This window comes from Amycolatopsis solani (assembly GCF_033441515.1).
In the GTDB taxonomy this organism is placed as follows: Bacteria; Actinomycetota; Actinomycetes; order Mycobacteriales; family Pseudonocardiaceae; genus Amycolatopsis; species Amycolatopsis solani.
Genome location: NZ_JAWQJT010000002.1, coordinates 1,537,794 through 1,593,869 on the forward strand (window position 1 = coordinate 1,537,794; position 56,076 = coordinate 1,593,869).

The 56,076-nt window shown below is 72.6% G+C and carries 55 protein-coding genes (2 of these 55 running past the window's edge); 22 read left to right on the top strand and 33 right to left on the bottom strand.

The window, feature by feature from the left end; all coding sequences use genetic code 11:
- The 14 genes from SD460_RS27485 to SD460_RS27550 all read right to left on the bottom strand — a co-directional run.
- Positions 1-624, bottom strand: partial view of a CaiB/BaiF CoA transferase family protein gene (locus SD460_RS27485; protein ID WP_290062557.1) — the 5' portion only. Its footprint begins 585 nt before the window's first position; the window shows 624 of its 1,209 coding nt (coding positions 1-624); the start codon lies at positions 622-624; its stop codon lies off the left edge, out of view.
- A complete protein-coding gene (locus tag SD460_RS27490; RefSeq protein ID WP_318306926.1) occupies positions 621-2,474 on the bottom strand; it encodes an SUMF1/EgtB/PvdO family nonheme iron enzyme in 1,854 nt (617 codons plus the stop codon). Before SD460_RS27490 ends, SD460_RS27485 begins: the two co-directional genes overlap by 4 nt.
- Positions 2,471-3,352, bottom strand: coding sequence for a ribokinase (locus SD460_RS27495; RefSeq protein ID WP_290062560.1), 882 nt, complete (start codon positions 3,350-3,352; stop codon positions 2,471-2,473). The genes SD460_RS27490 and SD460_RS27495 overlap by 4 nt, the downstream gene beginning before the upstream one ends.
- Positions 3,349-4,632: an ADP-ribosylglycohydrolase family protein gene (locus tag SD460_RS27500; protein WP_318306927.1), complete on the bottom strand. Its 1,284-nt coding sequence runs from the start codon at positions 4,630-4,632 to the stop codon at positions 3,349-3,351. The genes SD460_RS27495 and SD460_RS27500 overlap by 4 nt, the downstream gene beginning before the upstream one ends.
- A complete protein-coding gene (locus SD460_RS27505; protein ID WP_290060511.1) occupies positions 4,629-5,783 on the bottom strand; it encodes an ADP-ribosylglycohydrolase family protein in 1,155 nt (384 codons plus the stop codon). The genes SD460_RS27500 and SD460_RS27505 overlap by 4 nt, the downstream gene beginning before the upstream one ends.
- 13 nt (positions 5,784-5,796) lie before the next feature.
- Complete coding sequence (locus tag SD460_RS27510; protein ID WP_290060513.1) at positions 5,797-7,077, bottom strand: ABC transporter substrate-binding protein; 1,281 nt, start codon at positions 7,075-7,077, stop codon at positions 5,797-5,799.
- A gap of 56 nt (positions 7,078-7,133) precedes the next feature.
- Positions 7,134-7,961, bottom strand: coding sequence for a carbohydrate ABC transporter permease (locus SD460_RS27515; protein WP_290060516.1), 828 nt, complete (start codon positions 7,959-7,961; stop codon positions 7,134-7,136).
- 2 nt (positions 7,962-7,963) lie between these two features.
- Positions 7,964-8,905 (bottom strand): carbohydrate ABC transporter permease, encoded by a 942-nt coding sequence (locus tag SD460_RS27520; RefSeq protein ID WP_290060518.1) that lies wholly within the window; start codon positions 8,903-8,905, stop codon positions 7,964-7,966.
- Entirely contained in the window at positions 8,902-9,906 is a 1,005-nt protein-coding gene (locus SD460_RS27525; RefSeq protein ID WP_290060519.1) for a LacI family DNA-binding transcriptional regulator, read from the bottom strand. Before SD460_RS27525 ends, SD460_RS27520 begins: the two co-directional genes overlap by 4 nt.
- Positions 9,907-10,123: 217 nt before the next feature.
- On the bottom strand, positions 10,124-10,948 hold the full coding sequence (locus tag SD460_RS27530; RefSeq protein WP_290060520.1) for a hypothetical protein: 825 nt from the start codon (positions 10,946-10,948) through the stop codon (positions 10,124-10,126).
- Between the two features lie 155 nt (positions 10,949-11,103).
- Positions 11,104-13,302 carry an FtsX-like permease family protein gene (locus SD460_RS27535; protein ID WP_318306928.1) on the bottom strand — a complete coding sequence of 733 codons (2,199 nt, stop codon included), beginning with the start codon at positions 13,300-13,302 and terminating at the stop codon, positions 11,104-11,106.
- A gap of 286 nt (positions 13,303-13,588) precedes the next feature.
- The gene (locus SD460_RS27540) at positions 13,589-14,269 is read right to left on the bottom strand and encodes an ABC transporter ATP-binding protein (RefSeq protein WP_290060524.1); all 681 of its coding nucleotides are present in this window, start codon (positions 14,267-14,269) and stop codon (positions 13,589-13,591) included.
- Complete coding sequence (locus tag SD460_RS27545) at positions 14,266-14,787, bottom strand: PadR family transcriptional regulator (RefSeq protein ID WP_290060525.1); 522 nt, start codon at positions 14,785-14,787, stop codon at positions 14,266-14,268. The genes SD460_RS27540 and SD460_RS27545 overlap by 4 nt, the downstream gene beginning before the upstream one ends.
- A gap of 56 nt (positions 14,788-14,843) precedes the next feature.
- Positions 14,844-15,707 (bottom strand): NmrA family NAD(P)-binding protein, encoded by an 864-nt coding sequence (locus SD460_RS27550; protein ID WP_318306929.1) that lies wholly within the window; start codon positions 15,705-15,707, stop codon positions 14,844-14,846.
- 75 nt (positions 15,708-15,782) lie between these two features.
- On the opposite strand from SD460_RS27550, the gene SD460_RS27555 reads away from it, so the two are divergent.
- Positions 15,783-16,412, top strand: coding sequence for a TetR/AcrR family transcriptional regulator (locus SD460_RS27555; protein WP_290060529.1), 630 nt, complete (start codon positions 15,783-15,785; stop codon positions 16,410-16,412).
- Between the two features lie 130 nt (positions 16,413-16,542).
- Entirely contained in the window at positions 16,543-18,822 is a 2,280-nt protein-coding gene (locus SD460_RS27560) for a PQQ-dependent sugar dehydrogenase (protein WP_318306930.1), read from the top strand.
- Positions 18,823-18,855: 33 nt separating this feature from the next.
- Here SD460_RS27560 and SD460_RS27565 read toward each other — a convergent pair whose 3' ends face one another.
- Positions 18,856-20,121 carry a sigma-70 family RNA polymerase sigma factor gene (locus tag SD460_RS27565; RefSeq protein WP_318306931.1) on the bottom strand — a complete coding sequence of 422 codons (1,266 nt, stop codon included), beginning with the start codon at positions 20,119-20,121 and terminating at the stop codon, positions 18,856-18,858.
- A gap of 244 nt (positions 20,122-20,365) precedes the next feature.
- Positions 20,366-21,229, bottom strand: a complete 864-nt coding sequence (locus SD460_RS27570) for a DUF4394 domain-containing protein (RefSeq protein ID WP_318306932.1) — start codon at positions 21,227-21,229, stop codon at positions 20,366-20,368.
- 156 nt (positions 21,230-21,385) lie between these two features.
- Here SD460_RS27570 and SD460_RS27575 point away from each other — a divergent pair, with 156 nt between their 5' ends.
- A complete protein-coding gene (locus SD460_RS27575; protein ID WP_290063016.1) occupies positions 21,386-21,784 on the top strand; it encodes a hypothetical protein in 399 nt (132 codons plus the stop codon).
- A gap of 367 nt (positions 21,785-22,151) precedes the next feature.
- Here the strand turns inward: SD460_RS27575 and SD460_RS27580 are convergent, their stop codons facing one another.
- Entirely contained in the window at positions 22,152-25,256 is a 3,105-nt protein-coding gene (locus SD460_RS27580; RefSeq protein WP_318306933.1) for an AfsR/SARP family transcriptional regulator, read from the bottom strand.
- Between the two features lie 153 nt (positions 25,257-25,409).
- On the opposite strand from SD460_RS27580, the gene fadD8 reads away from it, so the two are divergent.
- The 3 genes from fadD8 (at position 25,410) to SD460_RS27595 (ending at position 28,103) form a co-directional block, all read left to right on the top strand.
- A complete protein-coding gene (fadD8, locus tag SD460_RS27585; RefSeq protein WP_290058466.1) occupies positions 25,410-26,999 on the top strand; it encodes a fatty-acid--CoA ligase FadD8 in 1,590 nt (529 codons plus the stop codon).
- A gap of 90 nt (positions 27,000-27,089) precedes the next feature.
- Positions 27,090-27,479 (top strand): nuclear transport factor 2 family protein, encoded by a 390-nt coding sequence (locus SD460_RS27590; RefSeq protein ID WP_290058468.1) that lies wholly within the window; start codon positions 27,090-27,092, stop codon positions 27,477-27,479.
- A 6-nt stretch (positions 27,480-27,485) separates the two neighbouring features.
- Positions 27,486-28,103, top strand: a complete 618-nt coding sequence (locus SD460_RS27595; RefSeq protein ID WP_318306934.1) for a PadR family transcriptional regulator — start codon at positions 27,486-27,488, stop codon at positions 28,101-28,103.
- Between the two features lie 243 nt (positions 28,104-28,346).
- On the opposite strand, the gene SD460_RS27600 is transcribed toward SD460_RS27595, so the two are convergent.
- The 5 genes from SD460_RS27600 to SD460_RS27620 form a co-directional block, all read right to left on the bottom strand.
- Positions 28,347-28,991 (bottom strand): response regulator, encoded by a 645-nt coding sequence (locus SD460_RS27600; RefSeq protein WP_290058470.1) that lies wholly within the window; start codon positions 28,989-28,991, stop codon positions 28,347-28,349.
- The gene (locus tag SD460_RS27605; protein ID WP_290058471.1) at positions 28,988-30,109 is read right to left on the bottom strand and encodes a sensor histidine kinase; all 1,122 of its coding nucleotides are present in this window, start codon (positions 30,107-30,109) and stop codon (positions 28,988-28,990) included. Before SD460_RS27605 ends, SD460_RS27600 begins: the two co-directional genes overlap by 4 nt.
- A 25-nt stretch (positions 30,110-30,134) precedes the next feature.
- Positions 30,135-30,818, bottom strand: coding sequence for a hypothetical protein (locus tag SD460_RS27610; RefSeq protein ID WP_290058473.1), 684 nt, complete (start codon positions 30,816-30,818; stop codon positions 30,135-30,137).
- Positions 30,819-31,062: 244 nt separating this feature from the next.
- Positions 31,063-31,968 carry an ABC transporter ATP-binding protein gene (locus SD460_RS27615; RefSeq protein WP_290058474.1) on the bottom strand — a complete coding sequence of 302 codons (906 nt, stop codon included), beginning with the start codon at positions 31,966-31,968 and terminating at the stop codon, positions 31,063-31,065.
- Entirely contained in the window at positions 31,965-32,213 is a 249-nt protein-coding gene (locus SD460_RS27620; RefSeq protein ID WP_290058475.1) for a PLD nuclease N-terminal domain-containing protein, read from the bottom strand. The genes SD460_RS27615 and SD460_RS27620 overlap by 4 nt, the downstream gene beginning before the upstream one ends.
- Before the next feature lie 181 nt (positions 32,214-32,394).
- On the opposite strand from SD460_RS27620, the gene SD460_RS27625 reads away from it, so the two are divergent.
- The 5 genes from SD460_RS27625 (at position 32,395) to SD460_RS27645 (ending at position 36,088) form a co-directional block, all read left to right on the top strand.
- On the top strand, positions 32,395-33,345 hold the full coding sequence (locus SD460_RS27625; protein ID WP_290058476.1) for a hypothetical protein: 951 nt from the start codon (positions 32,395-32,397) through the stop codon (positions 33,343-33,345).
- A 97-nt stretch (positions 33,346-33,442) separates the two neighbouring features.
- Positions 33,443-34,633, top strand: a complete 1,191-nt coding sequence (locus tag SD460_RS27630; protein ID WP_290058478.1) for a hypothetical protein — start codon at positions 33,443-33,445, stop codon at positions 34,631-34,633.
- 65 nt (positions 34,634-34,698) lie between these two features.
- The gene (locus SD460_RS27635; protein ID WP_290058480.1) at positions 34,699-34,992 is read left to right on the top strand and encodes a hypothetical protein; all 294 of its coding nucleotides are present in this window, start codon (positions 34,699-34,701) and stop codon (positions 34,990-34,992) included.
- A gap of 56 nt (positions 34,993-35,048) precedes the next feature.
- The gene (locus tag SD460_RS27640; RefSeq protein WP_290058481.1) at positions 35,049-35,219 is read left to right on the top strand and encodes a hypothetical protein; all 171 of its coding nucleotides are present in this window, start codon (positions 35,049-35,051) and stop codon (positions 35,217-35,219) included.
- 77 nt (positions 35,220-35,296) lie between these two features.
- Positions 35,297-36,088 (top strand): IclR family transcriptional regulator, encoded by a 792-nt coding sequence (locus tag SD460_RS27645; RefSeq protein ID WP_290058482.1) that lies wholly within the window; start codon positions 35,297-35,299, stop codon positions 36,086-36,088.
- Here SD460_RS27645 and SD460_RS27650 read toward each other — a convergent pair.
- Together SD460_RS27650 and SD460_RS27655 are read right to left on the bottom strand one after the other, a co-directional pair.
- A complete protein-coding gene (locus SD460_RS27650) occupies positions 36,055-37,071 on the bottom strand; it encodes a dihydroorotate dehydrogenase (protein ID WP_318306935.1) in 1,017 nt (338 codons plus the stop codon). The two genes, SD460_RS27645 and SD460_RS27650, sit on opposite strands and share 34 nt — an antisense overlap.
- On the bottom strand, positions 37,072-38,433 hold the full coding sequence (locus SD460_RS27655) for an MFS transporter (protein WP_290058484.1): 1,362 nt from the start codon (positions 38,431-38,433) through the stop codon (positions 37,072-37,074).
- 148 nt (positions 38,434-38,581) lie between these two features.
- Between SD460_RS27655 and SD460_RS27660 the strand changes: the two genes are divergently transcribed.
- Genes SD460_RS27660 through SD460_RS27685 form a run of 6 tightly spaced genes read left to right on the top strand, consistent with a single transcriptional unit; the run spans position 38,582 to position 43,608 of the window.
- Entirely contained in the window at positions 38,582-39,466 is an 885-nt protein-coding gene (locus SD460_RS27660; protein WP_290058486.1) for a DUF6282 family protein, read from the top strand.
- A gap of 12 nt (positions 39,467-39,478) precedes the next feature.
- Complete coding sequence (locus SD460_RS27665) at positions 39,479-40,342, top strand: cupin domain-containing protein (protein WP_290058488.1); 864 nt, start codon at positions 39,479-39,481, stop codon at positions 40,340-40,342.
- Positions 40,343-40,386: 44 nt separating this feature from the next.
- Positions 40,387-41,109 (top strand): HpcH/HpaI aldolase family protein, encoded by a 723-nt coding sequence (locus tag SD460_RS27670; protein WP_290058490.1) that lies wholly within the window; start codon positions 40,387-40,389, stop codon positions 41,107-41,109.
- On the top strand, positions 41,106-41,945 hold the full coding sequence (locus SD460_RS27675) for an LLM class flavin-dependent oxidoreductase (RefSeq protein WP_290058491.1): 840 nt from the start codon (positions 41,106-41,108) through the stop codon (positions 41,943-41,945). Before SD460_RS27670 ends, SD460_RS27675 begins: the two co-directional genes overlap by 4 nt.
- Positions 41,945-42,865: a 3,5-dioxohexanoate:acetyl-CoA acetone transferase gene (gene kce / locus SD460_RS27680; protein ID WP_290058492.1), complete on the top strand. Its 921-nt coding sequence runs from the start codon at positions 41,945-41,947 to the stop codon at positions 42,863-42,865. Before SD460_RS27675 ends, kce begins: the two co-directional genes overlap by 1 nt.
- Positions 42,862-43,608, top strand: a complete 747-nt coding sequence (locus SD460_RS27685) for an SDR family NAD(P)-dependent oxidoreductase (RefSeq protein WP_290058493.1) — start codon at positions 42,862-42,864, stop codon at positions 43,606-43,608. Before kce ends, SD460_RS27685 begins: the two co-directional genes overlap by 4 nt.
- A gap of 3 nt (positions 43,609-43,611) precedes the next feature.
- On the opposite strand, the gene SD460_RS27690 is transcribed toward SD460_RS27685, so the two are convergent.
- Together SD460_RS27690 and SD460_RS27695 are read right to left on the bottom strand one after the other, a co-directional pair.
- Entirely contained in the window at positions 43,612-44,781 is a 1,170-nt protein-coding gene (locus tag SD460_RS27690) for an LLM class flavin-dependent oxidoreductase (RefSeq protein ID WP_290058495.1), read from the bottom strand.
- Positions 44,782-44,867: 86 nt separating this feature from the next.
- On the bottom strand, positions 44,868-45,293 hold the full coding sequence (locus SD460_RS27695; RefSeq protein WP_290058497.1) for a pyridoxamine 5'-phosphate oxidase family protein: 426 nt from the start codon (positions 45,291-45,293) through the stop codon (positions 44,868-44,870).
- A 74-nt stretch (positions 45,294-45,367) separates the two neighbouring features.
- Here SD460_RS27695 and SD460_RS27700 point away from each other — a divergent pair, with 74 nt between their 5' ends.
- The 4 genes from SD460_RS27700 (at position 45,368) to SD460_RS27715 (ending at position 48,089) form a co-directional block, all read left to right on the top strand.
- Complete coding sequence (locus tag SD460_RS27700; RefSeq protein ID WP_318307216.1) at positions 45,368-46,936, top strand: HD domain-containing phosphohydrolase; 1,569 nt, start codon at positions 45,368-45,370, stop codon at positions 46,934-46,936.
- A 65-nt stretch (positions 46,937-47,001) separates the two neighbouring features.
- Positions 47,002-47,367 carry a DsrE family protein gene (locus SD460_RS27705; RefSeq protein WP_290059561.1) on the top strand — a complete coding sequence of 122 codons (366 nt, stop codon included), beginning with the start codon at positions 47,002-47,004 and terminating at the stop codon, positions 47,365-47,367.
- Positions 47,339-47,737 (top strand): hypothetical protein, encoded by a 399-nt coding sequence (locus tag SD460_RS27710; RefSeq protein ID WP_290059563.1) that lies wholly within the window; start codon positions 47,339-47,341, stop codon positions 47,735-47,737. The genes SD460_RS27705 and SD460_RS27710 overlap by 29 nt, the downstream gene beginning before the upstream one ends.
- 91 nt (positions 47,738-47,828) lie before the next feature.
- On the top strand, positions 47,829-48,089 hold the full coding sequence (locus tag SD460_RS27715) for a GlsB/YeaQ/YmgE family stress response membrane protein (protein ID WP_290059565.1): 261 nt from the start codon (positions 47,829-47,831) through the stop codon (positions 48,087-48,089).
- A gap of 6 nt (positions 48,090-48,095) precedes the next feature.
- Here the strand turns inward: SD460_RS27715 and SD460_RS27720 are convergent, their stop codons facing one another.
- The 6 genes from SD460_RS27720 to SD460_RS27745 all read right to left on the bottom strand — a co-directional run bounded on the left by SD460_RS27720 (position 48,096) and on the right by SD460_RS27745 (position 53,053).
- Entirely contained in the window at positions 48,096-49,172 is a 1,077-nt protein-coding gene (locus SD460_RS27720; protein WP_290059567.1) for a S1 family peptidase, read from the bottom strand.
- A gap of 411 nt (positions 49,173-49,583) precedes the next feature.
- Positions 49,584-50,294 carry a hypothetical protein gene (locus SD460_RS27725; protein ID WP_318306936.1) on the bottom strand — a complete coding sequence of 237 codons (711 nt, stop codon included), beginning with the start codon at positions 50,292-50,294 and terminating at the stop codon, positions 49,584-49,586.
- Complete coding sequence (locus SD460_RS27730) at positions 50,225-51,352, bottom strand: hypothetical protein (RefSeq protein WP_318306937.1); 1,128 nt, start codon at positions 51,350-51,352, stop codon at positions 50,225-50,227. Before SD460_RS27730 ends, SD460_RS27725 begins: the two co-directional genes overlap by 70 nt.
- Positions 51,349-51,687: a hypothetical protein gene (locus SD460_RS27735; RefSeq protein ID WP_290059571.1), complete on the bottom strand. Its 339-nt coding sequence runs from the start codon at positions 51,685-51,687 to the stop codon at positions 51,349-51,351. The genes SD460_RS27730 and SD460_RS27735 overlap by 4 nt, the downstream gene beginning before the upstream one ends.
- A 10-nt stretch (positions 51,688-51,697) precedes the next feature.
- Complete coding sequence (locus SD460_RS27740; protein ID WP_290059573.1) at positions 51,698-52,192, bottom strand: YbaB/EbfC family nucleoid-associated protein; 495 nt, start codon at positions 52,190-52,192, stop codon at positions 51,698-51,700.
- Between the two features lie 297 nt (positions 52,193-52,489).
- On the bottom strand, positions 52,490-53,053 hold the full coding sequence (locus tag SD460_RS27745; protein ID WP_438860671.1) for a hypothetical protein: 564 nt from the start codon (positions 53,051-53,053) through the stop codon (positions 52,490-52,492).
- Between the two features lie 173 nt (positions 53,054-53,226).
- On the opposite strand from SD460_RS27745, the gene SD460_RS27750 reads away from it, so the two are divergent.
- Positions 53,227-54,879 carry a glutamate--tRNA ligase gene (locus SD460_RS27750; protein ID WP_290059578.1) on the top strand — a complete coding sequence of 551 codons (1,653 nt, stop codon included), beginning with the start codon at positions 53,227-53,229 and terminating at the stop codon, positions 54,877-54,879.
- A 21-nt stretch (positions 54,880-54,900) separates the two neighbouring features.
- Here SD460_RS27750 and SD460_RS27755 read toward each other — a convergent pair whose 3' ends face one another.
- A protein-coding gene (locus SD460_RS27755; RefSeq protein WP_290059580.1) for a CheR family methyltransferase crosses the window boundary here: on the bottom strand, positions 54,901-56,076 show its 3' portion. It continues 684 nt past the right edge of the window; 1,176 of the gene's 1,860 nt are visible here — the last part of the coding sequence; its start codon lies off the right edge, out of view; it ends in the stop codon at positions 54,901-54,903.

The following is a 56,076-nucleotide window of genomic DNA, read 5'->3' on the forward strand; positions in this document are numbered from 1 at the left end:
CTCGATGATCGCGGTGTCCACGACCTGCCCGCGCCCGGTGTTCGCGCGCGCGGCGAGCGCGACCATGATCGCGTACGCCGTGGCCAGGGACGCGACGCCGTCCGCGAGCCCGAACGGCGGCAGCGTCGGCGGGCCGTCCGGCTCCCCGGTGGTCGCCGCGAACCCGCTCATCGCCTCGGCGAGGGTGCCGAAGCCGGGCCGGCTGCGGTACGGGCCGGTCTGCCCGAAGCCGGTGACGCGGGCGAGGACGAGCTCCGGGTTCCAGCTCGCCAGCTCGTCGTACCCGAGCTGCCAGCGTTCCAGGGTGCCCGGGCGGAAGTTCTCGATCACGACGTCGGCGGTGGTGACCAGCGCGAGGAAGACCTCGCGGCCGCCTTCGCTGCCGAGGTCGGCGGTGATCGTGCGCTTGTTGCGGCCCAGCGTCTTCCACCAGAGGTTGACGCCGTCCTTCGCGACGCCGTGCGAGCGCGACGGGTCCGGTTTGCGCGGGTGCTCCACCTTGATCACCTCGGCACCCATGTCACCCAGGTGCATCGCGGCCATCGGCCCGGCGAAGAGCGTGGACGCGTCGACGACGCGCAGCCCGGCGAGGGCTCCGGCGGCGGGGTCGCGGGAGACGGTCACGACGGCACCTCCCAGGCGCACCGGAAGCCGACGGTCGCGCTCCGGGCGAGACCGAGGCCGGGCAAGAGCAGTTTCACGGTGTAATCCGGCGCGTGCCGGCCGCCTTCGACGTACCACTCTGAGCCTTCGGCCACGTAGTCGCTGCCGCCCTTCACCATCACGAACCGGGTGCGGCCGTCGGAGTGCTCGCTCTCGGTCCAGTTCCACACGGCCGGGGTGCCGCGGCACAGCTCCGCCCCCGCCAGCTGCCATTCGTCCTCGGTCGGCAGCCGGCCACCCCGCCACGCGCAGTACGCGCGGGCGTCGTCGAGGTCGACGTGGGTGACGGGTGCGTCCGGGGCACCGCGACGCTCAGGTCCCGGCTCGTGGCCGGTGGCGGCCAGGAACTGCGCGTACTGCGCGTGGGTCACTTCGGTGCGCCCGACCGCGACGGCCGTCGTCAGTTCGCCTTCGCGCTGCAGGGTGCGGGCGTCGTGCAGGCGCGGCGGGAGGGGCTTCCATTCGTCCACGTAGGGCGCGCCCTGGTACATACCCGTTTCACGGGCGCGGTACCGGACGGTCAGCACGTACGGTCCGGACGGCACGACGACGGCGTCCGCCTCGGGCGCCCCAGTCGTCCGGGGTGGGCTCACGCGCTTCGCGACCCGGTGCGGGAACCGGGCGTCCGGGTCGTGCGGCAACGGCGGGAGTTCCGGCCGCCACCCGTCGGTCGTGGCGCCGATCCCGCGGGCCGGGACCCCGCCGAGGAGGTCGGTGCCGGGCAGCGGGCCGTGGTAGTCGGTCTCGCCGCGGTTGACGAGCGTCCACAGTGTCCGGTTGCCGAGTTCCCACTTCGACGCGTAGACGCCGGCCGCTTCGGCCTCGGGCGGCAGCTCGGCCAGCGGCGTCCATTCGCCGTCGAGGAGGAGGTCCTTCGCCAGGCGCTGCAGGGTGACCATCCGGCGGACGGTCGACGCGTCGCGGGCGGACCAGCCGACCCAGACGCCGAAGACGACCTCCCAAACCATCACGCCGGCGCCGTTGAGCCACGCCGACTGCAGTTCTTCGCTGTGGTCGCGGTGCCAGCGGCGGACGTGGTGCTGCATGTGGCGCCGCTCGTACCAGTGGGCGCGCAGGACACCGGGCACGGGCGAGTCGGCGAAGAACTGGGCCCACGACGCCGCGTGGTCCTCGATCCGCTCGACGGCGAGCTTCGATTCGCCCTCGAGAACGATGCCGGGCCGGGCGGCTTCGAGCCGCTCGACGAAGTCCGGCTCGGCCTTCTTCAGCGTGTCGAGGAAGACGCCGTCCGCCTTGAGGTCGGCGACGAGCGCGGCGAGTTCGGTCAGGTCGTCCGCGCCGCGGCGGGTGCCGACGTCCCAGGGGTTGTAGTCGACGAAGACGTGCAGGCCTTCGTCGTGCAGGGTTGCGATCAGGCCGGCGAGCCCGGGGACGTCGCGGTAGAAGTCCCACTGGTTGCGGTCGTCGAGGCCGATCACCGGGTAGGCGTGCCAGAGGACGACGGCGTCGAGCCCGCCGAAGCGCGCGCGGGCGTCGGCGAGGAAGCGCTCGGGCGTGAAGCGGCGGTCTTCGAAGGAGTACAGCAGTTCGTCCCAGAGCCACACCTGGGCGACCGTGTGGCAGGACGCCGCCCAGGCCGCTTGCGGGCGGTCGTAGGCGGCGCCGGTGTAGCCGTGGCGCGCGCGGGCGTCCTCGCGCCAGGCGTGGAGCTTCGCGCGCCACGTGGGCCGGTCGGCCGGGTCCGCGGGTGCGGCGAAGATCTTGGCTTCGTCCAATGCGGACAGCGGGCCGCGCACCTCGGTGGGCCGGTCGATCGGCCGCGGGACGAGCGGGTCGAACGTGAAGGTCATCGTGCCTTTCCTCCGAGCGCCGCCACTTCCGCGGCGGTGGGGACGGCGGCCTGGGCGCCGGGCCGGGTGACGGCCAGCGCGGCGGCCGCGCCCGCTCGCCGGGCGGCTTCGAGGACGTCGTGGCCGTGGGCCAGTGCCGCCGCGAGGACGCCGCAGAAGGTGTCGCCCGCGCCGGTGGTGTCGACGACGTCGACCGGGACGCCGGGGATCCGCACGGGTTCTTCGTCCCGGCGGAGCACCACGCAGCCGTCGCCGCCGAGGGTGACGACGACGGCGGGCACGCGCCGGAGCAGCTTCTCGGGCTCGCCCGCGAGGTCGGCCGCTTCGTGCTCGTTGACGACGAGCAGGTCGACGACCTCCCACAGCGAATCGGGCAGTTCCCGTGACGGCGCCGCGTTGAGGATGACGAGCGCACCGGGCCGCTGGGCCGCGGCGGCGGCCGCGACCACGTCGAGCGGGATCTCGAGTTGCGCCAGCACGACGACGGCTTCGGCGATCCGCTCGGCCTGCGCGGCACCGATCTTGACGTGGTCGTTGGCTCCGGGCGCCACGACGATGGCGTTCTCGCCGTCCGGGGCGACGGTGATGAAGGCGGTCCCGGTGGGTGCTTCGGCGCGTTCGACGAGGTCGGTGCGCACGCCGGCGCCGCCGAGGGACACGAGGAGCAGGTCGGCGCCTTCGTCCTCGCCGAGCGCGCCGACGAAGGTGGTCTCGGCCCCGCCGGCCAGCGCGGCGGCGACGGCCTGGTTGGCGCCCTTGCCCCCGGGACTGCGGCGGAGGTGGTTCCCGAGGATGGTCTCCCCGGCCTTCGGCGGCCGGGGCACGTCGACGGCGAGGTCCACATTGGCCGAACCCACGACCACGACCCGCCCGGTCATCGGCCGGCTCCCGCGAGGGCCGCCGTGCGGGCCGCGAGGTCCGCGATCCGGCGTTCCCCGCCGGGCAGTGACGTGGCGATCCGGCCGTCCAGGGGCTTGCTCCAGTACTCCCCGACCCCGCTCAGCGCACCCACCACTCCCCCGACCGTCGCGGCCGCCGAGTCGGTGTCCCAGCCCGCCGTCACCGCGATCGCCACGCTCGGCCCGAACTCGCCGCCGCCCTTCGCGAGGGCGTACGCGATCGTCGCTGCGTTGTTGAGCACGTGCACCCAATGCAGGTGCCCGTAAGCCTCGTACAGCCGGTCGAGTCCACTTCGGACATCGCCGTCCCCGGCCGCCGAACGTCCGAAGTGGACGGCCTTCGCCAGGTCGCTCGACGCCGGGATCGCCGCCATCGCCGCGTCCAGGACCTCGTCGACCGTGTCGCACACCATCGCGGCCGCGGCCAGGCCCGCGACCCACATCGCGCCGTACACGCCGTTGCGCGTGTGGCTCAGGCGGGCGTCCACCGCCGCCATCCGGGCCGCACCCGGCACGTCGCCCGGGCTGATCCAGCCGAAGACGTCCGCGCGGATCAGCGCGCCGATCCACTCCCGGAACGGGTTGTGGTGGGTCGCGGTGTCCTCGCGCGCGTCGAGCAGGTTCCGGTACGCCGCGCGCTCGGCGGTGAAGACCCGCCCGGCGGGCAGGTTGTCCAGCCACAGCTGGGCGACGTCGCCGGTGGTGAACCCCCGGCCGTGCTCTTCCACCAGTGACAGCGCCAGCATCGGGTAGTTGAGGTCGTCGTCCTCGGGCATCCCGTCGATGTTCTCCTCCAGCGACGTCGGCGCCGACCGGCGGTTCCACGGCCACCGCGCCGCGACGTCGCCGGGCAGCCCCACCGCGGTGAACCACCGGTCGAGGGGCCACCGGCCGGTGGCCCGGAGGATCTCCTCGATCCCCTCGCGCGGGATCTTCTCCACCGGCTTGCCGAGCAGGCAGCCCGCCGCCCGGCCGGTCCACGCGTCGAGTTCGCGGCCGCGGGACCCGCGGGGCAGGGCGGGCGCCGCGGGCAGGACGAGCTCCGGTTCAGACACCGGGGCGTCCAGCGAGTCCAGCAGTTCCCGTGCCAGCGGCCGCAGCCCGGGCGCCGCCGGGCCCGCGCCGCTCACCGCGGGCACCGGATCGCCGCCCGCCGCGATCCACCGCGCCCGCGCCGCGGAGACGTCCTTGCCCTCCGCGGCGGACTGGACCAGCTCGTGCGGGAGCAGGTCCTCGGGCCGGGCCCAGGTCAGCCTCACGCCGTCGCCTCCAGGAACGCGGCGCGCGCGGCGGCCCGCTCGCGGTCGGCCTTCAGGATGTCCACCGCCGCCGAAGCCAGCAGGTGCCCGGTCTCACGCAGGTCCATCCGGCTCGCATCGCCGATCTCGTCGACCCACTCCGCGGGGACCACGGCCGTCCCGCCGAGACCCGCGCAGATCGCCGCCGCCATCACGGCGATCGAGTCGGCGTCGCGGCCGTAGTTCACCGCCGCCAGCACCGCGCCGCGGAAGTCGCCCTTGTGCGCCAGCACGAACGCCAGCGCGGCGGGCAGCTCCTCGATCGACTTCGTCCGCGACGGCCGGCGTGCGTCCATCGACATCTCCCGGTAGCGCGGCCCGACCGAGTCGAACGGCGCGACGGTCTCGCGGACGAGAGCCGCCAGCGCACGTTCTTCCCCGTCGGTGCCCGGGGGGACGGACCGGTCACCGAAGGTCTCCACGACCGCGCGCACCGCCGCCGCGGTCCCGTCGTGGGCCACGTCCAGCGCGGCCGCCACGACGTCGTCGAGCGTCGCGCCCGGGGCGACGGCGGCCGCCACCATCGCGGCCAGCACGCCCGCCGCCTCGCGGCCGTAGCTGGACTGGTGCGCGCCGGTCAGGTCGATCGCCTCGGCGTACGCGGCCCGCGGATCACCCGCGTTGACCACGCCCACCGGGGCGACGTACATCGCCGCGCCGCAGTTGACCACGTTGCCCACGCCCGCTTCGCGCGGGTCGACGTGTCCGTAGTGGAGCCTCGCGACGATCCACTTCTCCGCGAGGAAGACCCGCTGCAGCAGCAGCGCGGTCGACTCCAGCTCCGGTACCCAGCGCGGCTCGCCGATCATGAGCGGCACCAGGTCTTCGGCCATCGCGTACGCGTCGAGGTGTGCACGGCGCTTCGCGTACACCTCGACGAGCGCCCGCGTCATGAGGGTGTCGTCGGTGACGTGCCCGTCGCCCTTGTGGTAAGGCGCGATCGGGCGGGCCGTCCGCCAATCCGGGTACCACGGCCCGACGACACCGGTCACCCGGCCGCCGTGCCGTTCTTCGATCTGCTCGGGTGTCCACCCTTCGGTGGCGCCGCCGAGGGCGTCCCCGACGGCCGCACCGGTGATCACCGCGACGGCCCGGTCTTCCAGCCAGGTCACCAATCCGCTCCTGTCACTTGCTGACGTTCTTCCAGCCGTCCTCGAGCTGCTTCGCGAGGCCGGCCGCGTCGATCTTCTGGGCGAGGAACTGCTGGTAGGCCGGCGTCGCGACGGTGTCCTTCCACTGCGCGTACTTCCCGGCGAACAGGTAGGGCGCCGAGGTCAGGTGCTCACCGGAGGCCAGGATCGCGTCCCAGCCGTTCTTCCCGGCGAGCTTGGTGGCCAGTGCCTGGCGCGCCGACGTCGTCGGCGGGATCAGGGCGTCGGCTTCGTTGATCGCGGCCAGGTTTTCGGTCCCGGTGAAGAAGTCCACGAACTCCGCGGCCTCCTTGACGTGCGCCGAGTCCTTGTTCACCGACAGCGTCTGCGGGTTCGCGGCCTGCGCGGGCCCGGCCGAGCCGGCCAGCGGCGGCAGGACCACCCAGTCGAAGCCCTTCGGCGCGTCCTTGGCGATGTTGGCCGCCTGGTAGGACCCCTGCACGGTCATCGCGATCTGCCCCGCGTAGAACGGCGCCAGCGCCTTCGTGCCGGACTGCGTCAGCGTGACGGGCAGGATCGATTTGTCCTGGTGCGCCATCGCGTCGACGAGCTGCGGCAGCGCCTGCTCCCCCGGCCCGGCCGTCAGCTTGGCGTCGTTGCCGGTGCCCTCGAAGTACTTGCCGCCGAACCCGGGCGCCAGCGCGACGAACGCCGCCGTCGGGCTCGACAGGCCCCAGCCGAGGCCGAACTTGCCGTCCTTGGTGGCCGCCTTGGCGATCTCGCGCAGCTGGTCCCACGTCATCGAGGCACCGGTCGGGATCGTGACGCCGGCCTGCTGCAGCTGGGTCTTGTTCGCGAAGACCACATAGGACTGCAGCTCGGTCGGCTGGGCGATCACCTTGCCGTCGACCGTGACCGAGTCGAGGACGCCCTTCGGGATGTCCGCGCGCTTCTCCGCCGAGAGGTACGGCGTGAGGTCGGCGAGGAAGCCGTCCGTGGCGAAGGGCGCGATGCCGGCCGCCTCGTAGTGCACGATGTCCGGCGCCGAACCGGCGTTGAACTGGGTGATCAGCTTGTCGTAGACGCCGTCCCAGCCCGCCGGCACGATCTTGACCTGCACGTCCGGGTGCGCCTTGTTCCAGTCGCCGACGATCTTCTGCGTCGCGGCGATGGCGGCGGGCTGGTCGGACAGGGACTGGAAGGTGAGGGAGACCGGACCGTCCCCGCCGTCGCCGCTGCCCCCGCCACCGCAGGCGGTGAGCAGCAGTCCGACGGCCGTCAGTGCGCCGGCGACCAGTGTGCGTCGTGTCTTCATCGACCGACCTTTCGAGCGTTTCTTTTGAGGGGCAGAGCTTTGGGGGGACTGGGGGTTCATCCCTTCACCGCCCCGGCCATCAGGCCGCCGGTGAGCTTCTTCCGCAGGATGCCGAAGAAGACGATGCTGGGGATGGCCGCGAGCACGGCGCCCGCGGCGAGCGGGCCGAGGGCGACTTTGCCCTCCCCGCCGACGAACATGGTGAGGGTGATGGGCAGGGTGTAGTTCTCCGGCGACTGCAGCAGCACCAGTGCGAAGAAGAATTCGTTCCACGACGAGACGAAGCTGAACATCGCGGTCGCGACCACGCCGGGCGCGAGCAGCGGGAAGACGATCGTGCGCAGCACGGTCAGCCGGCTCGCGCCGTCCACCGCCCCGGCTTCCTCGAGTTCCACCGGGATCGCGGCGACGTAGCCCTGCAGCATCCACAGCGCGAACGGCAGCATGTACGTCGTGTGCACGAGCGTCAGGCCGGCGAGGTTGTCGGCCAGGCCCAGCGTCCGCAGGATGAGGAACAGCGGCAGGATGATCAGCACCACCGGGAACACCTGGCTGACCAGGATCCACCCGACGCCGGCCGCGCGCACCTTGCCCTTGAGCCGCGCGAGGACGTAGGCCGCGGGCACGGCGATGAGGACCGACAGCGCGGTCGAGGCCAGCGCGACGATCAGGCTGTTGGCCGCGGACCGGATCAGGCCCTGCTTGTCGAGCGCCTCGGAGTAGTTGTCCCAGTGCCATTCGCTCGGCAGCAGGCTCACCGTCAGGGAGTTCAGCTCGCCCGACGACTTCACCGACGCGGAGACGAGCCACAGCACGGGAAAGCCGAGGAACAGGATGTAGAGCGCGAGGGCGAAGTACTGCGCCGGGCGCACGAGGACGCGCATGGTCACCGCCCCTTCGCGGCACGGTCGTCGCGGAACTGCGACCGCAGGTAGACGGCGAGGATCAGGACCACCACGACGACGAGCACGAGGCCCATCGCGGCGGCGCGGCCGATTTCGCGGTTCTTGAAGGCTTCCAGGTAGATGAACAGCACCGGCACCATCGTCTTCCCGCCCGGGCCGCCCGCGGTGAGGACGTAGACCAGCGAGAACGAGTTGAAGTTCCAGATGAAGTTCAGCGACGTGATCGAGGTGACGATCGGGCGCAGGCTGGGCCACGTCACCGCGGTGAACCGCCGCCACGCACCCGCCCCGTCGACCGATGCGGCCTCGTGCAGTTCGGCCGGGATCTGCTGCAGGCCGGCCAGGAGCGTCACCGTGGTCTGCGGCATGCCGACCCAGACGCCGACGACGATCACCGCGGGCAGCGCGGTCGAGAAGTCGCCGAGCCAGTTGACGTCGTCGGGCAGGCCGACGCCGCCGAGGAAGGCGTTGAGCGGGCCGCCGTTGGCGGAGTAGATCATCTGCCACATGATCGCCACGACGACCGGCGGCATCGCCCACGGGATGAGCGCCAGGACCCGCGTCAGGCCCTGCAGTTTCAGCCCGGAGTTCAGCAGCAGCGCCAGTCCCATCGCGGCGGCCAGCTGGAGCAGCGTCACCCCGACGGTCCAGATCAGGCCGATCCGCAGCGAGTCCCAGAACAGGTCGTTGCCGGCGAGCCGGACGAAGTTGTCGACGCCGGCGAAGCCGTAGTCGGGGTGGCGCACCAGGCGCGCGTCGGTGAAGGCGAGGAAGATGCCGACGACCAGCGGGGCGACGCTGAGCACGAGGATCGGGATCAGCGACGGCAGCACCAGCGCGATCGCCTCGCGCCGCCGGGTGCGGGCCAGGACGGGCTTCTTCTTCCCGGCCGAGGGCGCCGGGCGGGTCAAGGTCGCGGTCATTGCGCACCTCCCGTCGATTCACGGACCCGCAGCTGCGGGCCGACGGTGATCTGCTGCGCGTCGTGGTCCGGGTAGTCGGCGAGCTGCAGCATGATCCGGGCGGCGGCGCGCCCGCGTTCGGTCGAGCCGAGGGACACGCTGGTCAGGCTCGGCTGGAAGACCCGGCCGAGCTCGGTGTCGTCCATGCCGGTGATCGCGACGTCGCCGGGTACGGAAAGGCCTTTCTCACGGACCGCGCGGATCGCGCCGATGGCGAGCAGGTCGTTGGCCGCGACGAGCGCGTCAAGGCTCTGGCGAGCGAGCAGCGTCCGGGCGGCTTCGAGCCCGGCGGTGACGGTGAAGTCGGCGGCGATCTCCTGGTCCACCCGCTCGAAGGCGGTCGTCTCGGTGGCGGCGTCGAAGCCGCGCTGGCGGGACGCGCCCGGCGTGGTGTCGAGCGGCCCGTTGAGGAACCCGACCCGGCGGCGGCCGATGGCGTGCAGGTGGGCCACGGCAGCGCCGATCCCGCCGGCGGAGTCGGTGGAGACCGAGCTGATCCCCCGGTCGTCCAGTGCCCGCCCGATCACCACGACCGGAACGGGGGCCTGCTGGATCTCGCGGATGAGCCGGTCGTCGGTCCGCAGCGGGCTGACGATCATGCCGTCGACGAAGCCGCTGTTGAGGCTGCGGACGAGCTCGGTGGTCGAGGTCGCGGTGTCACCGGTGGTCATCACGACGACGCGGTAGCCGTGCGGTTCGAGGACTTCGTGGATGGCCCGCATCATCTCGACGTAGACGGGGTTGCCGATGTCCGCGACGGCGAAGGCGACCTGGAAGGTCTTCTTCAGCCGCAGCGACCGCCCGATCGCGTCCGCGCTGTAGCCGAGCTCGGCGGCCGCGGCGCGGACCCGCTCGACCATCGCCGGGCTCGCGCCCGTCCCGTGCAGCGCCCGGGAGGTCGAGGCCAGTGACACCCCGGCGCGCTCGGCCACCTGCAGCAGCGTGGCGCGTGTTGACGTCATCGTCGCTTCCTCGGGTCAGGTGCTGGAAACGTTTCCAACTTCGGTTACCGGTGTTGGAAACGTTTCCAATCGGATTAATCCCGATACTGACACCCGTTCGGCGGTCGTGTCAACACAGCACGGAGCGCGCCCGCCCGGTCACCTGGATGTAGTGAATGACTCATTCAGGTCGTCGGACGACAGGAATGAGTCATTCACTACATCGGGGCCGGGCCGCTCAGCCGACGACGTCGATCTCGAACGGCTCCGCGGCGCTGTACTCGAGGTCCGCCCACAGCGCGCCCGGCAGCGAGAACCGGCGGTGGGAGGTGAGGCGGTCGTCGTAGTCCGGGTCGGACTTCGGGTTGTGGCCGACGCCGACCTTGTCCGAGCCCCACGCGAAGATGTTGCCGACCCACATCGGCTTCGCCACGCCGTCGCGGTTGATGCGCGGGCGGACGATGACCGCGGCGCCGAGGCTGCCGGAGAGGGTGAGCCGGACCGTGTTGGAGCCGGCGTTGGGCGGGGTGACGGTGATGCGTTCCATGAACTCCACTCCGGTTTCGGTGGCAAGGGGTGCCGGTGACGGTGCGTCGACGCCGGGCCAGAAGTCGGCCACGACGGAGATGTCGATGCCGGGCTCGACGTCGAGCAGGTACTGCGCGGCGATCGCGCCCGGCGGGATTTCGCGCCGCCCGGTGGCCGTCGCGATCCAGTACAGCGGCGGCTCGACTCCCTGGTCGGCGAACGCGGCCTTGACCTTCGGCCACGTCGACCGGTTGCAGTAGACGACCGGGTGCGCGAACCCCGACCGGCGCCGCATCGCCGCCCAGCCGGGCGCTTCCTCGGGCCGCGCGTCGCCGGGTTCGACGTCGAGGACGTGACCGTCGTTCGTGGACGCCTTCTTGACGATCTCCACCTTCAGCGCGTCCGGGAAGAGCGCCCAGTCGTCGTCGGTCCACGGCGCGAGCTTGATCCGGTCGATGTACCCGGCCACCATCACCGGCCGCCGGTCCTTCTTCAGGATGTTGCGCGCGGTGAGCGCGTCGTACATGGTGCGCATCGGCTGCCTCGAAACTCGGCTCGGTGGACAACTGCCCCTCCACCATCGCCGAGCTCCGGGCGCCGCCACCACGGCGAAGAGGGCGCCCCTTGGGGCAGCCTCGCCGTACCTATCGAACGATCGGCGCGGAATTCGTTGCACCGCAACCGGTTTCGCTACTCTTCCCGCAACTGTTCCAGACTGGCGGTCCGCCACAGCACCGGCAGTGTCGCGGCGGTCACCACCAGCACGGCGGCGGCCGCGGTCGCCGTCAGCACGCCGATCATCGCCAGGTCGGCCGCCATCGGGCGGTGCACCACCATGGTGAGCAGCAGCCAGTCGAGCCCGAGCCCGGCGAGCACGGCGACGACGACCGCCACCGCCACCGGGATCGCCAGCTGCCACACCAAGGACCGCGCGAGCACGCCGCGTCCGACGCCGTTCGCCATCAGCGCGGCGAGACTGCGCCTGCGTTCGCGGAGCTGTTCCCACGCCGCGATCAGCAGGCTGCCCGCGGCGAGCAGCAGCACCAGGACCGAGCCCACCGACAGCACCCGCGTGAGGAAAGCGTAGGTACCGTCCCGTTCGGTCCCCAGCGAGGCGACGATCCCCTTCCAGCCCACGATGTTGCGCACCTGCTCCACCACATCGGGTCCGGCGGCGGGGATCCGCGCGTTGGAGCTCAGCCCGATGCTCGTCGCGGTGCGCAGCGCGCCCGGCGTGACGCGCAGTCCCGGTGTTTCGCCGGAGTGCACGTGGTAGCGGTCCGCCGGGACCGTCCACTGTGGAGGGCCGGTCCCGGCGAACCGGACCTGGTCACCCGGACCGGGCGCCCCGGGGCCCGTCGCGTAGACGTCGCCGTCGCGGCAGCCCGCGATCGCGAGCTCGGCGCACGTCTCCACGACGATCGAGGACCGCTCCCCCGCCGCGGTCCGCACCAGTCCCCGGGTTTCCACCGGGACACCGGCCAGCCCGGGCAGGGCGTGCAGGGCGGCGGTGAACGCGTCGACGTCGGCGAGGCTCGTGACGAACGCCGTGGCCATCACCCGGACGTCACCCACCGGCGGCTCGTCGCGCTCCACGCGTGCGTAGACCCCTTGCAGCGCAATGGATCCGGCCAGCACGACGGCGATACCGCCGACCAGGCGCGCCGCCGTCGCGCTGTCGAGCTGGAGCCGCCGCACGGCCAGCAGCCAGGCGGGCGAACCGCCGTGGAGCACGCCCGCGACGCGCTCGACGAGCCACGGCAGCACGAGCGGCACGGCCGTGAGGACGAGCACGACGCCGGCGATCACGGCGGGGTCGAGCGCGTCTCCGGTCCCGGCCCGCACGGCCAGCAGCACCCCGCCGGCGACCGCGGGTACCAAGCGCCACCACAGTTTCCGCCGCAGCCGCGTCCCGCGCCGGACGACTCCGAGCGGCTCGACGACGACCCGCCGCAGCGCGAAGACGGCCGCCGCGCAGGCCAGCAGCGGCAACGCCAGCAGCGCGGGGACGCCGAGCCGCCAGTCGGGCACGACGTCGGCGGCGAAGATGCCGCCGCGGAAGGCGGACACGGTGATCAGCGGGACGAGCAAGCGCACGAGCAGGAACAGCACCCCGCCGACGACGAGCCCGGCGAACGACCCGAGCAGCGCTTCACCGGCGGCGATCCGGCGCACCTGGCCGCGGTCCGCACCGACCAGCCGCAGCGCGGCCAGCCGCCGGTCGCGCGAGGCGGCGGCGAGCCGGGTGCTGGTGACGACGAAGACGAACACCGGCACGAGGCAGGTCGTCGCCCCGACCACGACCAGGAGCAGCTGGAGCGGATCGAGCCCCCGCCGCAGTGGTTCGCCGCCGAACCCGCTGACGAGCTCGGCGCCGGGCTGCGTGGCGACGGCCGCGGAGCCGACGTAGAAGTACAGCTCGTTCGGCCCGGTCAGCCCGGCGTCGCCGATGGTGCCGATCACCCGCTCCGGAAAGCGCGGCCGCAGCAGCTCCCCGTCCGGCGACCGCAGGAGGCCGGCGAGCGCGGGCGAAAGCACGGCCTCACCGGGCCCGGGCAGCCGTCCGACCCCGGGTGCGGCCGGCAGCCGCGGCCCGGTCGGCTGCACGACGTGGCCTTGGAGGCCCCGCCCGCGGAACTCGTCGTTCCGATCGACGGCGTAGACGGGATCCACCCCGTCGACGGCCGCGGCGACGGCCATCCGCCCGGCGGAGCGATCGGAACGAGCCCCGAGCATGTGCGGCAGCGAGGTGGCGGCGAGCAGCACGACAACGCCGAGCCCCACCCCGGCGGCGGTGAGGGCGAGACGCGCCCACGCGGTCCGCACCCCACCACCGCCGAGCGCGAGCCGCATCCCGAGCCCGAAGTCGGCGACCCAGCGGCGGATCATCGAGTCACCGCCGGCTGCCGGAGCCCGTGGCCGACCTCGATCGGCCTCGGCCGGACCCCGGTTGCCCACGGGGGCCGCCCGCCGCCGGCCCGGCGGCGGCCTGCCTCGGGTGGCCCGGGCACCCACCAGCGCCGCGCGTCGGCCACCCCACGCCAGCTCACCCCGGACCGCTCCACCACATCCGCCGCCCCACGACGACGGCCCACCTCAAGCACGCCCGGCCGGACCCCGCGCACCCACCGAGACCACCCGTCGGCCACCCCACGCCGGCCCGCCGCGAGCGCCGTCATCGGGTCGCCTCCAGCTGACGGGTGCGGCCGTCGCGGACGACTACCTCGCGGTCCGAGTACGCCGCCACCCGCGCCTCGTGCGTCACCAAGACCACCGCCGCGGCGCGGTCGCGGGCTGCGGTCGTCAACAGCTGCATCACCTGCTCGCCGTTGAGGGAATCCAGGGCTCCCGTCGGCTCGTCGGCGAACACCACGCGCGGGGTGGTCACCAGGGCGCGGGCCACCGCGACGCGCTGGCCCTGGCCGCCGGACACCTCGCCCGGGCGCTTCCGCTCGATGCCCGTCAGGTCGAGCTCCGCCAGCATCGCGCGGGCCCGCTCCGCCGCGACCCGGCCGCGGACGCCGTTCAGCCGCAGCGGCAGGGCCACGTTCTCCAGGCACGTCAGCTCCGGCACCAGCTGCCCGAACTGGAACACGAAGCCGAAGTCGGTGCGCCGCAACGCCGAGCGTGCCCGGTCGGTCAGGCCGGCCAGGTCGGCGCCGTCGTAGCGGACCGTGCCGCCGTCCGGCCGGACGATCCCGGCCAGGCAGTGCAACAGCGTCGACTTGCCCGCCCCCGACGGCCCCATCAGCGCCACGACCTCCCCCGCGTGCACCCGCAGGCTCGCCCCGGCCAGCGCGTCGGTCGGCCCGTAGGCCTTCCGGACGTCCGCCGCTTCCAGCACCACGGCGCTCACGCGATCTCCTTCGCCAGCTGGTCGAGCCGGGCCGCGGTCAGTTCCAGCCAGCGGAGGTCGGCCTCCAGGTGGAACAGCGCGTGGTCGCAGATCAGCTGGTCGACGAGGTCGCCCGCGGTCTTGCGGCGGGTCAGCTCGCGCATGGCGTCGAGGTGCGCCGACCGCTGGACGTCGAGGACCTCGGCGGCCGGCCGCCCGGACAGCAGCGCGAGCACCACCTTCGTGTACAGCGTGTTCTGCAGGTACGCGTCGGGCTTCTCCGGCGTCCCGAGCCAGGCACCGACGTCGGCGACCCCCGCGTCGGTGATCGCGTAGCGCTTCCGCTCGGGGCCGCCGTCGACCTCGACGCCGTCGGCCTCGACGAGCCCCTGCTTCAGCAGCCGCGCGAGGGTCGAATAGACCTGGCCGTAGTGCACCCGGCGGTCGTGCCCGAACCGGTCGTCGTACGCGCGTTTCAGGTCGTAGCCGTGCCGGGGGCCGCCCTCGAGCAGCCCGAGCAAGGTGAGTCCGATCGACATGCCGGCGACTGTACACGGTGTGTATAGCTAGAGTTTATACACCCCGTTCATAGTGATCACCGCTCCTCGATCGCCGCCGCCAGCACCGCCCGCAGCGGCGTCGCCGGGCGGCCCAGGAGCTCCTCCAGAGCCGGTCCGGTGACGGCGAATTCGCCACGGCGGGCCGCGTGGAACATGCCGAGCAGCAGGGTCGCCCGGGCCTCGGGAACGCCGTGCCCGGTCAAGCCGGCCACCCACTCGCCGTCCTCCGCCACGACCCGCCGGACCGGACGGCCGGTGAGCTCCGTGAGCAGGCCTGCGACGTCTTCGAGGTCGAGGGCGACGGGCGCGGTCAGCGGCGGCGTCGGCCCGTCGAACCGGCCCTCGGCGGCCAGGATGACCGCCGCCGCCTCGGCGAGGTCGGCGTGGGCGGTCCACGACACCGGCCCGTCGGCGGGCGCGACGAGTTCACCGGTCCGCAGCGCCTCCCCCAGCAGCAGCGGGACGGTGGCGGCGTAGAAACCGTTGCGCAGCGCGGTGAACGGCAGGCCCGCCGCCGCGAGATGACGCTCGGTCGCCGCGTGGTCGGGCATCGGCGCGAAAAGCGAATCCGCGGCGGCCGCCTGGTGACTCGTGTAGAGCACGCGCTTCACCCCCGCCTCGCGCGCGGCGTCGATCGCCGCGGCGTGGTACGCGAGAGCGGTTTCCCCGGTCGAGTCCGCCGAGACGACCAGCACCTGCGCCGCACCCTCGAACGCCCCGGCCAGCGACGCCGGATCCGCGAAGTCGCCGCGGCGCACGCGGACACCCCGCTCGGCAAGCCCGGCAGCCCGCGCGGGCTCGCGGACGCTCACGCCGATTTCGCCGGCCGGAACCCGGTCGAGGAGGTGGCCGACGATCTGCGAGCCGAGCTTGCCGGTACCCCCGGTGATGACGATCATGGTGCTCCCCTTCGTTAACGTTGTTAGTAACTACGTTAGCACCATCGCTAGCAGTCGTGCGTTACCATCGAAACCATGAGCCGCACGGAAACCCGCGAGAAGATCGTCGAGACGGCCGCGCGGCTGCTCCAGGAGCACGGGGCCGCCGCCGTGACGGTCCGCGCCGTCGCCCAGGCGGCCGGCCTGCAGGCGCCCGCGCTCTACCGGTTCTTCGAGGACAAGGACGCCCTGCTCGACGCCGTCGCCGAGTACGTCTTCACCACCTACGTCGCCGCGAAGTCGGACACCGCGGGCACCGGCGACCCGGTGGCCGACCTGCGGGCGGGCTGGGACGCCCACATCGGCTTCGGGCTCGCGAACGCGGCCCTCTTCGGCCTGCTCGTCGTCCCCGGCCGCGTCTCCCCCGCGGCGGAGGCGGGCCTGGCGGTCCTGCGCGGCCGGATCCACCGCGTCGCGGAGACCGGACGGCTCCGCGTCCCCGAGCCGCTCGCCGTCGAACTGGTCCACGCGGCCGGCACCGGCACGGTGCTCACCCTGCTGGCCGCGCCCCCGGCGAGCCGCGACCTCGGCCTCGCCGACGCGATGTGGGAGGCGGTCACCCACCGGATCCTGACCGGCGACCCCGCACCGGACGCCGGTCCCGCGCCGCTCACCGACGCCGAACGCGCGCTGCTGGCCGAATGGCTGGCCCGTCCCCGCCGGTGAGTGATTCCCCGCCAAGGGGTTTGCGCGATTCGTGGACACTTTCGTCTGCGGTGTAACAACTATCGGACTCCACGCGCCATAGGGGACAGCGTTCGCGCTTGCCCGGTCCCCGCCGCACGAGGAGTTCGTGATGGGTTCTCGAAGATCAAGACGCGCCTGGGCGCTCGGCGTCGTCGTCCCGCTCGCCCTCGGCTTGGCCGTGGCCACCGCGCCACCGGCCGCCGCCGTCCCCGCCGGGTTCACCGACACCGTCGCCATCGGCGGGCTGAGCTCGCCGACCGCCGCGGCGTTCGCCCCCGACGGGCGCGTGTTCATCGCCGAGAAGAGCGGCCTGCTCAAGGTGTTCGACTCGCTCGCCGACCCGACGGCCACCGTGTTCGCCGACCTCCGCACCCCGACCCAGGACTTCTGGGACCGGGGCCTGCTGGGGCTCGCGGTCGACCCCGCGTTCCCCGCCCGGCCCTACGTCTACGTCTCCTACACGCTCGACGCCGAGCCGGGCGGCACCGCACCGCGCTGGGGCGACACCTGCCCCACCCCGCCGGGCGCGACCGACCGGGGCTGCGTCGTCACCGGCCGCGTCTCGCAGCTGACCATGGGCCCGGACGGCACGGCGGTCAGCGAGAAACCGCTGGTCACCGGCTGGTGCCAGCAGTTCCCGAGCCATTCGATCAGCTCGCTGGCCTTCGGCCCGGACGGCGCCCTGTACGCGGGCGGCGGCGACGGCGCCAGCTTCAACTTCGCCGACTACGGCCAGGTCGGGAACCCCTGCGCCGATCCGCCGTCGCCGGCCGGCACGAACCTCTCCCCGCCCGCCGCGGAGGGCGGCGCGCTGCGGTCGCAGTCCCCGCGCCGGGCGGCCGGGCAGCCGGTACTGCTCAACGGCACGATCCTGCGCATCGACCCCGACACCGGCGCCGGGCTCCCCGGCAACCCGTTCGCGGGCAGCGCCGACGCCAACGCCCGCCGGATCATCGCTTACGGCGCCCGCAACCAGTTCCGGTTCGGGTTCCGGCCCGGCACGAGCGAGTTGTGGGCCGGCGACGTCGGCTGGAACACCTGGGAAGAGATCAACCGCGTCGCGAGCGTCGGCGACGGCGTGGCCGAGAACTTCGGCTGGCCCTGCTTCGAGGGCAACGCCCGGCAGGCCGGTTACGACGGCGCGAACCTCGACCGCTGCGAATCGCTCTACTCCGCGGGCGGCCAGACCGCGCCGTACTACAACTACAACCACAACGCCAAGGTCGTGGCGACCGACCCGTGCCCGACCGGCGGCTCCTCGATCAGCGGCATCGCCTTCGAGTCCGGCAGCACCTATCCGGCCGAGTACGCCGGCGCGCTGTTCTTCGCCGATTCCTCCCGCGGCTGCATCTGGGCGATGCAGACGTCCGGCGGCCAGCCGAGCCCGAGCCGGCTGGTGCCGTTCGTGACCGGCGTCAACGTGCCCGTGCAGGTGCTCACCGGCCCGGGTGGCGACCTCTTCTACGTCGCGCTCGGCGCCGGCGAACTCCACCGGGTCGGCTACCCCGGCGGCACCAACCGGCCACCGGTCGCCGCGGCCACGGCGACGCCCTCCAGCGGGCCCGCGCCGCTCACCGTCCAGTTCGACGGCACCGGGTCCACCGATCCCGACGCCGGCGACACCCTGTCCTACGCGTGGGACCTCGACGCCGACGGCGCGTACGACGACTCCACGGCGCCCCGGCCCACCTGGACCTACGCCGCCGCGGCGGCGGTCGACGCGGGGCTGCGGCTGACCGACTCACGCGGCGCGTCGGCGACCACGACGGTCCGGGTGACCGTCGGGAACCCGGCCGGGCTCGACCCGGTGCCGGTCATCGACGCACCCGACCCCGCGTTCACCTGGTCGGTCGGCCAGAGCGTGCCGTTCGCCGGCCGCGCGATCGACGCGCAGGACGGCCAGCTGCCGCCGTCGGCACTGTCCTGGCGGCTCGCGATCCGGCACTGCGCGGCCAACGGCACCTGCCACACCCACAACGTCCAGGACTTCCCGGGCGTGGCTTCGGGCTCGTTCGTCGCGCCCGACCACGAGTACCCGTCGTACCTGCAGCTGACGCTGACCGCGACGGACTCGACCGGCCGCACCGGGTCCAAGACGATCGACCTGCAGCCCAAGACGGTGACGCTGAACTTCACGTCGAGCCCCAGCCAGGCGATGCTCACCGTCGGCGGGACGCAGCAGCGGACCCCGTTCTCCCGCACGGTGATCGCCGGGTCGGTCAACTCGATCAGCGCGAACAGCCCGCAGAACCTGCCGCCGGCCAACCTCAAGTACGCCTTCACCAGCTGGGCGCACGGCGGGGCCCGGACGCAGAACGTCGTCGCGCCGCCGACGCCGGCGACGTACCGGGCGAACTTCCGGCTCTGCTGGCTGCTCCAGCCCTGCTGAGCGGGTGGCCCGGCCCCTCGCGCGGGGGCTGGGTCAGCCCTCGGGCACCTTCGTCTTCTCCGCCTTCTTCGACTCTTTCGCCGCCTGCTTCGATTCCTTGGCGGCCTGCTTCGACTCCTGCTTCGCCTCTTTTTCGGCCTGCTTGGACTCTTTCGCCGCTTGCTTGTCGTTCGTGGCCGTCCCGCCGGTGCCGGTGGTCTCGACCGGATCCTCGCCCGCGGCCGCTTCCCCGGACGTCGCCGGCGTGGGCGGCGCGGACGTGAGCTGCGCTTCCGGCGTGGACCGCGAGTCGCCGCCGGCCGGGACGCCCGCCGCGGACCGGCCCGGAACCGGTTGCACCGTCGAGCCTTCCGCGCCGGGAGCCGCGGGCGGCGCGAGGTCGGACGTGCTCGCGCCGATGGTCACGGTCGTGACCAGCGCCGCGCCCGCCGCGGCCACCTTCGCCGCGGTGGCCCACGACAACGCGGACGTGCCCGCCCCCGACGAGGCGATCGATCCGGTGGCGGACAACCACTGCGACACGACCGGGACGCCCAGGATGAGCGGGGCGATCGCCCCGGGCAGCTCCTCGTTGAGCAGCCGGAGGCCGCCGGCGAGTTCCCGGCAGTCCGGGCAGCGGTCGAGGTGGGCGGTGATCCGGTGGGCCTTGTGGTCCCCGATCCCGTCGCGCACGTACCGGGCCAGCTGCCCGGAGACGGCCTTGCAGTTCCGCCGCCGCGCGGCCGGCACGTGCTGGTCCAGGTAGGCCTGGCGCAGACCCTCGCGGGCGCGGTAGGCCAGCGCGGCGACGCCGTTCGGCGTCATCCCGATGTCGGCGGCGATCCGCGCGGGCGATTCGCCGTCGATTTCGGTCCGCCACAGGACAGTTCGCCACCGTTCGGGCAGGCTCGCGAACGCATCCGCGGCGACGCTCGCGTGCAGCCGGCTGGCCACCGGCTCGTCGCTGCCCCCGCCCGGCAGGACGTCCGGCACCTCCGCGACGAGCGAAACCGCCGAGTCACGCCGCCGCCAGCTGATCATCGTGTTCCGGATGGTGGTCAGCAGGTACGGCCGGAAATCCTCGTCCGGACCGTCCCCGGAGCGCAGAATCCGCAGTACGCGGGTGAATCCTTCCGCGATCAGGTCGTCGCGCTCGGCCTCGCCGGCCGCGATCGCGGCCGCCACCCGGCGCGCGGCACCGAGGTGCCGGTCGTACAACCGGCCGTACGCGGCGATGTCCCCGCCGCGCACGGCCTCGATCAATGCCGCGTCGCTCGGGCCGTCCACCGTCCCGGCCGTCGCCGGCGCCACCTCGGTCACCACTCCCCCTCGCCCGTGCGCTTGCACGTGCAGAACGTTCCGCGAATAGTCGCGCAACGAGTGACACCCGCGCAAGGTTGCGGCGCCGGAAGGACTTTCCGGATTTCTTCGGATCCGGGTGGCCGGCACCGTCGATCCGCCGGTTCCCGAGCCGGCGCTACCGGCCGGTAGAAACGGCGAGCGTCCGATGTGGACAGTGACGGGCCCGCCCCGGCGACCGGGGACGGGCCCGCCACCGGAGGAGTCAGTTCGTGTCGAGCGCGAGCGCGAGGTCGGCGATCGGCAGCGGGAGCTGACCGACGTTCGCCGCCTCGCCGTTCAGCAGGTTCACGCTGTACAACGCGGCTTGGCCGAGCGGCGAAAGCAGCGTCGCGAACGCCGTCACCGACGCCGCTTTGCCGTTGACGAGGTCGCTGAAGATGTCGAAGCCCGCGTTGGGACCGGCCTCGACGGTCAGCGCCCCGGTCGGGGCCAGCGTGCCGTTGTTGGCGGGCGACTGGATGACGACCTGGTCCGTGGTCGTGTTGATGCCGAAGAGCGTCGTGGCGCTGTCGGGGTTGAGGTCGTTGTTCGTGTACGCCGAGGCCGTGACGCCGCGGGCGGGCCCGGTCGACGGCGGGGTGGTGAGGATCGCGTCCTCGATCGTGGTGCCGTCGTTGAGGTTGTGGCGCAGGTTCTGGCCGTTGTCGCTGACCACCCGGAGCCGGTCGGCGGCCGGGTTGAAGTCGACGCCGAAGTTGGTGCCGTAGAGCGGGACGGTGAGCTGGGAAACCTTCGTGACCACGACGTCGGCGGTCACCGGCGGCATGGTGATGGTGTAGATGCCGCCCTTGGTGCCGACCCCGTACAGCAGGCCGTTCTGGACGCGGAAGTCGATCCCGATCAGGGCCGTGTCGCCGACGAGCCCGGTGACCACCCGGACCCAGTCGAGCACCTGGGGCCGGTCGGTGGTGAACGTGGCCATCAGCGTGCCGTCGCTCGAGATGCCGTACGCCCGCAGGCCCGTGGCCTGCGCCGCGCTGCTGCCCGCCGTGGCGACGCTGATCCCGGTGGCGGCCGCCAGTACCGCGGCCGCGGCGGCGAACCCCTTCTTGAGCCGTGCCTTCATCGTGCTCTTCCCCTCCGTGTGCGTTCCGTGGGCGTCGGACGCTATTCGGACGAACTGGACAGGCATTGGACGCCGGCTGGACTGGGCGCATCGGCGTCTTGCGGCCCCCGCCGGCGCGCAGCACATTGGGGTGACACGGAAAACGAGGGGGTAGCCATGCGAGCACTGGTCCTCGCGGCGGCGTTGGTCGCCGCCGTCCCGGCCCCTTCGGCCGCCGCGGCCGAACGGACGTGCTGGACCACGGAACCGGTGACGCTCGGCGTCGAGGGGGCCTGGGCGTACACGTACGAGGTTTCGTGGTGCGCCGAGGGAACGGAGATCACCACGGTCGACCCGGCGGTCACGCACCAGGTGCTGAACCCGGTGTGCCGCTGGGTCGGCAGCATCGAGGAGTCGGTGACCAAGACCCCGGACGGCGCGGCCCGCCAGGCGTTCAACCTGAGCGAGTTCTCCTGCCCGGCCGACATCGGGGCCAAGGGCGTGAACCCGTGGGTGATCATCCTCCTGCACGCGGACGGGACGTACGCGGTGACCGACACGGGCATCCACCTGTAGCGAGCGGGGAGGTGCGGGACCGCCCAGGTCCCCGAACCACGGCGCCGTGACCCCGGCGGCAACTCCCGCCACCGGCCCCCCGGCCACGGCGCCGTGCCCCGCCCTGCCCTGCGTCGCACTGTCCGGCCCTGCCCTGCCTCGCACTGTCCGGCCCTGCCCCGCCCTGCACTGTCCGGCCCTGCACTGTCCGGCCCTGCCCTGCCCTGCCCTGCCGGCACTGTCCGGCCCCGGCCCAAGCGCCCCAATGTGGCATTGGGTGCGTCAGACGCACCCAATGTGGCGTTCGGTGCGTCTGACGCACCGAACGCCACATTGGGGCGCTGGCGCGGTGACAACAACGGGAGCGTCGCGGGACGAGTGTGGCCGCTCAGCCGAGGCGGGACAGGAGCTCGCGGGTGCGGGTCTCCCCCAGCCCGTGCCCGGTCTCCCGGTGCACCGCCAGCGCCCGTCGCGCGCAATCCGCGGCGGCGCCGCTTTCCCCGCGTGCCAGCAGGACCCCGGCCAACGCGGTCAGCGCCTGTCCCTGCAACGCCCGGTAACCCGCGCGCTCCGCCAGCACCAACGCCTCTCGCGCCGGTCCCGGATCCCCAGCCGCGGACGCGAGGCCGATCAAGGCGTCCACTTCCGGATAACGGTCGCCCGTCTCCCGGATCAGGTCCAGCGCCTGGCCGTACCGGCGGACGGCTTCCGGCCGGCCGCCGAACCGGGCCAGCACGGCCGCCAACGCGGCCAGCGCCTCCGCTTCCGTCCGCGGATCCCCCGCCTCGCGGGCCAGTGCCAGTCCGGCACGAGCGTCGTCGAGGGCTTCCTCGCGGTGGCCGAGATCGGCGTGAGCCAGGGCCAGCCTGCTGAGCGTTTCCGCTTCGCCGCCCCGGTTTCCCGCCTCGCGCTGCAGTTCCAGCGACCGGCCGAGCAGCTCGACCACCTCCGCCGGACGGCCGCGGGCGCGCTGGACCTGCCCGAGGTTGGCCAGGTTGATCGCTTCGCCGTAGCTCGACCCGATCCGGCGGTACCGGCGTAGCGCCTGCCCGTAGTGGTCGGCGGCTTCCGCGAGCCTGCCCATCTCCCAGTGGACGAGCCCGAGGTTGCCGAACGCGACGGCCTCCCCCGCCGGCTGGCCGATCCGCCTGCTCAGCGCGAGGCCGCGGCCGAACCGGGACGCGGCGGCCGTCAGCCGGCCGGACTGCCAGTAGACGCACCCCAGGTTCCCGAGCACGGCCGCCTGCGCCTCCGCCCAGTCCGCCTGCCGCGCGAGCAGCAGCGCGGCCGTGTACAGCCGGACCGCCTGGCGGTAGCGGCCCTGGCGGAAGTGCAGGTCGGCCAGGCTGAGCCGGCCCGCCGCCCGCGCGCGGGGTTCGCCGTCGGCGTCGGCGGCGCTCAGGCCCGCTTCAGCCGCCGCGAGCCACTCGGCGCGGCGCATGCACATCCAGAAGTAGCCGCGCAGCGCGTCGGCGAGCTGCCACGCCACCCGCCGGGGGCCGTGGCGCGCGGCGGACTGGACGGCCGCGACGAGGTTGCCGCGTTCGGTGTCCAGCCAGTTCGACGCCTCGGCCAGCTCGGTGAACGTCCGGCCGCCGGGCCCGGGCAGCCGCAGCATGTGCGGGTAGAGCACCCGCGCCGCGCCGTCCACCGCGCCGAGGTACCAGGCGTACAACCCGTTCAGCGCGCGTTCGCGGTCCGCCGCGGGCTCGAACCGCCCGGCCAGCTCGGCGGCGTACCGGCGCAGCAGGTCGTGGAAGCGGTACCGGCCCGGCGCGTGCGGTTCGACCAGGTGCGCGCCCGCCAGCCGGTCCAGCAGCGCGGCCGCCTCCGCCGGGTCGAGGCCGGCCAGCGCGGCGACGGCCTCGGCGCCGATGTCCGCGCCGGGCACCAGGCTCAGCAATCGGAACAGCCGCTGCGCACCGGCGGGCAGCGCGGCGTGGGACAGGTCGAACGCGGTCCGCACCGCCGTCTGCTCGTCGCCCTGCACCGCCAACGCCGCGAGGAGATTGCCCTCCCGCAGTTCCGCGACGTAATCCTCGATGCCGGAGCCGGGCCGGTCGGCGAGATTGGCCGCGGCGATCCGCAAGGCGAGCGGGAGGTGCACGCACAGCTTGGCGAATTCGACGGCCGCCTCCGGTTCGGCGCGGACGCGGTCGTGGCCCAGCACCCCGGCCAGCAGCTCGACGGCGTCGTCGGGACTCAGCACGTCGAGGGTGAGCCGGCGCGCGCCGTGCACGGCGACCAGCCCGGTCAGGCGATCGCGCCCGGTCACCACGACGAGGCAGCCGGGCCCGGCCGGCAGCAGCGGCCGGACCTGCGCGGGGTCGGCCGCGTTGTCCAGCAGGACCAGGATCTTCCGGTCGGTCGTCAACGTCCGGTACAGCGCCGCCGCGGTCTCGACGTCGGCGGGCACCCGGTCCGACGGAATCCCCAGCGCGGACAGGAACTGCGTGAGGATTTCGATCGCCGGCGCCGGCGGGACCGGGGCGTGGCCGCGCAGGTTCGCGTACAGCTGCCCGTCCGGGAACCGGTCCCGGACGCGGTGCGCCCAGTGCACGGCCAGTGCGGTCTTGCCGACGCCCGCGGTGCCGGAGACGGCCGCGATCGGGCCCGGCAGATCGTCCAAAAGGGACAGTTCGGCGGTCCGGCCGGCGAACCCGCTGGGTTCGGCGGGCAGCTGCTTCGGGATCCGCTGCGCCGTCCGGGGTTCGGCGGGCACCGCGACGGCGTCGTCGCGCAGCAGGGCGGTGTGCGCGGCCAGCAGTTCCGGGCCCGGGTCGATCCCGAGCTCCTCGACGAGCCTGCCCCGCACCGCGCGGTAGTGCCGGAACGCCTCGCCCCGCTGGCCGAGCGCGTGGTGGGCGCGGATCAGCAGGGCCTGCGCGGCTTCGTCGAGCGGCTGTTCGGCGGCGGCTTCGGCGATGCCGGGCAGCACTTCCGCCGCGGCACCGCCGTCGATCATCGCGCCGGCGTAGCGGGAAAACGCTTCCCGGCGCTCGGCGACCAGGGAAACGACCTTCGGATGCGCGGCCAGCGGCGGCAGATCGGCCAGCGGACGGCCGCGCCACAACCGCAGCGCCTCGCCGAGGGAGGCCACGAGCCGGGCCGTGTCGGCGTCACGCTGCGCGCCGGCCGCCTCGGCCAGCAGTTCGCGGAACCGCCACAGGTCGACGTCGACCGCGTCCCGCCGCACGGCGTAGCCCCCGCCGACGTGCGGCAGCACCCCGCTGCCCGCCCGCGGCGCGCGCCCGGGTTCCAGCAGCCGCCGCAGGTGCTTGACGTGCGTCTGGACGACGTTCACCGCGCTCGGCGGCGGCCGGTCGCCCCACAGGGTGTCCACGAGTTCCCGCCGCGCCACGGCGTCCCCGCCGGCGAGGGCGAGCAACCCGAGCACCGCCCGCCGCCCGGGCGGCCCGAGGTCGAGCTCGACCCCGTCGCGCCATGCCCGCAACGAACCCAGCACCTGGACGCGCACCGACCTCGTCGCCACCCTGGTCCCCACCTATCGGCTGCTGCAAGGGAAGTTAGCGGGCGCGGCCACCGGCGGACAAGGAAGTGGCTCCGCTCGGGCTAAGCCGGCCCGCGGCCGTTGTTGCCCAAAACTGGAACGTGTTCTAGTCTGACGCCGTTGGAAGGGAGCCCGATGGACGAGCAGGCGATGCGGTACCCGAACCACCTCGGCCACCTGGTCGTGTCCGCCCTCAAGCGCCACCGGGACAAGCCCGTGATGGTGCTCGGCGACACCACGCTGACCGGGGGCCGGACCGCCGAACAGGTCAGCCAGTACGCCCAGGCCTTCGAAGCGCTCGGCGCCGGCACCGGCGCGCCCGTCGCGCTGCTGTCGCTGAACCGGCCCGAAGTCCTGCTCGTCATCGCCTCCGGGCAGGTGCAGGGCTCGCGGCGGACCGCGCTGCACCCGCTGGGCTCACTCGACGACCACGCCTACATCCTCGGCGACGCCGGCATCACCACACTGATCATCGACCCGGTGCCCGCCTTCGTCGAGCGCGCGCTCGGCCTCCTGGACAAGGTGCCCGGGCTGACGCAGGTGCTCACCATCGGGCCGGTGCCCGACGCGCTGTCGCACGTCGGCAAGGACCTGACCGCGGCCGCCGCCGGCTTCGAGCCGAAGCCGCTCGTCCCGGTCGAACTGCCGCCGGACCAGGTCGTTTCCATCACCTACACCGGCGGGACCACCGGGAAACCCAAGGGCGTCATGGGTACCGCGCGGGCGATGACCACGATGACCCAGATCCAGCTCTCCGAGTGGGAATGGCCCGAAGCGCCGAAGTTCCTCATCTGCACGCCGCTTTCCCACGCCGGCGCGGCGTTCTTCGCGCCGACGCTGCTCAAGGGTGGCTCCCTGGTCGTGCTGCCGAAGTTCGACGTCGCCGAAGTGCTGCGCGTCATCGAGCAGGAGCGCATCACCGCGACCATGCTGGTGCCGACCATGCTCTACGCGCTGATGGACCACCCCGACTCGCGCACCCGCGACCTCTCGTCGCTGCAGACGGTCTACTACGGGGCGGCGTCGATCAACCCGGTGCGGCTGCGCGAGGCGATCGACCGGTTCGGGCCGATCTTCGCCCAGTACTACGGCCAGTCCGAAGCCCCGATGGCGATCAGCTACCTCGCCAAGGGCGACCACGACGACGCGCGGCTGGCGTCCTGCGGGCGGCCGTCGGCCTTCCTGCGCACAGCGCTGCTCGGCCCGGACGGCGACCCGGTGGCCCCCGGCGACCCCGGCGAGATCTGCGTGGCCGGCCCACTGCTCGCCGGCGGCTACTGGAACCTGCCGGAGGTCACCGCCGAGACCTTCCGCGACGGCTGGCTGCACACCGGCGACGTCGCCCGCGAGGACGAAGACGGGTTCTGGTTCATCGTCGACCGGGTCAAGGACATGATCGTGACCGGCGGGTTCAACGTCTTCCCCCGCGAGGTGGAGGACGTCGTCGCCGAGCACCCCGCGGTCGCGCAGGTCGGCGTGATCGGCACCCCGGACGAGAAGTGGGGCGAGGCCGTGACGGCGGTCGTCGTGCTGCGCGAGGCCGCCGACGAGGCGGCGATCGAGCGCCTCACCGGCGAGATCCAGGCGGCGGTGCGGGAGCGCAAGGGCCCGGTGCACGTCCCGAAGCAGGTGATCGTCGCCGCGTCCCTGCCGATGACGGGGCTGGGGAAGCCGGACAAGAAGGCGCTGCGGGCCCAGTACGAACGACACGGCGCCGCCGTGTAGGGCGTTATACGGCAGGCCCGCGCCGCACTTCGGCCGTGATCCCTCCTGCGCTATGCTGGTACTCAACTAATTTACTAGGTGAGGTACCGCATGAGCAGCTTCCGCAAGGCCGTCGAGGCCCGCGACCCCGACGCCATGGCCGCGACGCTCGCGGAGAACGTCGTGTTCCGCAGCCCGGTGGCCTTCAAGCCCTACCCCGGCAAGGCGATCACGGCCGCGATCCTGCGCGGCGTCCTGCGCGTCTTCGAAGACTTCCGGTACGTGCGCGAGCTGAGCGGCGGCGAAGGCCGCGACCACGCCCTCGTCTTCGAGGCCCGGATCGGCGACGTGCGGGTCGAGGGCTGCGACTTCCTGCACCTGGACGCCGACGGCCTGATCGACGAGTTCACCGTGATGGTCCGCCCGCTGTCGGCGGCCCAGGCGCTGGCCGAAGCGATGGCGGCGCAGTTCGGGCAGATCCAGCGGGAAGCACTCAACTAAGTGAGCATGGCACTGCGCCACGCGCTGATGGCGGCGCTGCTCGAAGGCGAGGCGTCGGGCTACGACCTGGCGAAGGGCTTCGACGCCTCGGTCGCGAACTTCTGGGCGGCCACCCCGCAGCAGCTCTACCGCGAACTCGACCGCATGGCGGCGGACGGCCTGGTCTCGGCGCGAGTCGTCCACCAGGAGCGGCGGCCGGACAAGCGCTTGTTTTCCCTGACGGAGGAGGGCTACCGGTCCCTGCACGAGTTCACGGCACGCCCGCCCCGGCCGGGGGTGATCCGCGACGAGCTGATGGTGCAGGTCCAGGCACTCGACGTGGGTGACGAGGCCGCGGTGCGCACCGCGCTCGAGGAGCGGATGGCGCGCGCGGAGGCGAAGATCGCCCGGTACGAGCGGCTGCGCGCACGCCTGCTGGACGGCCGCTTCGAGGACGACTACCTGGCCGAGGCGGCGCGGATCGGCCCGTACTTGACGCTGATGCGCGGCCTGGCGTTCGAGCACGAGAACCTCCGCTGGTGCGACCAGTCCCTGAAGATCCTGCAGCGCCGGGCAGCCGAGCGCGCGGGGCCCGAGCAGGTTGCGGCCGACCAGCCGGGCCCGAGCGCGCGTGAGCGGGGGTAGCAAGCGTGGGCCAGCGCCGCGCGCCGCAAGGCGGTCGGCGCTCGGGGCGAGCGCCCCAATGTGGCGTTCGGTGCGTCCAGCGCACCCAATGTGGCGTTCGGTGCGTCCAGCGCACCCAATGTGGCGTTCGGTGCGTCCAGCGCACCCAATGTGGCGTTCGGTGCGTCTGACGCACCCAATGCCACATTGGGGCGCATCCCCGGCCGTCAACGAAACCCGAACGGGCGGCCGGGGTGTGACCCGTCAGCTCACGCCGGCGTCGTGGGCCAGGATCGCGACCTGGGTGCGGTTCGCCGCCTCCAGCTTGGCCATGATGCGTCCGATGTGGACTTTCACCGTCGACTCGCTCACCACCAGAGCCTTCGCGATCTCCGCGTTGCTCAGGCCGCGTCCGATGTGGACGGCCACGTCGTGCTCGCGCGGCGTCAGCACCGACAGGCGGGCGCGGGCCCGGGTGCGGCCGCCGCCCGAGGCGAAGTCCGTCAGCAGACGCTTGGTGATCTTCGGGGACAACATCGCCTCGCCGCGCGCTGCCACGCGGACCGCGGTCACCAGTTCGCGGGGTGGGGTGTCCTTGAGCAGGAAGCCCGCCGCGCCGTGGCGCAACGCCGTGTAGACGTACTCGTCGACGTCGAACGTCGTCAGCACCACCACCGCCGGGGCCGCCGGGTGGCCGGCCAGGCGCTTGACCACCTCGAGGCCGCCGACCTTCGGCATCTGGACGTCGGTGAGCACGACATCCGGCCGGTAGCGGTCGGTCAGCTCGACCGCGCGCGAGCCGTCGGTGTCCTCCGCGACCACTTCGAGGTCGTCGGCCGACTCGAGGATCATCCGGATGCCGCTGCGGACCAGTTCCTCGTCCTCCAGCAGCACGACCTTGACCGTCACTCCGTCTCCCCTCCGACCGGGAACCCGGCCAGCACCCGGAACCGGCCGTCGCCGGTCGGGCCCGTGCGCAGGTCGCCGCCCGCCAGTTCCACCCGTTCGCGCATGCCCACCAGGCCGTAGCCGGACCCCGGGACGGCGCTGCCGTGCGGGGTCAGCCGGTTGGTCACCTCCACCGCGAGGCAGTCGCCGGTGACGTCCAGCCGGACCTCGACCGCCGCGTGCGGGGCGTGCTTGCCCGCGTTGGTCAGTGCTTCCTGGACGACCCGGTAGACGGCGCGGCCGACCTGGTCCGGCACCGCCGGCAACGGGTCCGGCAGCGCCAGCTCGACCCGCGCACCGGTCGCGGTGACCTCTTCCACCAGGTCTTCCAGCGACGCGAGGACCCCGGCACCGGGCGCTTCCACGGCGTCGTCGCGCAGCACGCGCAGGATGCCCCGCAGCTCGTCGAGCGCGGTCGCGCTGGTGGCCCGGATCGTCTCGGCGGCCTGTTCGGTCTTCTCGTCCGGGGCCCGCAGCGACAGCGCGCCCGCCTGCAGCGCGACCGCCGTCACGCGGTGGGCGACGACGTCGTGCATCTCCCGTGCGATCCGCCGCCGTTCGGCGAAGACCGCCTGGTCGGCCAGCAGCGTCCGGGTGCGCTCGGCCTCGTCGGCCCGCTCGCGCAGCACCGCCAGCAGCGCGGCCCGCTGGTGCATCCACAGCCCGGCCAGCACCGGGCCGAGCACGAAGAAGCCCAGCACGGTCACCACCAGGGTGAAGCTCGCCGGCGCCCGCAGCACCGGCACGACGTTCCCGGCGATCCCGGCGACGACGACCGCCAGCCCGGTCACGACGCTCACGCCGTACCGGACCGCGACCGAGTACTGCGCCACCATCAGCGGCAGCAGCGTCACCCCGGCGGGCATGCACGCCACCGCGACCAGCAGCACCAGGAACGGCCAGCGGCGCCGGACCAGCAGCGCGAGCCCCGAGACGATCACCGCCGGGACGTAGAGCGCCGGGTGCGGGTCACGCGGGTCGCCGCCGGCCAGGGTCACCGCGATGACCGCCGCCGCCACCGCGACGTCGAGCGCGAGCAGGACGGCACGCCCGTCCCACCACGTCAGCGCTCGCCTCATCGTGCCCAGGCTAGGGCGCGCCCGCTCAGCCGTCACGGCGAGGCAGGGTGAACGTCACCGCCGCGAGCCCGGCGACGACCAGCACCGCGAACACGGTGGTCCCGGACAGCGCGGACAACGCCGTGCCGGTGAACGGCAGCGCGGTCACCGGCACCCGCGCGAGCACGGCCAGCGTCGTCTCGCCGGCGAACACCCACACCGCGAACGCCCCGATCGCCAGGCCGGTGTGCCGCAGCAGCCCGCCGAGTGCGACCCCGGCGAGTCCGGAAAGGACGGTCAGCAGCAGCACCCCGCCCACCGCCCTGCCTGCCGCCCCCGCGCCGGCAGGCAGGGCGCCCCCGCCGGTGAGCACCCCGGCGGCGGTCAGCACCACCATCAGCACCCCGCCGAGCACCCCGAGCCCGGCGACGACCAGCGCCCGCGCCGCGACGATCCGCGCCGGCGAGCGCAGCACGAGCCGCGTGGTGGCCCAGGTGCCGTGCTGGTGGTCGAGCCCGAACGCGGCCACCCCCGCCGCGGCGACCAGCAGCGCGCCCACCCGGTCGGCGAGGCCGAGCGCCGAGGTGAACGCGTCCAGGCTGCCCAGGTCGCGCTTGAGTCCCCAGTACAGCCCGGACGCGAACTGCACGGCCCCGGCGCCCGCGAGCAGCAGCCACGTCGACCGCAGCGAACGGACCCGGAACCATTCGTAGGCCAGGGCGTGCTTCACGACGCCACCCCCGCCGAGCCCCCGGCGCCCCACGGCCCCACCGCACCCTGGCAACGAATTGCCACGGCGCCGACCGACCCAGACGCCGGCTGGCAGCCACCAAGCGACCCCCTCACGACGCCACCCCCGCCGAGCCCCCGAGCGCCCCACGACTCCGGCGCCCCCATCACGACCGCACCCCGGCAACGACCGGCCACGGCGCCGACCGACCCAGACGACGGCCGGCGACCACCGAACGACCCCCTCACGTCGCCACCCCCCGGTGCCGGACGGCGGCCGCGGTCGCGGCCAGGAAGGCGTCCTCCAAGCCGCTCCGCCGGACGAACAGCTCCCGAACCGCGACCCCGGCCCGCGCGGCGACCGCGGCCACCCGCCCGGTGTCGGCCGTCTCCACGACCAGTTCGCTCGCCGCCTCCTGGCGGACGCGCAGGCCGTCGCGGGCCAGTGCCACCAGCAGCACGCTCGGGTGCTCGACGCGCACCACGACGTCGGCGCGGGCGTGCTCGCGGACGAAGTCGTCCAGTGGCCCGGCCGAGACGAGGCGCCCGGCGCCGATGACGATCAGGTCGTCGGCGAGCAGAGACATCTCCGCGAGCAGGTGCGACGACGCGAGGATCGTGCGGCCCTCCCCCGCCAGCCGGCGCAGCAGGTCGCGGATCCACCGCACGCCCTCGGGGTCGAGGCCGGTGGCCGGCTCGTCGAGGATCAGGTACTCCGGGTCGCCGAGCAGCGCGGTGGCCAGGCCGAGCCGCTGCTTCATGCCGAGGCTGAACCGGCCGGCGGGCCGGTTCGCGACGGACTCGAGCCCGACGGCCGCCAGGACCTCCCGCACCCGCCGCGCCGGCAGGCCGCCGCCCGCGGCGACCATCCTCAGGTGCGCGGCGGCGGTCCGCGCCGGGTGCACCGCCGCGGCGTCGGTGAGCACGCCGACCGTCCGCAGTGGACCGGGGACGTGCGCGTAGTCCCGCCCGCCGAACGTGGTCCGGCCCGCGCCGCGGGTGAGCCCGAGCATCAGCCGGATGGTCGTCGACTTGCCGGCGCCGTTCGGGCCGAGGAAACCGGTGACGACACCGGGCCGCACCCGGAACGACAGCCCCGAGACACCGGTGCCGCCGCGGTAGGTCTTGGTGAGCCCCTCCGCGACGATCATCGGCGGACGGGGAGGTAGGCGTCGCGGCGGCCGACCGCGAACCACAGCAGGCTGCCCAGGAAAGGCGCGCAAAAGGCGAAAATCACCCAGACGAGTTTCATGCCGCCGGTCAACCGCGAGCCCAGGATGCTGATGAGCGCCGACAGGAACAGAACGACGAAGGCCAGCACGACAGCGGCGGTGAGGCCGAGCAGGAGCCACGACCAGGTTTGTTCGTGGCCTTGGACCAGGTCGGCGGAGTGCATCGGTTCTCCTTGCGGAAGAGGGGAAAGGCGATGCGTCCATGATCGCTCGTTCCGCACCCGCGCACATCGGGAGTCCGGCGGACCCGGGGTCGGCAGAAAGTACTACTCCGCCCCACGCGCTTGTACGGCTCTTGTACGCCCGCCGCCGACCATCGGCCGCACAAAGCGCTCTGGAGGACACGTGAGAACCACACTCAAGGCCGCGGTCGCCACCATCGGGCTGGCCACCGCGCTCACCGGGCTCGCCGCCCCGGCCGCGCAGGCCGCCTCGGCCTACCCGGTCACGACCACAGTGGACGGCCGGACCGTCAAAGATCCCGGCGTGGCAGTGGGTTCGCAGCGCATCGCGAACATGTACCCGGCGGGCACGTCGGTCACCCTGGCCTGCCAGGACACCGGCCCGGCCTACGGCGGCAGCAGCATCTGGGACCTGACCACCGACGGCCTGTGGGTGCCCGACGCCTACGTCAAGACCGGCTCGACGTCGATGGTCGCGCCGCAGTGCACCACCCCGCACGCCTTCCCGGCCAAGGCGGATCTCAACGGCCGCGCGCAAAAGGGAGACGCCGCCGACGCGACGGGCAGCGTCGCGGACAAGTACCCCACCGGCGCTTCGGTGCCGGTGGTGTGCCAGGCCACCGCCTCGGACGAGATCTGGGACTTCACCGCCGACAACCTGTGGGTGCCCGACGCCTACGTCAAGACCGGCACCGAAGGCTTCGTCAGCGGCGTGCCGCGCTGCGACACCGACGGCCTCAAGCCGGGCGGCTCGACGTCGCCGGCGGACCCGCGGGCCGACAGCGCGATCGCGTTCGCCAAGGCGCGGCTGGGGCACACCGACTGGAACAACCAGTGCGAGCTGTTCGTCGAACGCGCCTTCGGCACGAGCGGCCGGTTCGCCACCGCCACGGCGCACTACCAGTGGCAGAAGAACAACGGTCGGATCCACACCGGTTCGGTCGCCCCGGCCGGCACCGCCGTGTTCTTCACCAGCACCACCAGCGCCGGGCACATCATGCTCGCGCTCGGCGGCGGGGTCGCGATCAGCACCGGCCCGTCGGTGTACCAGACGAACGCGTACGCGCAGCGTTCCGACTACCTCGGCTGGGCTTACGTCCCGTCGGGCTGGTGAACGGATACCGCCCATCCGGCGAAGACCGTTGCTCTTCCACCCACCCGGGACGACCATGAACCGGGCATCGATCCGACCTACTGGGGGTCACATGAGAATGCGCCACCGATTGACCAAGGCCGCGCTCGCCACCGGCGTGCTCGCGGGCCTGCTCGCCGCTCCGGCGGCCGCGCAAGCCGCCGCCGGGCCGACCACCCTGACCGCCGGCCAGTACACGCTGGCGGCGGACTACCACCAGTTCGACACCGTGAACACCGCGCTCGCCTCGACGCTGGGCACGGCGGCCGTGCACACCGTGATGGAGAACGCGAACCACGACCGCACGGCCCTGCCGTCGTCGTTCTCGGTGTCGGGCCTGTCCGGCGGTTTCCGCTTCGACAGCGGCGACAACTCCGACTGCGCGAACTACCCGCAGGGCATCACGACCAGCCGGGACGCGGTCGGCACCGCCAACGGCGGCAACTACGACGGCCACCAGCTCGTGCTGGTCAGCTGGTACACGAAGGACGGCTGCGACGGCGCCCAGCAGCGCAGCCGGATCACCCTGGTCGACTGGGACGCCACCTACCCGAACGCCTACCGCAAGGTCCTGCTGGTCGAGCCGACCGGCACCGCGGCGGCGCCGGACTTCAAGGACATCCCGATCCACGCGGGCGGCGTCTCCTGGTACGGCGACTACCTCTACGTCGCCGACACCGGGAAGGGCATGCGCGTGTTCGACATGCGCAAAATCCTCAAGACGAACACCGGGGGCACCGCCGACCAGATCGGGCACCAGAGCGGCAGCACGTACTACGCGCACAACTACGCCTACGTCCTGCCGCAGGTCGGGTCGATCGCGTCGAAGACGACGTCGGGCACGAACCTCGCGTGGTCGTCGATCTCCCTCGACCGGGTCAGCAAGTCGATCGTCATGACCGAGTACACCTGCTCGTCGGGCTGCACGGACTACCCGAACCGGGCGCCGCGGGCGATCCGGTACCCGTTCGGCTCCACCGGGGTGTTCGCCGCCACGACGACGGCGAGCCAGGCGTTGCAGCTGCCGTGGTACAAGCTCAACGGCGTCGCGTCCCACAACGGCCGCTGGTGGTTCAACTCCTCCGGTCAGAAGCAGCTCTACTACTGGAAGCCGGGCGCGAGCTCGTCGACGTTCGCCTGGGTGGGCAGCGGCGAGAGCATCTCGTACTGGGAGGACGACACCGCCGCCGACCTGCTGTGGTCGCTGCAGGAAGGGGCGGGCAGCCGCAACGTCTTCGCGGTCACCCAGGCCACCTACGGCGGTGGCTGAGGTAGCCTGACCACATCGGACGATTCGGACAGCACAGCGACCCGAGGCGGTACCGCCGCCTCGGGTTGCTGCTTGCCGTCCTCCTGTTCTTCGGCGGCGCCCCGGCCGTCCAGCCGTGGTCCCCTACGCCCGACGGCCCGGCGGTGGCCACGGCGTCGTCGCACGACCTCATCTCGGTCCGCCCCGCCGTCCCGCGCGGGCCCGCCACCACCCCGGTCCCGTGGGCGATCGCCCCGGTGTCGCCGGACACCGCGCCCGCCCCGAAGCCGGGGCGAGCCGAGCACCCCGGCGAGGTCCTCCGCGCGGTCGTGGTCCCGGCTTCGCGGTCCACCCGCGCTCCCCCCGCCTTCGCGAGCTGAACCGTTCCACGGCGCCCGTTCCCGGCGCCGTGTTCCCTGCTGCGCGAAGGACTCCCATGCGTTCCGTTGTCGTGTTGACCCTGCTCGCCGCCACCGTCGCGGCGGCCGCCGTCCTGCTGGGGAAGATGTTCCGGGCCGACGAGCCGCTGCTCGGCGGGCTCGGCATCTGCGTGCTGGTCGGGCCCGGCGCCCTGCTGGCGTTCCTCTACGTGGGCCTGGCCGCCTAGCCGGGCAACCCGGCCGGGGTCCGGTAGCCTGTGTTCACCATCCGAACACCGGTACCGGACTTTCCGCGGAGGCTCCCGTGACCAAACCGACGCGGTCCACGGACACCCGCGCCGACCAGGCGGACATCCAGGCCGTGAGCCGGGTCAGCCAGATCCTGTCCCTCTTCGATCCGGCGACCCCCGAGGTCACCGCGGCCGAGGTCGCCGAGCGCCTCGGCCTCAACCGCACGACGGCGTACCGCTACTGCACTTCCCTGGTCGCGGCCGGGCTCCTGGAGCGCAGCAACGAAGGCGGCTACGCGCCGGGCGGCCTGTTGCTGCAGCTGGGCGCGTTCGCGATCGGCCACCGCCGGGTGGTGAACCTGGCCCCGCGGCACATGCAGGCACTTTCGCGCGCCACGCAGACGAGCGTGGTGCTGAGCCTGTGGGGGCTCACCGGTCCGGTGGTGTCCCGGGTCGAAGAGAACGTGTCGACGATCGTGGTGGTGTCCGTGCGCGTCGGCAGCCACCTGCCGCTGGACACCGCGCAGAGCAAGGTTTTCCTGGCCTACCACGCCGACCAGCTGTCGATGGAACGGCTGATCGGCACCCTGTCCGGCACCGCGCGCGACGAGCTGCGCGCCGACGTCGACCGGGTGCGCGCGGTCGGGCACTGCTCGGCGATGAGCACGCCGGGGATAGTGGCCGTGGCGGCGCCGGTCTTCGACGAATACGGGATCTGCGCGACGATCGCCATCGTGGGCCCGGACAACACGCTGGCGATGGGCGACGACACGCCCGAGCTGCGCGTGGTGGTCGACACCGCGCGGGAACTCACCGCCGAGCTGGGCGGGCACTACCGCCCGGACGACATCCAGCGCGCGGTGTAGGGCAACCACGCCGGCGCGGGTGGCGGCGGCACGTCCGCGTACTCCCGCGTCCCGGCCAGCGCGCTGCCGACGAAGTCCGCGCCCACCCCGGCAACGCCGTCGACCAGCTCGCGGAGCACAGCGGGGCCGCCGATCCACAGCGCCGTCACGACTTCGACCGCGCGCGCACCGGCGGCGAGGAAGCGCAGGACGTCCGCGGCCGTGCGGGCGCCGTTCGTGCCGATCAGCGGCACGTCGAGCCGCTGGAACGCCTTGCCCACCCAGTAAAGGCTCATCGGCAGGCAGCCGGGCGAACTCCACGCGCCCCACGACCCCAGCACCGCGCCGCCGTCGAGGTCGGGCAGGAAACCCGGGTAGCGGCCGACCAGCCCGACCGCGTCCGCGCCCGCCGACCGGGCCGCGCGGGCCAGCGCGACGACGTCGGACGCCTGGCCCGGCAGCTTCACGAAGAGAGGGACGCCGACGGCGGCCCGGACGGTCCGGACCGCGTCGGCCACACCGTCCACTTCGGTCAGCTGCCGCACCGCGCGCGCCTCGCGCCCGTGCGGTGCGCCGACGTTCAGCTCGACCGCCGGGACGATCGAAGCCAGCGCGTGCCCGATCCGCGCGGCCGCGGCCGGGTCGCCCAGGGTGATGCTGCCGAGCACCGGGCAGTCCCGGGGAGCGCCGTGGGCGACCGCCGCGGCCAGGGTGGCGAGCCAGTCGTCCAGGTCCACCTGCGCGAGCCCGGAGCGGTTGAGCAGCCCGTCACCGGGCCCGGCTTCCCCCGGCGGCCGCACTTCGCCGCCAGGGGCCACGAAGGCGTAGCCGGCGATGTCCAGCTGGCGCCGGGCGGCGGCGCTTTCGTTGACCGACTTGGCCACCACCGCCCCGGCGCCCGCGTCGACGCACGCGGTGATCCCGTCGAGGGTCATGGTCAGCTCGGAGGAGCCGACCCACACCGGGTTGGCGGTGGCCAGGCCCGCGACGTCCACCCGATCCACTCAGGACAGTTTCGGGATCGTGCTGTCGTCGGCCATGTCGACGTCCTTGGTCTCCGGGCCGAGGAAGCCGCCCAGGCTGATCAGCAGGCCGGCGAGCACGATCAGCACGCCCGGCGCGAGGTGCGCGGGCATGAAGCCGTCGAACTGCTGCAGGTAGAACTGGTAGAACGCGGGCGCGATGAGCGCGAGGCTGTAGCCGACGCCGTAGCCGGTCGACCGGATGCTCGCCGGGAACCGCTCGGTCAGGTAGGCCGCGATCGGGCCGAAGGTGCCGACGGTGAACACCCCGATGAGCACGCCGAAGCCGAGCGCCGCGCCGAAGCCGCCGTTCGACGCCATCAGGAGCGTGTAGGACCCCGCGCCGAGCACGACCATCGAGAAGCCGTAGCCGATGTAGAACCGGCGGCGGCCGATGCGCTGGGACAGCATGCCGAACAGCGGGTAGGAAAGCGCCGCGGACGCGTTGATCACCAGCATCGTCAGCGTGACCTCTTTGCTGGACAGTTCGAGGTGTGCCTTCAGCTGCGCCGGCGTCACGGCCGCTTCCATGTTGGTCGCGAGCCAGGTGCCGGTCATCAGGATGAAGACCTGGCCCAGCGCCCGCGGGTACTTCCGCAGCAGCCGGACGAACGGGAGCTTGTGCTTCTCCCCGGTCAGCTGGGCCGGGGGCTCGTGGACCTGCTTGAGGTAGTAGCGGAACAGCACCGCGGCCAGCAGCGCGCCGACGAAGAACGGGATGCGCCAGCCCCACTGCACGTACGCGCTGTGCAGGCCGGCGGCGGGCAGCAGCTGCAGCATCAGCAGCGTGATGGCGGCGATCACCGCGTACGCGGCAGGTGAGGTCGAGGTGATGATCGAGGCGTAGAGCCCACGTTTGTGCTTCGGGCTCCACTCCATCGCCAGCGGCACCGCGGTCGTGTACTCGCCGCCGAGGAAGATCCCGTCGACGAAGCGCAGGGCGATCAGCAGGCCGACCGACCACACCCCGATCGTCTCGTGGCCGGGCAGGCACGCGGTCAGCAGCGTGATGGTGCCGAAGCCGCCCACCGCGACCAGCGTCGTGCGCTTGCGCCCGACCGTGTCGGCGAAGTGGCCGAAGATGATCGCGCCGAGCGGGCGGCCGATCAGCGTCGAGGCGAACACCAGCGACGCGAGCAGCGCCGTCGTGCTCGCACTGATGTTCGCCGCCTGGAAGTACGCGGTCGCCGGCGCCAGCACGACGATCGGCAGGTAGATGTCGAACTGGTCGACGAAGTAGGCGAGCGTCCCGCCGCGCACCGCGGCGCGCACCTTGGCGGGGTCCGGGCCGTGCGGGGAACCGGGTCGCGCGGCCGTCTCCGCGGCGCTGGGCGGTGTGGACATCATCGTCCTCCGTTTTCGAACCTAGTGTTCACGAAGCGAACGTGAGTCACTCTAAATACCGCCAACCGTGAACACAAGAGCGGTCACAGGGTTGACAGCCGGTCTTATAGTGAACTTTGACTTCATAATGCGAACGAGAGGCACGCTGATGAGCCCCGCCATCGCCGCCGTCCTGGACGGCCTGGTCGACATGCACGTCCACTCCGGCCCCAGCCCCTTCCCGCGGCGCTTCGACCACGTCGAAGCCGCGCAGGACGGCGCCCGGATCGGGATGCGCGCCATGGTCGCGAAGTCCCACCACCACAACACCCAGATGGACATCCTCGCGATGAAGGGCCGGCTCGAAGGCGTCAAGGCGCAGGCGTTCGGCGGGATCGCGCTGAACAGCACCGTCGGCGGCCTCAACGTCCACGCCGTGCGGATGACCCTGCGCATGGGCGGCAAGGTCGTCTGGTTCCCGACCATCTCCTCCGGCCGGCACATCGACTGCCACCCCGAGGACGGTGCCTTCCCGACCACCACCGTCCCGCTGACGCTGGAGCGCATCGACATCGTCGACGGCGAAGGCGCGCTCAAGCCCGAGGCGCTCGAGATCCTCGACGAGATCAAGGAGCAGCAGGCCGTCCTCAACGGCGGCCACATGTACCCCGAGTACATCAAGACGCTGTTCCAGGAGGCGCACGAGCGCGGCATGAAGCGGATGGTCGTCAGCCACCCCGACTTCGTGATCGGCGCCGACCCCGCCGTGTGCCGCGAGCTGATCGAGCTCGGCGCGTTCATCGAGCACGAGGTCGGCATGTACGACCCCGAAGGCACCCAGAAGTGGGACCCGAAGAACCTGCTGACCTGGATCGAGGCGCTCGGCCCGGAGCACACCGTGCTGGCGTCGGACTTCGGCCAGAAGGCCAACCCGAAGCCGGTCGACGCGTGGCTGCGCGTCAGCGAAGCGCTGCTCGACCTCGGCCTGCCGGAGAAGGACCTGCGGCGGATGGTCCGCGACAACCCGGCCTACCTGCTGAACCTCGACGCCTGAAAGGACGCGCTCGTGTACGAAAAGGACGATCCCCGCGCGGGCCTGGCCACCGCGGCCCGGCCCGACAGCGGCGCCGCGATCACCGCCGCGCAGTACCTCGACCTGCGCGAAACCCCGGTCGTGCGGGCCCAGAACGTCATCCTGATCCACACCGACGCCCACGACGGCGACGACCTCGACAACGGGACCCTCGAAGGCGAGCTGGCGATCGTCGTCACCGGCGCCTCCCCCGCGTTCACCGTGCTCACCGCCGACGGCGCGACCAAAGTGGACTCGCCGGGACTGGTCGTCGTCCCGCCCGGGGCGTCGCGGATCAGCGTGCACGGCGACGGCCCGCTCGTCCGCCTGGTCGAAGCAACCGAACCAGCGTGGCGGGATCGCGTCGCCAACGCCGATGCCTACGCGCAAGCCCACCCGCGCGTCACGCTGCTGGAGCGCTGGCCGGCGCCCGCCGAAGAGCGCGTCCGCTTCTACCCGCTGTCCGAGGTACCCGACGACCCGAAGCGGTTCGGCCGGATCTTCCGGACGCGGTCGTTCATGGTGAACTTCCTGCCGCTGCAGGACGGCCCGCGCGACCCGCGCAAGCTCTCGCCGCACCACCACGACGACTTCGAGCAGCTTTCCCTGGCCGTGCAAGGGGAATACGTGCACCACATCCGCACGCCGTGGCTGCCCGACAGCACCACCTGGCGCGAGGACGAGCACGTGCGGATCGGCAGCCCGTCGGTGACGGTGATCCCGCCGCCGACCGTGCACACGTCCGCGGCGAGCGACCCGGGCGTGAACCAGCTGATCGACATCTTCAGCCCGCCGCGGGTGGACTTCTCGGAGAAACCGGGTTGGGTCCTCAACGCCGACGATTATCCGATGCCGTGAGCGCGCGTACGGGCGGCGGGTTGTTCACCCGCTCGCATACCCCCGTGGGTACGTGGCTGAAGATCGCCTCGACCGAGCCGGCCGAGATCATGGCGTTCGCCGGGTTCGACTTCGTGGTCGTCGACCTGGAACACGCGCCGCTGGACCTGGTGACGGCGTACCGGCTGATCAACACCGCCGCGGCGCTGGGCATGACGCCGATCGTGCGGGTGCCGGACAAGACGCCGTCGACGATCCAGAAGATCCTCGACGCGGGTGCGATGGGCATCCTCGTCCCGCACGTCGACACGGTCGAAGAGGCGGCCGCGGTCGGGCGCGCGTGCCGGTTCCCGCCGCACGGCGTCCGCGGCGCGGGCGGCACCAGCCGCGCCGGGGCGTGGGGACTTCGCGCGAACCCCGAATACCTGGCGACCGGCAACGACGACGTCCTCTGCATCCCGCAGCTGGAAAGCGTCGAGGCGATCAAGGCCGCGCCGGAGATGCTGGCATTGGACACCGTGGACGCCGTGTTCGTCGGCGCGGCGGACCTGTCGATGTCGATGGGATCGACGCCCGCGTCGCCGGACGTGCTCGACCTGATCGCCTCGGCCATCGCGGCCGCGCACGACGCCGGGAAGAAGTGCGGGCTGGCGTTCGGCGGGGTCCCGGACAAGGCCGCTCAGGCGGTGCGGGACGGCTGCGACTTCGTCCTGCTCAGCAACGACACCACGATGCTGGCCGAAGCCGCGCGCGGGCTCGTCACCGCGTTCCGGGACGCGACTTCATGACGTTGTCCCTGCCGCGCACGGCGTTGTCGATCGCCGAACTGGACGACCTCGGCCACGACGGGGTCGTGCGGTTCGTGCGGACGCTCGAGGACTACGGGCACCGGATGGTGTGGATCCCCGAAGTCACCGGGCGCGAGGCGTTCACGACAGCTTCGCTCGTCCTGGCGTCGACGTCGAGCCTGATCGTCGGCAACGGCGTCGCCCGGGCGCTGGAGCGCGTCCCGAAGTCCGCGGGGTCGGCGGCGCGGGACTTGGCCGCCGGCTACCCCGGGCGGTACGTGCTGGGGCTCGGGGTCAGTGGCGCGGTCCGCGAACGCGGGGTCGGACCGCTGCCGTTCCTGCGTGACTACCTCGACGGCGTCGACAAGGTGGCGTCCGGGGTGCCGCGGGTCCTCGGGGCGTACTCGGCCGGGATCACCCGGCTCGCGGCCGAGCGGGCCGACGGGCTGATCACGTTCCTGGTCACGCCCGAGCACACCCGCTGGGCGCGCGAGACGATCGGGGACCTGTTCCTGTCCGTCGTCCAGTGGGCGGTCGTGGGCCGCTCGCGCGCCGAGGCCCGCGAAGCCGCGCGGCAGCGGCTGGCCTACTACCTGACCCTCCCCCACCAGATCGCGAAGCTGACCCGGCTGGGGTTCACCGAGGCCGACCTCGCGCCGCCGGGATCCGACCGGCTCGTCGACGCGCTCGTCGCCTGCGGCACGCCGTCGCAGGTGCGCGAGGCGGTCCAGGCCCAGTACGACGCGGGCGCCACGCAGGTCGCGCTGACCCTCGTGGGCCCGCTCGACGACGTCAAGCTCGACGCCTACCGCGCACTCGCCGAAGAGGAGATCTGATGCGCCCGGCCGAGAAAGTCATCATCACCACCGCCATCACCGGCTCGGTGAACATCCCTTCGCAGAGCCCGTACCTGCCGTTGTCCGCCGACGAAGTGGCCGACGCGGCTTTGGAGGCCATCGAAGCCGGGTCCGCCGTCGTGCACCTGCACGCCCGCGAACCGGACGGGCGGCCCACTGCGGACCCGGCGGTCTTCGAGAAGATCGTCGGGCGGATCACCGCGCAGACCGACGCCGTCGTCAACATCACCACCGGCGGGGCGTCGTCGATGACGATGGACGAACGGCTCGCGGCGGCGCGGCAGCTGAAGCCGGAGCTCGCGTCGATGAACATGGGGTCGATGAACTTCGTCTACTCCGGCATCGCGGACAAGGTGACGGAGTGGAAGCACGACTGGGAAAAGCCCTACGTGCGCAACACTTACTCCCACCCGTTCGTGAACACCTTCGACCGGATCGAGGACACGCTGCGGACGCTCGGCGAAGCCGGCACGCGGTTCGAGTACGAGTGCTACGACATCGGGCACCTGTACTCGCTGGCGTACTTCGCGGAACTGGGCCTGGCGAAACCGCCGCTGCTGATCCAAGGCGTGTTCGGGGTGCTCGGCGGGATCGGTGCGGACCACGCGAACCTGGAGCACATGGTGCGGATCGCCGACAAGCTCTTCGGCGACGACTACCAGTTCTCGGCCTTCGCGGCCGGGCGCGACCAGCTGGCGTTCGGCACGCACAGCGCGTGGCTCGGCGGGCACGTGCGGGTCGGGCTGGAGGACAGCCTGTGGATCGGCAAGGGGAAGCTCGCGCGGAGCAACGCCGAGCAGGTCCGCAAGATCCGGGCCGTGGTGGAGGATCTCGGCAAACCGATCGCGACCCCGGCGGACGCCCGGGCGATGCTGGCACTGCGAGGAGGAGCGGCATGAGCCTGCTGACGGGGAAGGTGGTCCTGGTCGTCGGGGCCAGTTCGGGCATCGGCGCGGACGCGGCGCGGGTGTTCGCCGAGGACGGGGCCTCGGTGATGCTCGTGGCGCGGAACGAAGAACCGCTGGCGAAACTGGCGGCGGAGCTCGCGGACTTCGACGTCGCGTACACGACGGGTGACGTGTCTTCGGCGGCCGATGTGGACGCGTTCGTCGCGGCGACGGTGTCCCGCTTCGGCCGCCTGGACGGCGCGTTCAACAACGCGGCGATGGGCGGCAGTGGCCGGCTCGACGCCGTGACGGAGGCGGACTTCGACCGGATCATGGCGGTGAACGTCAAGGGCACGTGGCTGTGCCTGCGCGCGGAGATCGGCGTGATGGAGGCGCAGGGGTCGGGGGCGATCGTGAACGTGAGCAGCATCGGCGGCCTGCGCGGCAGCCCGGGCATGGGTGCCTACCAGGCGACGAAGCACGCGGTGATCGGCCTGACCCGCACCGCGGCCCACGACTTCGGACCGCTCGGCATCCGGGTCAACGTGATCGCCCCGGGCCCGACGGAAACCCCGATGCTGGCCGAACTCCGCCGCACCATCCCGGGCGGCGTCGAAGCCCGCATCGCGGCAACACCCTTGCGCAAGGCCGGCACGGGCGCGGAAGTCGGCTCGACGGCGGCGTTCCTGCTGAGCGACCGGGCCAGCCACCTGAGCGGCGTGGTCGTCCCGGTCGACGGCGGCTTCACGGCCTGAGCTTCACCGCAGGTCGGGGATCAGCTCGCCGATCAGGCGGATGCTCTTCAGCACCTTGTCGTGCGGGATGCCGCCGATCTGCTGGAGGCACATCATCCGGTCGATGCCCAGCTCCGCGTACGCGCGCAGCTTCTTGCGGCACGTCTCCGGGCTGCCCACGATCAGCGAGTCCTGTGCGCTCAGCACTTCGAAGACCTCGTCGTCGGCGACCTGCTCGCCCTGCAGGATGCGGGCGATCAGCAGGTTCGCCGCCGACGGGGTGTTCGCCGCCTCGCCGCGGAGGAAATCACCCGTCAGGCCGCCGCCGTCCGCGGCGGAGAGGAGCTGCTCGTTGCGGGCGTTGGCGCGGACGAACTCCGTCGCCGCCTCGAAGAACGTCAACGCCGTCACCGTGTACCAGGCGGCGGCCGCCGCGGCGCCGTTGCGCATCGCTTCTTCGTCGGTGTCCGCGCAGTGGACGAACGTGAAGAAGCCGACCTGGTCGTTGACGAACGCGCCGACCGGGTCCGTGCACGCCGCGGCCGCCGCGCGGTAGAGGCCGACCAGGCGGCCCGCGCGTTCCAGCGACTCCCACATCGTCGTGCCCAGCACGCCCACCCCGCGCCGGCCCGCCTCCTCGAACGACGCCGGGCTCGCCGCCGCCTGCCAGATCGGCGGGTGCGGCCGCTGCACCGGCTTCGGCCCGATCGGCACGTCGTCGATCCGGTAGTCGTCGCTGCGGTGGGAGAAGCGCTCCGCCGTCCACATCTTCGGCACCATCTCGAACGCCTGCTGCGTCTGGGCGCGCGCCTCGGCCGGCTCGATCCCGAACAGGCGCCACTCCGGGATCGTCGAGCGGGTCAGGCCCAGCTCGACCCGGCCGCCGGAGAGGTGGTCGAGTGTCGCCGCGCGTTCGGCGACGCGGATCGGGTGGTTGAACCGGCCCGGCGCGAGCACGGCGGCGTGCCCGAGCCGGATCCGGCTGGTGCGCTGGGACAGCGCGGCCAGCATCAGCTCCGGCGCCGAGGAGAGGCTGAACTCCCCCGCGCCGTGGTGCTCGACCTGCCACCAGCAGCCGTACCCGAGCTCGTCGGCGAGGACGGCCTGTTCGATCGCCTGCCGGAACCGCAGCTGCTCGTGCCCTTCCGGCCACGGGCGCGGGTTCTGGATTTCGTTGAACAGGTCGAGCTGCATCCGCGGCCTCCGCTCGTCGGGTCACCGAGAAGTCAGTCCCCGAGAGCGACCACGCCGTTACGGAAGTCGCACGTTCGGCGCAGCGATCACCCCGGCCCGAGATCGGCCGACAGCCAGTGCTCCGGCCGCAGGAACACCGTGACGTGCTCGCCCAGCTCCTTCCGTTCGTAGGCCACGAACTCCTCGGCCGCACCCGGCGGCAGGTACCGCGACGCCATCTCCAGCGACCGTTCGTCGGTGTCCGGCTCCGTCCTGGTCACCGGTCCCTCGACCGAGACGTACCGGACCGTCGGCGACGTCCGCTGCGCCAGCAGGCTGAACCGGCCCGCCGCGAGGATCGCCTTCGTCTTCCGCGCGCCGGCGCCTGTGCGCACCCACAGTTCGCCGCCCGGCGTGTACTGGTACCAGATGGGCACCACGAGCGGTGCCCGGTCGGGCCGCTCGACCACCGACAGCGCTCCGACGTGCGGTTCCGCCAGAAACTCCTCGCGTTCCTCCTGGGTCAGCACCATGACCGCGAAGCTACCCGCGGGGTCCGACAAAAACGTACGCTGGCGCGACGGGTCCCACGATCGAGGCGGTGACCATGGCCGTCCAGCCGAGCGGGCCGCGCCGGGCCGAAGTGCTCGCCGCCCTGTCGCTCGCCATCGACCTCGGGCTCGGCCAGCCGATGGAGCACATGCTGCGGTCCGCGCTGCTCGCGACCCGGCTGGCCGACCGGCTCGGCCTCGGCGAAGAGCGGCGCGCGACGACCTTCTACGCCACCCTCGTCGCCTGGATCGGCTGCCACGCCGACTCCCACGAGCTGGCCGGCTGGTTCGGCGACGACATCGCCTTCCGCGCCGCCACCTACCGGGTGAACTGGACCGGCCTGCCGTTCCTGCGGCTGCTGGCCGGCCACGTCGGCCGGGACCGGGCCCCGCTCGCGCGTGGCGTGCTCGCCGCCGTGTTCCTCGCCGGCGTCCGCGGGCGGATGGCGGCGCTGATCCACTCCCACTGCACGTCCGCCGCCCGGCTGGCCGACCGGCTGGGGCTGGGCGGCGCCGTCCGCGACGCGCTCGCGTGCACGTTCGAGCGCTGGGACGGCAGCGGCCTGCCCGCCGGCGCCCGCGGCGACCAGCTGCCGATCGAGATGCGCGTGGTGCACCTCGCCGAGGTCGCCGAGGTGCACCTGCGCCGCGGCGGGCCCGACGCCGCCGTCGCGATGGCCGAAGCCCGCAGCGGCAGCCAGTTCGACCCGGCCGTGGTTGCCGCGTTCACCGCCGCGGCACCGGAAATCTTCGATGGACTCCTCGACGGCGACGTCTGGACGGCCGCCCTCGACCAGGCCCCGGACCGCGACCGGACGCTCACCGAGCCGGAGCTGGACGAGCTGCTCACCGCGATCGGTGACTTCGCCGACCTCAAGTGCCCGTTCGCCATCGGGCATTCGCGCGGCGTCGCCGGGCTCGCCGCCGAAGCCGCCCGGCGCGCGGGACTGTCCGAAGCGGATACCCGGCTCGTGCGGCGGGCCGGGCTCGTGCACGACCTGGGCCGGATGGGCGTGCCCAACAGCATCTGGGAAAAGCCCGGCCCGCTCTCGGAAGCCGAGCGGGAGCGCGTCCGGCTGCACCCCTACCTGACCGGCCGGATCCTGCGCCGCGTAAGGGGTTTGGAGGACGTCGCCGCCGTCGCCGCCGCGCACCACGAACGGCTCGACGGCTCGGGCTACCCCCTGGGTGCGGGCGGCGCCGCGCTCACGCCGTGCGCGCGGCTGCTGGCCGCCGCCGACGTCTACCACGCGCTGCGCGAGCCCCGCCCGCACCGCCCGGCGCGCGACGCGGTCGACGCCGCCGAGATCCTCCGGCAGCACGCGCGCGAAGCCCGGCTGGACGCGCGCGCCGTCGAAGCCGTGCTGCTCGCGGCCGGGCACCCCGCCCGTCGCCGTGCGTCCTTCCCGGCCGGGCTGACCGCCCGCGAAGCCGAAGTGCTGCGCCTGCTCGCCGGCGGCGGCTCGAACCGGGAGATCGCGCGGGCGCTGTCGATCAGCGAGAAGACGGTGCGCAACCACGTCGAGCACATCTACGCCAAGGCCGGCGTCACCAACCGCACCGGCGCCGGGCTCTTCGCCCTCGAGCACGGCATCACGAGCGCGTTCCCCGCCGCCGGAAGATGAGGCATCCGCCCCATGCGCCAGCGGCGGCGCCGGGGCGAGGCTGACGGCGTCGAAAGGAGCGCGCCATGCCCACCCGCGCCGTCATCAGCCTCACCACCGGGCTCGAAGACCCGGAAAAGGTCACCGTGGCCTTCCTCGTCGCCGTCGGGGCCGCCGAGCAGCACCGCGAGACCCTCATGTTCCTCACCAAGGAAGCGGTCCGGCTCGCCTTGGACGGGTTCGCCCAGGCCGTCGCCTGCGACGGCTGCCCGCCGCTGGCCGACCTGGTCAAGCGCTACGAAGCCGCCGGCGGGCGCTTCCTCGTGTGCCCGATCTGCTTCACCGCCCGTCACCTCGGCGACGACGGCCTCGTCGCCAACGCCGCGCTCGGCGGCACGGTTCCGATGTGGGAGTGGATCGGCGATGAGCCCGTCACGACCTTCAGCTACTGAACCCACGGCGGGCGAACGGTTCGCCCGCGCGCTCGCCGCCCGCGACGCCGCCGCGCTGCGCGGTGTCCTGGCCGCCCGGGTCGACTTCGCGGCGCTGACCCCGGGCCGCCACTGGACGGCGGCCGACCCGGCGGAAATCGCCGACGGCATCGTCCTGGGCCACTGGTTCGGCCCCGGCGACCGGATCGACGAGCTCTGCTCGGTGACCGGCGGCCGGGTCGCCGACCGCGAGCACGTGGCCTACCGGCTGCGGGTGCACCGCGACGGCGTTGCCCACCTCGTCGAACAACAGGCGTACTACACGGTGCGGGACGGCGGGATCGACTGGCTGCGCGTCCTGTGCTCCGGCTACCGGCCGCTGCCGGGCTGAGATCCCGATCACGTGGGCGTGGCTCACCGCGCCCACGGGACCTCCGCCTGCCATCCTGTGCCGTCAGGAAGACAGGCGGACGGAGGCACCCGTGGGCGTCATCAGCTGGATCGTGCTCGGGCTCATCGCGGGCGTGATCGCGAAGGTCCTGATGCCGGGCAAGGACCCCGGCGGCTGCATCATCACGATCCTGCTCGGGATCGGCGGTGCCTTCGTCGGCGGCTGGGTGGGCAAGACCCTGTTCCACACGGACCTCGGCACCTTCTTCGACCTGCGCACGTGGGGCCTGGCGGTCCTGGGCGCGCTGATCATCCTGGTGATCTACCGGCTGGCGTTCGGCCGCCGCGACTGACCCCGGTCAGTTGAGGCTGACGCCGTACGCGCTCAACGCCTCGCCCACCGGCTGGAAGAAGGACGTCCCGCTGCCCTTGCCGGACGTGATGCCGAGGCCGACGCTGCCCGCGAACAGGCAGCCGCCCGAGTCGCCGGGGTTGACCAGCGCGTTGGTCTGGATCAGCTGGTACACCGAGCCTTCGGCGTAGTTGACCGTCACGTTCAGGCGCTGGACCGAGCCCGACGTCAGGTGCGTCGTGCTGCCGCTCTTGCTGATCCGCTGGCCGACCGTCGCGGTGCCGGCGGAGCTGATCCGCTGCGTGGAGCCGTTCCACAGGGTGACCGCGCCGGGCGCGCTGCCGGTCGTGTTGCGGATCAGGCCGTAGTCGTTGGTCGGGAAGCTCGCGCCCTGCGACGGGCCGACGTTCCACTGCGACACCGCGCGGGTGCAGTGGCCGGCGTCGATGAGGTAGTTCTGGCCGCCGCGGTTGGTGTTGAAGCCCGCCGAGCACCGCGTGCCGCCGCCGGTGATCGCTTCGCCGTTGTAGATCGCCGTGTGCATCTCGCCGGCGACGCGCTCCACGCGGACGCGGTCGCCCAGCGCGCCGGCCGCCTTCAGCAGCGCGTCGGTGCCCTTCGCCGCGTCGGCCACGGTCAGCACGATCCGGTTGGTCGCCGGGTCGAGGCCGATCGAAGTGTGCGCGACCGCGGGCAGCGCCTGCAGGGTGTCCTGCGCGCTCGTCAGCGCGGCGCTGGAGTGCTTGACCAGCTTGGCTTGCGCCCCCGCCGCGGTGACCTGGTCGGCGGCGGCCTGGTCGAGCACGTTGACGACCGGCTTCGCGGCCGCGTCGAGGTACCCGCCGGCGGCGCGGGCCCCCAGCGCGGCGGTGACCTGCTGCACCGTGCCGACGCTCGCGGCCTGCGTGCGCAGCAGCGCGACGGCGGCGGACTCGCTGATCCCCGCTTCCGCGGCGAGGGAGGCGACCGCTTCGCGCTGCACCGACGGCGAGTAGCCGTCGATGGTGGTGGCGGTGGCGCTGACGGGCGTGAAGAACCCGATGGCCGCGGCGGCGGCCAGGAGGGTCGTGGCGGTTCTGCGCATGCCGGGAGCTCACTTTCGCGGGAAGCCGGCGAGGGGTGGCCACGCCGGCCACGGTGGGGGAACCGGTGATCCGGTGAGCTCGAGGGTGCGGCGCGGGCCGCGAGCGGCGGTACCGACTTTCGTCGGACAGGACAAAAGATAGGTATCCGGGCAAATCGGTTACGCGGTTTTCGCGGGCAGTAAGCCTGCCGGTGCGGGCGGTCACTGTGCGCGGTTCGGGCGTACGAGTGGTTCCACCGCCACGGGGCTAGCGGGCGCGTACCGTTTCAAGGACGGACATGGCGCGCTCTCCTCCCCCTCGGTGCGCGCCATGTCCACCCCACACGCCGTGGACCTCGACCCGGTCTGGTGGCTGCAACGCTGAGCACCGCGCGCAACCGCCCGCGAGCCGCGCCGCCCGGCACGCAGCCGCTACTCCGGCCGGCCCTCCCAATGCACCACACCCGGCGGCTCGACGAACTTGCGCAGGTGCTGCTCCTCGGTCCGCCCGTGCAGCGGGAACCGGAAGCTGGACCCGTCCGGCCAGGTCAGCGTGTGCCGCCGGAAGTTCACCGATGGGGCGTCCGGCTGCCGGGCCTCCCAGACGATCTCCGGCGGGGGCGCGTCGGCCGGGTCGATGTACGTCGAGCCCGTCTCCACCAGTGCCACGCAGGACGGCGAAAACGCCAGCCACGGGCCCTTCCGGGACCTCAGCCGGTCGGCCAGGGCGAGGACCTGCGCGTCCGCCGGGCCGGTGACGCGGATGTCCCGCTGGAACGGGCGGCCCGCGCCGCCGCCGTTGGCCAGGGAGAACACCGACACGACCGCGGTGCCGACGCCGCGCAGGAAGCCGCGGAAGAACTGGCTGACCTGCTCCTCGCCCTCCACCGTGCCGTCCTGGCGACGGCCGGGCACCTCGAACCCCACGTCGGGGTCGCCGAGGCGCAGCACGATCACCGGCTCGTGCCAGCGGTCGCGGACCAGTGCCTCGACGCGCTCGCGGAACCCCGGGCGGACCTGGGCGTCGTCCGCCCACTGCTCGGCGCGCGCGTTGAGCGCGGCCGCCCGCTCGGCTAGATGTCGAGGTCCTTCCGGGTCTCCTCCGGACTCCGGTCCCCGCCGATCTCGCTCTTGTCGAACCACGGCTCGTCCCCTTCGGACGTCACGGCGTCTTTGCCTTCGGCGAACGCACCCTTGGCGGCCCCGATGCCCGCCTTCACCCCGGCGCCGGCGAGCAGCGGCCCGGCGCCGACCGAGGTGCCGAACATCGTCGTGAGCACCCGGTTGCTCGGCTGGAAGCCCTGCGCGGCCGCGCCGAAGCCGAACTTGGTCTCGCCGGGCATCACCCCGACCCGCAGCTTGGTCGTGAACTTGACGACGTTCGTCGAGAACTTCGCCAGGAAGTCGATGAAGGTGTCCAGCAGCTTGCCGAACTTGCCCAGGTACCCGGTGACCTTCTTCAGCACCGTCGCGGCCTTGGCGATCGACGCCGTCATCGCGGCGGCGACCGTGCCGCCGAAGCTGATCACCGACGCGGCCAGCGCGGGCAGCCACAGCGTGATCAGCCAGGACACCAGCTCGGTGATGATCCCCTTGATCACCTCTTCGATGACCACCATGACCATCGACCACATCTGCAGCACCTCGGCGACCGAGCCGGCCGCCGAGCCGACGCCGCGGATGCCGGAGGAGAAGTCGCCGAGCGCTTCCTTCGCGGCGTTGCCCGCCTCGTCCACCCACTCGGCGAGCGCGGTGTCGCCGGTCTTCTCGAAGTCGTCGGCCAGCGCGACGAAGCCCTGCGCGATCGTCACGAAGTTCTCCGAGGCGTGCCCGATCGCCGGGCCGTCGCCGGTGACCTGGTGCAGCGCGTCCTGCAGCGGCTGGACGAGTTCGAGCAGCATGTTCAGGCCGTGGCTGACCAGCCACCCGATGGGGTCCATCGCGAAGGTGACCATGTCGCCGGCGGCGGCGCCGACGAACGCCGCCCCGTCGCCGACCAGCGCGCCACCGGCGGAGGCCAGTTCGCTCGGGTTGTCGGCCTGGAAGGCCTGCTGGGCGTGCGCGCCGATCGACTTGCCCGCCTTGTAGGCGGTGCCGGCCACCGGCACGTAGCCCGCCGCGCGGTCGAGGTTCGCGCCCATGCTCTCGTCGTACGCTTCGACGTTCAGCGCGTCGGCGATGCTCTTCTTCGGCTCCGTCATTCGCCCTGTCCCCCGACCGCGTCGATTTCCGCCTCGTAGCGCCCGAAGGCGATCTTGCCGGCGTCTTCCATGCCCTGGTACATCTCGGCGGCCTTGGTCAGCTTCGTGGTGAAGCCGTCGACGCCGTCCTTGAGGTCGGTCAGCAGCGACCGCAGCTCGGTGAGGCGATCGGTGTAGCCCTGCTTGGCGAAGAGGCCGATCAGGCCCCAGGCCTCGTTCGTGACGTCGGCGGCGTCGATCTTCGCGCCGAACTTCTCCGCTTCCCCCTCGTAGAAGGGCAGCTGCCGGGCGTAGGCGTTGATCGCGCCGATGTTCGTCTGAATTCCGTCTGGCATCGCGGTTTCCCTAGGATCGGCGGAGGATGGGGCCCTGACCGAAGTCGTCGTCCTCGTCGGCGGCGGGCCGCCGGACGGGCCGCGACGGCTGCCGCGGCTGCGGTTCCGACGCGGGCTCGGGCGCCGTGGTTCCGAACGCCTCGGTCTGGGCTTCGCGAACCTGCGCGGAGACGTCGACGCCGAACGAGTCGCCGAAGGCCTCGTCGACGATGCCGGCCTGCTGCTGCACGGCCCCGGCCACCGCCCGCCGGATGGTGTTCATGATCGTGGCGGCGAGCTGCCCCGGCTCGACCCGCGTGGCCCCGGCGGTGAGCCGCAGGTCGGTGACGGTCCCGCCGGCCCCGGCGGTCACGGTGACGGTCCCGTCCGGCGAGGTGACGGTGCTCTCGAGGCGCGCGACCCGCTCCTGCATGTCACCGACGCCGGCGAAGCGGGCCTCGGCCTGCCGCACCTTGCTGCGGAAGTTTTCGAACTGGGCGATCAGCTCGTCCATCTGGGCGGACATGTGTCTCCCTTGCGCATTACGGGGGCCGTTGTCCGCATCATGACAGATTCGCCCCGTGGCCGATCCCGTTTCGGCGGATCCGGTCGCGGTCCGTGGCGGAACGCGCGGTCACCCGCAAGCGAACTCGGCGGCCATGGCGCCGGGCATCCGCGAGCCGTTCCCGCCGACGATCACCCGAGCACGCGCGAGCCGGACCGCGCCATGCCCGCGGTCTGTCGGCGGATGTCTTCCGCGGCGTCGCCGGTCCTCAGCACGAGCTCCCACAGCTCGGCTTCGAAGACGACGTTCATCGCCGCGTCAGAGGCAGGGTGGCCGGTAGTGGTCGACGCGCAGGCCGCGGAACTCCAGCTCGTTCGGCGTCTTCCCGACGAACACCAGCCCGCGCGCCTCGCCCAGCGCCGAAGCGAACGAGTACGGCGGCGTCCCCAGCTCCGGCAGCGACGTCCACCGATCGGGTGCGAATCCGAAGAACCTGGTCACCAGCCGCCCGCCCGTGGACGGGACCGGCGTCAGCCACTTGTCGCCGCCGCTCCAGTGCGACGCCGGGCGCAGCTGCACGTACAGGTCGTCGCTCGCGCGGTAGGTCAGCCAAAAGCCCTTCGAGCGCGAAAGGTCGGCCTGGGCCTCGAACTCGTTCCCCAGCCACACCACCGCGACGTGCCACTCGGCGTCGAGGAACGACACCTTCGCCGTGTACCGGTGGTGGTCGGGGACCAGGAGGCTGCCGGTCGCCGGGACCGTGGTGCCCTCACCGCTCGCGAGCCACTGCTGGAACCGGTCGATCGACGGGGTCGCGCACTCGCGCGCGGCCCCGGCCGCCGGCGCCGGTGCGATCACCGGGAACACCAGCAGGGAAGCCACTGCCGAGAGCGTCCTGGCGAAGGGAAACCGACCGCGCATCCCGGGAAGTTAGCACAACAAGACCGCCCGGCCAGGGCGTCGAGCCGGACGGCTAGGCTCGACGTCGGCGAAAACGACCACCATCGCCGACGCCGAACGGCGGGCAAGTGCACCACGACGCGGGAGAACAACCCATGCTGGACCGAGCGGTCATCGACGCCCTCTTCCCTGCCGACCTGCCCGAACCGGGGCACTGGGAGGAGCGCTACCCCGCCCGGCAGCTGCCCGAAGGCGCGCTGGTCACGCGCTTCGGCCCGTCGCCGACCGGGTTCGTGCACATCGGCGGCATCTACACCGCCACCATCGACCAGGACGTCGCCCGCCGCTCCGGTGGCCGCTACCTGGTGCGCGTCGAGGACACCGACCAGTCGCGCGAGGTCGAAGGCGCCGCCGAGCAGTTCGAGCGCGGCTTCCGCTACTTCCACCTCGCCGCCGACGAAGACGTCGAGCGCGGCGGCGACTACGGGCCCTACCAGCAGTCCGCCCGCGAACAGATCTACCTGAGCTACGTGCGCGAACTCCTCCGCCAGGGCAAGGCGTACCTCGACTTCGCGACCAAGGACGAGCTCGCCGCCATCACGCAGCGGCAGCAGGCCACCAAGCTGCCCACCGGCTACTACGGCAGCTGGGCCATCTGGCGCGACGCCGACCCGGCCGACGTCCAGGCGAAGCTCGACGCGGGCGAGCCGTACGTCGTGCGGTTCCGCGCCCCGGACGACACCGGCGCCCGGGCCCGGTTCACCGACGCCATCCGCGGTCCGCTCGAAGCCGAGGCCAACCGCAACGACGTCGTCATCCTCAAGAGCTCCGACCAGAGCCCGCGGCTGCCGACCTACCACTTCGCGCACGCCGTCGACGACCACCTCATGCGGGTCAACCTGGTGATCCGCGGCGACGAGTGGATCTCGTCGGTGCCGGTGCACCAGCAGCTGTTCGACGCGCTCGGCTTCGAGCCGATCACCTACGCGCACATCGCGCCGCTGATGAAGCAGGAAGGCGGCAGCAAGCGCAAGCTGTCCAAGCGCAAGGACCCGGAGGCGTCCGTCGACTTCTACATCGAAGCCGGCTACCCCACCGAGGCCGTCCTCTACTACCTGCGCGGCCTCGCCAACGGCCGGCTCGCCGAGCTGCCGCTCGAGCAGGCGCTGGCCGAGCCGATCAACCTCGCCGAATGCGGCGTCGCGGGCCCGCTCGTCGACCTGGTCAAGCTCGACGACATCGCCGCCGACCACATCGCGACGCTGTCCGGCCCGGCGATCCTCGAGGCGGTCCGCACCTGGGCCGCGCAGTTCGACAAGGAGCTGCTGGCGGTCCTCGACGCCGAGCCCGAACTCGCGCTGCGGGCCCTCGCGGTCGAGCGCGACGGCGCCGAGAACCCGCGCAAGGACCTGAAGAAGTGGAGCGACTTCCGCGCTGTCTACGGGTTCTTCTTCCCGCAGCTGCACGCGGCGGTGACCGGCGCGGACGACGAGCGCATCGCCGCGCTCGGCGTCGACCCGGCGGTCGTCCAGGCGGTCGCCCGCGACTTCTCGGAGAGCTACCAGCAGCTCGACGACGGCGGCGAGTGGTTCGACCAGATCCGCGCGGTGGCGGCCAAGCACGGCTTCGCCCGCAACGCCAAGGAGTTCAAGAAGAACCCCGAGGCGTTCCCGGGTTCGATCCGCGAGGCGTCGCAGATCATCCGCATCGCGCTGTCCGGCTCCACGCGCAGCCCGGACCTCCACGCGATCAGCCAGGCGCTGGGCCGCGACGAGGTCCTCGCCCGCATCGCCCCCCTGGCGAAGTAGCGGCGCCGGCCCGGCCGGGGGTCACTCGGCCGGGTCGGGCTTCGTTTCTTCCATCATCAGCAACGCGCCCTGGCTTTCGCCGTTCGAGGTGCGCAGGGAACCGCAGAGCAGCCGGACGACCGCCGCACGGCCACGGCGGTTGATCGCGTCCAGCATCAGCTCGCCGTAGTAGGACGAGTCCGACAGCGCTTCGCGCAGGACCGGGCGCAGCTCCGCCACCGGCAGGCCGATGTCCAGGTTCAGCAGGTGGGTGCCCTCGGCCTCTTCCCGCCGCACGCCCCAGAGGTCTTCCGCGCCGCGGTTCCACGCCTTGATCCGCATCTCGGCGTCGATCACGACGATGCCGGCCCGGATCGAGGTGAGCACCGACTCCAGGAACTCGTTCACCTCGTCGAGGTCGAGGCTGCGCTCGCGCAGGGCGTCGTTGATCGTCTGCAGTTCGTCGTTGGTGGACTGCAGCTCCTCGTTCATCGTCTCCAGTTCCTCGTTGGTGGACTGGAGCTCTTCGTTCGTCGTCTCCAGTTCCTCCACCGTGGACTGGAGTTCTTCGTTGGTGGTCTCGAGTTCCTCGTTGGTCGACTGCAGTTCCTCGTACGCCGACTCGAGCTGCCGGTTCGTGTGCTCCAGCTCGGTGAGCAGCTGGCGCGCCCAGCTCACGTCGTGGAACACCACCGAAACGCCGAGCAGCGCCTTGGCCTTGTTCACCAGCGGGTTGACGTGCACCTCGTACCAGACGGTCTCGCCGGCCCGGCGCCACTCCACGTCCTTGATCCGCAGCGACCGGCGTTCGAGGCGGGCCTGCTCGACGTAGGCGCGCAGCGCCACCGGCCGGTAGGAGACGTCGAGGTCGCGCAGCGGCCGCCCGATGTCGCGTTCGGACAGTCCGAACGCGACTTCCGCCTGCGAGTTGATCAGCGCGGTCGTCTCCTCCTCGGTGACGACGATCTGGGCGACCGGGCTCGCCGAAAAGGCGTGCTCACGCAGTTCTTCGAGGCCGGAGATGTCCTGGGTGCGCCGCTGCGGGAAGCCCTGCGAGACGAAGTGGTTGAAGCTGACCGGGGCGTTGACCGCCTTGCGGAACACCCGCCGCTTGAGGTCCATCGGCTCGAAGATCCGGGTGTGCGACAGCAGCATCTCGGCCTTGCCGAGGAACAGCACCCCGCGGGAAGCGAGCGCGAAGTGGAACCGCTCGAGCAC

Excerpts from the sequence above, each read along its gene's own strand:
- SD460_RS27490 (WP_318306926.1), bottom strand. The coding sequence starts at position 2,474 with ATGACCTTCACGTTCGACCCGCTCGTCCCGCGGCCGATCGACCGGCCC.
- SD460_RS27495 (WP_290062560.1), bottom strand. The coding sequence starts at position 3,352 with ATGACCGGGCGGGTCGTGGTCGTGGGTTCGGCCAATGTGGACCTCGCC.
- SD460_RS27510 (WP_290060513.1), bottom strand. The coding sequence starts at position 7,077 with ATGAAGACACGACGCACACTGGTCGCCGGCGCACTGACGGCCGTCGGA.
- SD460_RS27515 (WP_290060516.1), bottom strand. The coding sequence starts at position 7,961 with ATGCGCGTCCTCGTGCGCCCGGCGCAGTACTTCGCCCTCGCGCTCTAC.
- SD460_RS27520 (WP_290060518.1), bottom strand. The coding sequence starts at position 8,905 with ATGACCGCGACCTTGACCCGCCCGGCGCCCTCGGCCGGGAAGAAGAAG.
- SD460_RS27525 (WP_290060519.1), bottom strand. The coding sequence starts at position 9,906 with ATGACGTCAACACGCGCCACGCTGCTGCAGGTGGCCGAGCGCGCCGGG.
- SD460_RS27530 (WP_290060520.1), bottom strand. The coding sequence starts at position 10,948 with ATGCGCACCATGTACGACGCGCTCACCGCGCGCAACATCCTGAAGAAG.
- SD460_RS27535 (WP_318306928.1), bottom strand. The coding sequence starts at position 13,302 with ATGATCCGCCGCTGGGTCGCCGACTTCGGGCTCGGGATGCGGCTCGCG.
- SD460_RS27545 (WP_290060525.1), bottom strand. The coding sequence starts at position 14,787 with ATGTCGATCGGACTCACCTTGCTCGGGCTGCTCGAGGGCGGCCCCCGG.
- SD460_RS27550 (WP_318306929.1), bottom strand. The coding sequence starts at position 15,707 with ATGATCGTCATCACCGGGGGTACCGGCAAGCTCGGCTCGCAGATCGTC.
- SD460_RS27555 (WP_290060529.1), top strand. The coding sequence starts at position 15,783 with ATGAGCCGCACGGAAACCCGCGAGAAGATCGTCGAGACGGCCGCGCGG.
- SD460_RS27560 (WP_318306930.1), top strand. The coding sequence starts at position 16,543 with ATGGGTTCTCGAAGATCAAGACGCGCCTGGGCGCTCGGCGTCGTCGTC.
- SD460_RS27570 (WP_318306932.1), bottom strand. The coding sequence starts at position 21,229 with ATGAAGGCACGGCTCAAGAAGGGGTTCGCCGCCGCGGCCGCGGTACTG.
- SD460_RS27575 (WP_290063016.1), top strand. The coding sequence starts at position 21,386 with ATGCGAGCACTGGTCCTCGCGGCGGCGTTGGTCGCCGCCGTCCCGGCC.
- fadD8 (WP_290058466.1), top strand. The coding sequence starts at position 25,410 with ATGGACGAGCAGGCGATGCGGTACCCGAACCACCTCGGCCACCTGGTC.
- SD460_RS27590 (WP_290058468.1), top strand. The coding sequence starts at position 27,090 with ATGAGCAGCTTCCGCAAGGCCGTCGAGGCCCGCGACCCCGACGCCATG.
- SD460_RS27595 (WP_318306934.1), top strand. The coding sequence starts at position 27,486 with ATGGCACTGCGCCACGCGCTGATGGCGGCGCTGCTCGAAGGCGAGGCG.
- SD460_RS27605 (WP_290058471.1), bottom strand. The coding sequence starts at position 30,109 with ATGAGGCGAGCGCTGACGTGGTGGGACGGGCGTGCCGTCCTGCTCGCG.
- SD460_RS27615 (WP_290058474.1), bottom strand. The coding sequence starts at position 31,968 with ATGATCGTCGCGGAGGGGCTCACCAAGACCTACCGCGGCGGCACCGGT.
- SD460_RS27620 (WP_290058475.1), bottom strand. The coding sequence starts at position 32,213 with ATGCACTCCGCCGACCTGGTCCAAGGCCACGAACAAACCTGGTCGTGG.
- SD460_RS27630 (WP_290058478.1), top strand. The coding sequence starts at position 33,443 with ATGCGCCACCGATTGACCAAGGCCGCGCTCGCCACCGGCGTGCTCGCG.
- SD460_RS27640 (WP_290058481.1), top strand. The coding sequence starts at position 35,049 with ATGCGTTCCGTTGTCGTGTTGACCCTGCTCGCCGCCACCGTCGCGGCG.
- SD460_RS27655 (WP_290058484.1), bottom strand. The coding sequence starts at position 38,433 with ATGTCCACACCGCCCAGCGCCGCGGAGACGGCCGCGCGACCCGGTTCC.
- SD460_RS27660 (WP_290058486.1), top strand. The coding sequence starts at position 38,582 with ATGAGCCCCGCCATCGCCGCCGTCCTGGACGGCCTGGTCGACATGCAC.
- SD460_RS27675 (WP_290058491.1), top strand. The coding sequence starts at position 41,106 with ATGACGTTGTCCCTGCCGCGCACGGCGTTGTCGATCGCCGAACTGGAC.
- kce (WP_290058492.1), top strand. The coding sequence starts at position 41,945 with ATGCGCCCGGCCGAGAAAGTCATCATCACCACCGCCATCACCGGCTCG.
- SD460_RS27685 (WP_290058493.1), top strand. The coding sequence starts at position 42,862 with ATGAGCCTGCTGACGGGGAAGGTGGTCCTGGTCGTCGGGGCCAGTTCG.
- SD460_RS27690 (WP_290058495.1), bottom strand. The coding sequence starts at position 44,781 with ATGCAGCTCGACCTGTTCAACGAAATCCAGAACCCGCGCCCGTGGCCG.
- SD460_RS27695 (WP_290058497.1), bottom strand. The coding sequence starts at position 45,293 with ATGGTGCTGACCCAGGAGGAACGCGAGGAGTTTCTGGCGGAACCGCAC.
- SD460_RS27700 (WP_318307216.1), top strand. The coding sequence starts at position 45,368 with ATGGCCGTCCAGCCGAGCGGGCCGCGCCGGGCCGAAGTGCTCGCCGCC.
- SD460_RS27705 (WP_290059561.1), top strand. The coding sequence starts at position 47,002 with ATGCCCACCCGCGCCGTCATCAGCCTCACCACCGGGCTCGAAGACCCG.
- SD460_RS27710 (WP_290059563.1), top strand. The coding sequence starts at position 47,339 with ATGAGCCCGTCACGACCTTCAGCTACTGAACCCACGGCGGGCGAACGG.
- SD460_RS27720 (WP_290059567.1), bottom strand. The coding sequence starts at position 49,172 with ATGCGCAGAACCGCCACGACCCTCCTGGCCGCCGCCGCGGCCATCGGG.
- SD460_RS27730 (WP_318306937.1), bottom strand. The coding sequence starts at position 51,352 with ATGACGGAGCCGAAGAAGAGCATCGCCGACGCGCTGAACGTCGAAGCG.
- SD460_RS27735 (WP_290059571.1), bottom strand. The coding sequence starts at position 51,687 with ATGCCAGACGGAATTCAGACGAACATCGGCGCGATCAACGCCTACGCC.
- SD460_RS27740 (WP_290059573.1), bottom strand. The coding sequence starts at position 52,192 with ATGTCCGCCCAGATGGACGAGCTGATCGCCCAGTTCGAAAACTTCCGC.
- SD460_RS27750 (WP_290059578.1), top strand. The coding sequence starts at position 53,227 with ATGCTGGACCGAGCGGTCATCGACGCCCTCTTCCCTGCCGACCTGCCC.